Genomic DNA, 57,671 nt, shown 5'->3' with positions numbered 1-57,671 from the left:
CCGCATCGGGACCGAATCTGTGGATCGCGCGATCCATGGCCTGCTCCGCCTCGCGCCACCCGGTCTCCTTCTCGCCGAGACTGAGCTGCCGGGTGGCCTCGCCGGCCGGTCGGAGGTTCTCCATCCGGACCCCCACCAGGCGCAGCCGCACCCGCTGGAGCCCGGCCGCATCGAACAGCTCGCAGGCTGTGGCGTAAATCACCTGAGCCACGTCGGTCGGCTCACGCAGCGTGCGCGACCGGCTGATCGTGGTGAAATCGGCTCGGCGTAGCTTCACACTTACAGTTCTTCCCACGTGACCGGCCTTACGCATGCGAGCGGCGACCCGCTCCGACAGCCGCAGCAGCTCACGCTTGATCACGTCGGGATCGTCGACGTCGGCGGCGAACGTCTCCTCGTTGCCGATGCTCTTGTCGGGGACGTGGGCGGTCACAGGACGCTCGTCGCGCCCCCAGGCCAGCGCCGCCAGATGGCCGCCCACCGCCTGCCCCAGCTCGCGCTGGAGGGTCGTGGGCGGGACCCTCGCGAGGTCGCCGACCGTGCGGATGCCGAGGCGTACCAGGGACTGCTCGGTGCGCTCGCCGACGCCCCACAGGGCCGAGACGGGCAGCGGGTGGAGGAAGTCGACCACCTCGTCGGCGGGCACCACCAGCAGCCCGTCGGGCTTGCACTGCTTGGAGGCGAGTTTTGCGATGAATTTGCTGCTCGCCACGCCCACGGAGCACGTGATGCCGTAGCGCTCCGACACCTGCTCCCTGATCATGGCGGCCACCGTCGCGGGCGGGCCGAGCCGCCGCCTCGCACCCCCCACGTCGAGGAACGCCTCGTCGGACGCGATGGGCTCGACCAGCGGGGTGATGGCGTGGAAGATCTCCATGACGCCCTTGGAGACCTCGGAGTATTTGCCGTGACTCGGCGGGATGATCGTGGCCTGCGGGCAGAGCCGGCGCGCCCGGCTCATCGGCATCGCCGAGTGCACGCCGAACGCCCTGGCCTCGTAGGTGGCGCTGAGCACGACGCCGCGCCCGGCCGGTGAGCCCACGATCATCGGACGCCCCTTCAGCTCGGGCCGCTCGAGCAGCTCGACGCTGGCGTAGAAGGCGTCCATGTCGACGTGGAGGATCGGGCAGCCGCTGTCATCGACCCCGGTCCGCGGAGCGGGGCCGATGCCGGTGATCTGCTTGCGAGACACGCCGCCGATTCTATCCGAACAGGCGTTCTACACCGAGGGGAGCGGTCATCGATTCTTCCCTTCCGCGGGCTCAGGTCCGGTGGGCGAGCACGTGCAGCTGCGTCGCGACGTCGCGCAGCACGGGATGGGTGGCGGCGGCCTGCTCCAGCGCGACCAGCGCCTCGGCGGCGCCCGGCTCGCCGTCGAGCAGCCGGCTCGGCACCAGGTCGGCGAAGACGCGTACGCCGTGGATGGAGCCGATCGTGAACCCGGTGGCGCCCAGCAGCTCGGCCAGCGTCTCGGCGGAGAAGCGGCGCGGCGTCGGGTCGCGGTCGCCCCAGGTGCCGCCCGGGTCGCTCAGCACGGCCCTGGCCTCGTCGAACTGCCCGGCCAGCGCCCGGTGGATGGCGCTGGCGACCGGGTTGGCGGCCAGCACGCTGACCGTGCCGCCCCTGCGCAGCAGCCCGGCCACGGCGGTGAGCGCGCTGATCGGGTCTTCGACGTATTCGAGCACGCTGTGGCACAGGACCAGGTCGGCGGCGTCGCGGCTGAGCAGCTCGCCCAGGTCGGCGGCGTCGCCCTGAAGGCCGCGCACGCTCACGCCGCGCTCCTTGGCGCGGCGCTCCAGCGCGGCCAGCGAGTCGGGGCTCGGGTCGACGACGGTGACGGAGTGGCCGAGCTCGGCCAGCGGCACGGCGAACCCGCCGGTGCCGCCGCCGGCGTCGACGATGTCGAGCGACGTCCGCCCGGTGGCCGCCGTGCGCTCGGCCAGCATGGACCGCAACGCGTCCCAGACGACGGCGGTGCGCACCGCCGGGGTCCTCGTGGTGACGCCTTCTGCACGCAACCTCGGCTCGCCTCCCTCTCCGCCGCGACCGGCGCCCCACGGGCGGCGCCCGGGTCGACCGGGCTGGCCGCCGCGAGACGCGGCTCGCGCGTCTCGCGAAACGTGCACTTCGCGGACGGCATTCTCCATGGACGGGCCCCAGCCTACGCCGTACGCGGGAGCACCCGCTCCCCCGCTGAAGGACCCATTACGGAAAGCCGGCGCGTCACCGTCTGAGCGGCGCTCAGCCCTGCGGGCGGCGGCCGGGCCACCCGTGGGTCACGGTGAGCCGCGCCCGTGGCCGTCAGCCGGCTCTGGGGCGGCCGCCAGGCCCTTGGGAGCGCGCAGCCGCCACGCCTCCGCCAGCAGCTCGCCCAGCTCGCCGGGATCGACCGCCGCCAGCCGCACGAGCACGATCGCGTGCCCGTCGTAGTGAGGCGTGGTGGTGAACGTGGCGGGCTCAGCGGTCAGGAGCTCGTGCTTGTGCTCCTCGGACGGCACCGGGAGCACCAGCAGGTCGCCCTCCTCCCGCATCCGGGCGAACCACTTGCCGCGCACGTAGAAGGCGGGCGTGCCGTACATGGCGCGCTCCGCGGTCTCGGGCAGCGCGAGCGCCAGCCCGCGTACGTCGTCCTCTGTCACCATGCGGTCACCCTAGCCAGCGGCACCGACGAAAACCCGGTCGCTCACCTGCGAGAACGGGAAAAGGGCGCGTCGCGGCTGGTGACGCGCCCCTTATCCGTACGGACCGGCGTGGTTGGAAACGTACCCCGAACGTGGCCCTCCGGTCCCCCGAAACGGGGTACCTAATGGGTGTCTAAAGGGTGAGGCTTGGCTTGAGTTGCTTGAAGCGCGCCAGCAGCCCGTTGATGAACTGCGGCGACTCGTCGGTGGACAGCTCCCCCGCCAGGTGCACCCACTCGCTGATGACCACGCCCTCGGGCACGCCGGGCATCCACAACAGCTCGTACGTGCCGCCGCGCAGCAGATTACGGTCGACGGCCGGCATCCGGTCGAGTGTCCAGCCCTCGGCGTACGTCGTGATGAGTTCGTCGATGCGCGCGTGGTGCCTCGCGACCCCCTCGACGAGGGTCGAGGTGTATTCGTTGACCGGCGGCTCCTGCCGCTCCACGCGCTCGGCGAGGATCTTCAGCGGATCCTCGTCGCGCAGCTCGGCCTCGAAGAGGATGTCGAGCGCTCTCCTGCGTGCTTTGCCGCGTGCCGACACCTCAGGCCCGGCCGAGGTATTCGCCGCTGCGGGTGTCGACCTTGACCTTCTCGCCGGTGGTGATGAACAGCGGCACCTTGATCTCGGCGCCGGTCTCCAGCGTGGCCGGCTTGGTGCCGCCGGTGGAGCGGTCGCCCTGCAGGCCGGGCTCGGTGTTGGAGATGGTCAGCTCGACGGCGGCGGGCAGGTCGACGTAGAGCGCGGAGCCCTCGTTGAACGCGACCGTGGCCAGAGTGTTCTCCAGCATGTAGTTGGCCGCGGTGCCGACGGTGCCGGCCGGCACGTTGACCATGTCGTAGGTCTCGGTGTCCATGAACACGAAGTCGTCGCCGTCCTTGTACGAGTACTGCATCTCGCGCTTGTCGACGTTGGCCACCTCGACCTTCACCCCGGCGTTGAAGGTCTTGTCGACGACCTTGCCGGAGAGGACGTTCTTGAGCTTGGTGCGCACGAACGCGCCGCCCTTGCCCGGCTTGACGTGCTGGAACTCGACAACGCTCCAGAGCTCACCGCCCTCGAGCTTCAGCACCATGCCGTTCTTGAGGTCGTTGGTCGTCGCCACTCGTTCTTCTCCCGCGTGCGGCCGCTCTAAAGGACGAGCAGCTCCTTGGTCGTCTTGGTGAAGAGTTCCGGCCCGCCCTCACGTGTCACGAGCGTGTCCTCGATGCGAACCCCGCCCCGGTCCGGGAGGTAGACCCCCGGCTCGACGGTGATCGGAACTCGATCCTCTAGTCTACCGGTCCTCGACGGGCCGAGGAACGGCTCCTCATGGATCTCCAGGCCGACACCGTGGCCGAGACCGTGCCTGAAGTGCTCGCCGTGGCCCGCCAGCGCCACGACCGACCTGGCCGCGGAGTCGACCTCCCTGGCCCCGGCGCCCGGGGTCAGGGCATGCCGTCCGGCGCGCTGGGCCTCGGCGACGAGGTCGTACAGCTCGCGCTGCCAGGCGGCGGGCGGGCCCAGGCTGACGGTGCGGGTCATGTCGGCGTGGTAGCCCTGGTAGCGGGCGCCGAAGTCGATGGTGACCAGGTCTCCGGCGCGCAGCTCGCGGCCGGTGGGGCTGTGGTGCGGCACCGCGCCGTTCTCCCCCGCCGCCACGATCGTGTCGAACGCGGGCTTGTCGGCGCCCAGCTCGGCCATCCGCTGCTCCAGCAGGCGGGCCAGCTCGCGCTCGGTCATGCCGGGGGCGATGCGCGGCGCGACGTCCGCGAACGCCTGGTCGGTGAGCGCGCAGGCGGTGCGGATGAGGTCGAGCTCCTGCTCGTCCTTGACCGCGCGCAGCCGCTCCACGACCGGCCCGAGCGGCACGAGACCCTCGCCCAGCCGCAGGTACGTGGCCACGCTCATGCACCCCGCCTCGATGCCCACCCCTCTGGTGCCCTCCTGCGCGCCGGGGCTGGGTGTGAGCAGCCGCGCCGCGACGTCGGCCGCCTCCACCACGGGCAGGTCGAGCGCCCTGGCCGCGCCGATGTAACGGTTGTCGGTGGCCAGCACCGCGCCGCCGTCGGCGCCCACCAGGACGGCGGCGTTGGAGCTGGCCAGGCCGGTCAGATAGCGGACGTTGACCGGCGAGGTGACGAGCAGCGCGTGGACCTCGTGGCCGGCCAGCGACTCGGCCAGCCGCGCCCGCCGCGCCGCGTAGTCGAAGGTCATTCCGCCAATCTACGCCTCCGGGCGACAAGGACACCGTCCGCACGCGCTCACCCCGCCTGTCCCGGGCGGGCTCCCGGCGGGCTCCCAGGCGGGCTCCCAGGCTGGGTCAGTGGCCGGGCAGGCGCCAGTCGCGCATGAACTCGGCAGCCGGGCCGGAGGACCGCATGTCGCCCTTCTCCTGGGCCCGCAGCAGGTCGCGGTAGACGCCTGCCACGTGGTTGAGCGTCGAGTCCAGGTGGCCTTCGCCGAGCTTCCTCGCGGCCTTCCTGAGCTTCTCACGGGCCTTGCCGGAGACGCGGGGGTCGATGCCGCCCGTCGCCTCCTGCGCCATCAGGGCCTGGTCGAAGCGCTGGAGCCAGGTGCCGTACCCGCCGGCCGGCTCGGACCTGCCGCCGAGGGTGGCCTTGGGGGTCACGGCCTCGTTCAGCGAGGTGATGTCGTCCTCGCCGATCGTGGCCACGGTCTCCGGCGTGGGGTCGGGGCTGGGCGGCGGTGAGCTGGGCTCCACCTCCTGCAGCGTGTCGGTCGGGACGACGGTGGGGGTGGGCTCCGCGACCGGCTGCTCCTCGCGCTGTCCCGCGATCGAGACCATGACCACGGTCACGGCCGCGATGACGGCGACGGCGATGCCGATCTGCAGGATCAGCTTGCGGTTACGGGCTCCCGACGGCGGCTCGGGCTCCAGGTCGGCGGCCTGGAAGACGGCGGTGTCACCGGCCCGCGGCGGAACGGCGTAGACCTCGGTGGCGCCGGCCCCCTGCCCGAGCCCGGCCCCGCGCAGCGAGGCCCCGGTCTGCGGCATCCCCCCGGGCCCAGGACCGGGACCGGCCTGGGGCGGGACGCCGCCGTGCGGAAAGGCACCGGTCTGCGGCGGGACGCCGCCGTGCGGAAAGGCACCGGTCTGCGGCGGGACGCCGCCGTGCGGAAAGGCACCGGTCTGGGGCGGGACGCCGCCGTCGGGGAAGGCGCCGTCGGGGAAGGCACCGGTCTGGGGCGGCGCGGCGGGCTTGGGGCGGGCGATGGCGGCGAGCGTACGCCTGATGGACTCGCCGCTGCCCGGCCGCCTGGCGGGGTCGTCGGCGAGCATGGCGAGCACCAGCCGGTCCAGCTCGGCGGGCACTTCGGCCCTGATGCCGCCGGGCGGCGCCACCTGACCCCTGGGCGCGTTGTCGTCGAAGGGCGGGCGCCCGCACAGCAGCTCGTAGCAGACGCAGCCGAGCGCGTAGATGTCACCGGGCGCCTCGGCGGGCTCGCCGGGGACCCGCTCGGGGGCGGCGTAGCGGCCGCTGCCGCGTACGGGCTCGCGCCCGTCCATCCCGAACCCGACGACCTTGAGCACGCCGCTGGCGGCCATCCTGAAGGCGTCGGGATCGACCTGCCCGTGCACGACGCCGGCCCGGTGCGCGGCGTCGAGGCCGGCGGCGGCCTGCCCGATCAGGTCGCACACCTCGACGATGGTCAGGCTGCCGCGCGCGGCCAGCTCCTCGCCCAGGCTGAGCCCGGTCAGGTGCTCCATGACGAGGAACGGCGCCCCGTCGTGCTCTCCGACGTCCAGGACCATGGCGACGTTGGGGTGGATGACCTTGGCGACGGCCTGGGCGTGCTGCCTGAGCACCTCACGGGTGGCCGGGCCGGCCGCTCTGGCGCCGAGCACCTTGACGGCCACGACCCAGTCGGCCCGCGTGTCGTACCCTCGCCACACCTCGCCCATCGGGCCGCTGCCGATGCGCTCGTCGAGCCGGTACCGGCCGGCGATCAAGGAGGGCGCGCGCTCCGCGTCGGACATATCCCCGCCAAATACTTAGAAATCAGGATTATCAGGATTTCCGACTTACCATAGGCCCCCGCGGCCCCCGACGCCCCGCGTACACGCTGCCAGGCCGCGTACGGGCAGGAAAAAGGGGGGCGGTGCACCCGCCCCCCTTTTTCACGGACTCAGGCCGTCGCGGGCTCCGCCACGCGGGCCACGCGCGGCTGGTCGAGCGGCTGCGGCGGCGCGTTGAACACGGCCGTGTCGAGGCGGCCCTCCGAGCGCGCCACCAGCACCGGGACGACCATCTGCCCGGTCACGTTGGTCGCGGTGCGGATCATGTCCAGGATCGGGTCGATGGCCAGCAGCAGGCCGACGCCCTCGAGCGGCAGGCCCAGCGTGCTGAGCGTGAGCGTCAGCATGACGGTCGCGCCGGTCAGGCCCGCCGTGGCGGCCGAGCCGACCACCGAGACGAACGCGATGAGCAGGTAGTCGCCCACCCCGAGCTGGATGCCGAACACCTGGGCCACGAAGATCGCGGCGAGCGCCGGGTAGACCGAGGCGCAGCCGTCCATCTTGGTGGTCGCGCCGAACGGCACGGCGAACGAGGCGTAGTCGGCGTCCACGCCGTTGCGCTCGACCGAGACCCGCTGCGTCAGCGGCAGCGTGCCGACCGAGGAGCGGGAGACGAACGCCAGCTCGATCGCGGGCCAGGCGTTGCGGAAGAACCGGACGGGGCTCACCTTGCCCCAGAAGGCCAGCAGCGCCGGGTAGACGGCGAGCAGCACGATGAAGCAGCCGATGTAGACGCCGGCGCTGAACTTGGCGAGCGGCGCGAGCAGGTCCCACCCGTACGTGGAGACGGCCTTGCCGATCAGGCCGGCGGTGCCGATGGGGGCGAGCCTGATGACCCACCACAGCGCCTTCTGCACCAGCTCCAGGACGGAACGGGCGAGGTTCAGGAACGGCTCAGCCTTGTCGCCGGCGGCCAGGGCGGCCGCGCCGAGCACGACGCCGAGGAAGACGATCTGGAGGACCTCCACCTCGGTGAAGGCGGTGACGATGTTCGTGGGCAGGATGCCGGTGACGAAGTCGAGCCAGGTGCCGGCGTGCTCGGGCGCCTTGGCCGCGCCGGTGTCGAGGGTGACGCCCTGGCCGGGGTTGATGAGCAGGCCGAGCCCGATCGCCAGCGCCACCGAGACGGCCGCGGTGATGAGGAACCAGACCAGCGTCTTGGTGGCGAGCCTGGCGGCGCCGTTGACGTTGCGCAGGTTGGCCACGCTGACCAGGACCGCGGTGAAGACGAGTGGCGGTACGGCGAGCTTGAGCAGCTGGACGAAGATCGAGCCGACCTTGGTGAGTGTCTCGGTGAGCCAGGCGACGTCCCAGATCTTGGCGACGAAGCCGAGGGCGATGCCGACGGCGAGGCCCAGCAGCAACTGCAGGGAGAAGGTGAATCTCTTCACGGGGGGATGCCTTCGCATGCGGGCATGCCAGAGGCATGCCGGGGTGAGGGAGATGACGACAGGGACGAGAGTGGCGTCAGCTACAGAGCGATCCGTGCAGCCTGCACAGATCGATGTGCAGCCGCTCGATGAGCCACACGATCACCACGGAAAACCTCACAGCCCGGCATAACCATCAGGAAATGTGGCAAATTCCCTGATGAAGTGTGATCTACGACACAATGTCCTTGATCTGCTCGATGAGCCTGACCCGGTCCTCGTGCGTCTTGGCGATCGGCGCCACATTCAGGGTGGTCACCCCTGACTCCTTCAGCGCCCGCACCCGGTCGCGCACGAAGCCCTCGCTGCCGATGAGCGACGTCTTCTCCAGCAGCTCGGCCGGGACCAGCGCGGCGGCCTCGTCCTTCTTGCCCTCCAGGTAGAGGTCCTGGATCTGCTCGGCCTCCTTCTCGTAGCCGTAGCGCCTGGCCAGGTCGTTGTAGAAGTTGCGGCCCTTGGCGCCCATGCCGCCGATGTAGAGGGCGGCCATCGGCCGGCCGAACTCGCGCAGCCCCGCCACGTCGTCGCCGATCGCCAGCGTGGCGTGCGCGACCACGTCGAGCTCGCCCAGCTCGGGGTCGCGCTTCGCCTTCCCCGCGGCCAGCGAGGCGCCCCAGACGTCGGCGGCCTTCTCCGGCAGGTAGAAGATCGGCTCCCAGCCCTCGGCCAGCTCGGCGGTCAGCTCGACGTTCTTGGGGCCGATGGCGGCGATCATGATGGGGATGCGGGGGCGTACGGGGTGGTTGATCAGCTTCAGCGGCTTGCCCAGACCGGTGCCCTGGTCGGGCGGGAGCGGCACGGTGTAGTGGCGGCCGTCGTACTGGACGCGCTCGCGCCGCCAGACCTGGCGGCAGATCTCGATGACCTCCCGCGTACGCCCGAGCGGCGCGGTGTACGGCACCCCGTGGAAGCCCTCGATCACCTGCGGCCCCGACGCGCCGAGCCCCAGCGTGAACCGCCCGTCGGAGACGTAGTCGAGCCCGGCGGCCGTCATGGCGAGCAGCGTCGGCGTGCGCGAGTAGATCGGCAGGATGCCGGAGGCGATCTGCAGCCGTTCGGTCCTGGCCGCGATGTAGCCCATCTGGCTGACGGCGTCGAAGGAGTAGGCCTCGGCCACGAACACGATGTCCAGCCCGGCCTTCTCGTAGTCGGCCAGCTCGGCCACCGACTCCTTGAAGCCGCCCGCGTAGTTGAGTGCCATACCGATGCGCATTCAGGGCTCCCACTGACCGAATGATGTTCTGTTGAGACGGCACCATGCTATCGCGCCGGTGCGCCGGGCAGGAGCGGCTAGCCTGGATCAGGTGCTGAAGCGGGTCGTCATCGTCGTCTCCGTCGTGGTTTCCGCGGCCCTGGCGGGCCATCGGCTGATCCCGGCGCTGGGTGGGTTCACCCCCGTCCTGGAGAGCCTGCTGCCGTGGATGGGCCTCGCGGTGCCGCTGCTGCTGGCCTTCGCCGCCGTCGCCCGCTCGACCGGCGCGGTGGCCGCCGCGCTGCTGCCCGGCCTGATCTGGGCCGCCATGTTCGGCTCCACGCTGCTGCGCACCCCGCCTGGCGGTCCGAGCGACCTGGCCGTGGGCACCGTCAACGTGGGGGTGACCAACAACGCGTCGGGCGAGGCCGTACGCGCCATCGCCAAGGACCTCGACCTGCTGGCCGCACAGGAGCTGACCAGGGGCGGCCCGGCGGCCAAGCAGCTCAACAAGATGTTCAAACACCACTACGCGGTCAGCACGGTCGGGCTGTGGAGCCGCTACCCGCTCAGCGAGACCAAGCCGCTCGACGTCGGCATGGGCTGGCCGCGCGCCCTGCGGGCGGTCGTCACCACCCCCAAGGGCAAGGTCACCGTCTACGTCATGCACCTCGCCTCGGCCAGGCCGGGACACACCACCTCGCGCGACGTCTCGCTGGCCAGGGCGCGCGAGCTCGTCGACGCCGACCCGAGCAAGCGCATCCTGCTGCTCGGCGACCTCAACACCGCCACCACCGACCGCGGCATGAGCGGCCTGACGCCGCCGCTGACCGACGCGCAGAGCGAGGCGGGCGACGGGTTCGGGTTCACCTGGCCGGCCGAGTTCCCGATCACCAGGCCCGACCACATCCTCCACCGCGGCATGACGGCGACCGAGGCGGGCGTGGCGCCCGCCACGGGCAGCGACCACCGCGCCGCGATCGCCTCCCTGCGCTTCTAGGAGCGGGGCAGCAGCCGGTCGAGGTCGGCGGGCGTGTCGATGTCGGACGGGTCGCCGTGCCCGTCGCACGGCACCTCGGTGACCAGCTCGGGATGAGCCTTCAGGTACGCCCGCGCCCCCACGTCGCCCACGGCCAGCTCCGCCACCCCGGCGAAGTGCGTACGGGCGATCAGCACCGGGTTGCGGCGCCGCCCGCCGTACGTGGCGACCGCCAGCCCCGCCCCCGAGCCGATCAGCGCGCGCACCGCGCCGGGCCCGATCAGCGGCTGGTCCACCAGCGCCACCACCACCGCCTCCGCCTGCGCGGGCAGCGCGGCCAGCCCGGCGCGCAGCGAGGAGCCCATGCCGCTCGCCCAGTCGGGGTTGCGCACGGTCACCGCGCCCCGCACCTGCACCGTGGCCGCGCCCAGCACGACCACGACGGGATGGCAGCCGCCCTCGGCCAGCAGCCGCACGCCGCGATCGACGAGCCGCTCACCGGCGTACTCGACCAGCGCCTTCGGCCGCCCGAGCCGCGACCCCTCGCCCGCGGCCAGCAGCAGCCCGGCCACCCGCGCGTCCCTCACGGCGTCTCGTGGTGGATGCGGCCCTCCGTGGTGGTCAGCGGCCGGCCGGAGCCGCCCCAGCGCAGCTGGATCAGCTCGGCGGCGATCGACACCGCGGTCTCCTCGGGGGTGCGGGCGCCGAGGTCGAGCCCGATGGGCGAACGCAGCCTGGCCAGCTCGTCCTCGGTGAGCCCCGACTCGCGCAGCCGCGCCATGCGGTCGTCGTGGGTGCGGCGCGAGCCCATGGCGCCGATGTAGCCCGCGTTCGTGCGCAGCGCCACCTCCAGCAGCGGCACGTCGAACTTGGGGTCGTGGGTCAGCACGCAGATCACCGTACGCTCGTCCACCTGCACCGAGGCGAGGTAGTCGTGCGGCCACTTGACCACGACCTCGTCGGCGTCGGGGAAGCGCTTGGCGGTGGCGAAGACCGGCCGGGCGTCGCACACGGTGACGTGGTAGCCGAGGAACTTGCCCACCCTGGCGACGGCGGCGGCGAAGTCGATCGCCCCGAACACGAGCATCCGCGGCGGCGGCGCGAACGACTGCACGAACACCGCGAGGTCGTCCAGCCGCCGCTCCCCCTGACCGCCGTAGTGCCGCAGGCCGGTCAGGCCCTGGGCGAGCATGCCGCGGGCGTCGTCGTCCACGGCCGCGTCGAGGCGCTCCAGGCCGAGGCTGCCGGTGGCGTGGTCGGGCCAGATGATCCGGCGGGCGCCGACCTGGCCAGGCCCCGAGACGATGGTGGCCACGGCGACCGGGCGGTGCTCCTCCACCGCCGCCGCGATCTCGCCCAGCTCGGGGAAGGTCTCGATCGAGACCGGCTCGACGAGGATGTCGATGATGCCGCCGCAGGTGAGGCCGACGGCGAAGGCGTCGTCGTCGCTGACGCCGTACCGCTGCAGCAGGGGCGCGTCGGCCTCGGCTGCCAGCTCGAAGACCGCGCCCTCCACGCAGCCGCCCGAGACGCTGCCGACCACCTCGTCGCCGCGCACCGCCATGGCCGCGCCGGGCTGCCGTGGTGCGCTGCTCCAGGTGCCCACCACGGTGGCCAGTCCGAACTTGAGCCCCGACCGCCACCACTTCATGATCTCCGGCAGCACGTCACGCATGGGCGAGCCTTTCGCTGAGTCGCTCGTACGCGGCCAGGCTGTGCCCGGCCACCAGGTCGTCGAGGTGGGGCAGTGCGGCCCGCATGCCGCCCGTGAGCGGCTGGTAGTCGTCGTACCCCTTGTGCGGGTTGACCCAGATCACCCGGCGCGCCTGCCGGGCGAGCCGGCCCATCTGGGTGCCCAGCAACGCGGGGTCGCCACGCTCCCACCCGTCGGAGGCGATCACCGCGATCGCGCCCCTGGCGCTGTAACGGCCGAGGAACTCCTTCAGTTCCGCACCGAGCCGGGTGCCGCCGCTCCAGTCGGGGATCACCTTGGACACCTCGTTGAGCGCCGTCCCGGGGTCTCGGTGGCGCAGCTCGGCGGTGATCGGGGTGAGCCTGGTGCCGACCGAGAAGACCCTGGTGGCCCTCGGCTCGGTCCTGACCAGCGCGTGGGCGAAGCGCAGCAGCGTCTCGGCGTACGGGGCCATCGAGCCGCTGACGTCCACGAACAGCACGACCTGGCGCGGCCTGGTGCTGTGCCTGCGGCGGCGGAGCCTGGCCACGTCGCCCTTCCTGAGCGCGTCGCGGACGGTGCGGCGCTGGTCGAGGCTCCCCCTGCGGGCGGGCTCGAACCGGCGTGAGCGGCGCCTGGCCCGGCCGTGGCTCAGCAGGGCGAGCATGCGGTGCACCTCGGCCCGCTCTGCCTCGCTCAGCCGGGCCACGTCGCGGTGCCGCAGCACCTCGGCCCTGCTGGCGGCGGCGGGCGCGGTGGTGCCGTCGTCCTCGCCGTCCTCGCCGTCGCCGCCCTCGTCGCCATCGTGCTCGGCCAGGTGGCGGGTGACGGTCGCGGTCGCCGTACGGGTGAGCGCGGCCTTGTGGCCCCCGAAGTACGCGGCGAAGCAGCGGTCGTAGCGGGGCAGGTCGTCGGGCCCCGCGCACAACGTCAGCCGCCCGGCCCAGTAGACCTCGGCGGGGTCGGTCACGTCGAGGTGGCCGAGGGCTCCGAGCAGGTTCTGGGTGCGTTCGTGGTCGGCCGCGACGCCCGCGGCGCGCAGCGTCCTGGCGAACCCCGTCATGGTGGCGACCAGCTCACTCATGGCCCGGCCGCACCTTGTCCGGCCGCACCTTGTCCGGCAGTACCTTGTCCAGCAGCCCGTTGCCCAGCACCGCCGCGACGTCCTCCCGGTATTTCAGCGCCGCGCCCAGCGTGGCGGCGGCCCGTCCGGGGTCGAGCTCCTCGGCGCCGAGCGTCAGCAGCGCCTCGGTCCAGTCGAGCGTCTCGGCCACGCCCGGCGGTTTGACCAGGTCCGCCTGCCGCAGCCGGCCGGCCGCGCGGGCGACCTGGGCGGCCAGCGTCTCGGTGCAGGCGGGCAGGCGGCGCCGCAGGATCGCGACCTCGCGCTCGAAGCCGGGATGTTCGAGCCAGTGGTAGAGGCAGCGCCGCTTGAGCGCGTCGTGCACCTCGCGCGTCCTGTTGGAGGTCACCACGACCACCGGCGGGGTCGCGGCCTTCACCGTGCCCAGCTCGGGGATCGAGATCGTGAAGTCGGAGAGCACCTCGAGCAGGAACGCCTCGAACTCGTCGTCGGCCCGGTCGATCTCGTCCACCAGCAGCACGCTCGGCTGCGTCTCGATGGCCTTCAGCAGCGGCCTGGCGATGAGGAAGCGCCGGTCGTAGATCTCGCCCTCCAGCCGGCCCACGTCGGCGATGCCGGCGGCCTCGGCGGCCTTGAGGTGGAGGAGCTGGCGGGCGAAGTCCCAGTCGTACAGCGCCTGGGCGGCGTCCAGCCCCTCGTAGCACTGCAGCCTGATGAGCGGCGCGTCCAGCAGCGCGGCCAGCGTCTTGGCCAGCTCGGTCTTGCCGACCCCCGCCTCGCCTTCGAGGAACAGCGGCCGGCCCATGCGCAGGGCCAGGAAGGCGGCCGTGGCCAGCCCTTCGTCGGCCAGGTAGGAGTGCCGGTCGAGGAGCTCGATCAGCTCGTCGGGCGACTCGATGTCCGTTGCCCTGATTGTCCGCCGCAGCACGCCTTCAGGCTACGTCGCCACCGCGCTCCAGGCGATGGCCGGCGCGGATCATTGCGACTCGCGCGCCTCGCCACGCTCTTTGATCAGGGCCTCCAGCTCGGCGGTGGCCTGGCGGGCGCGCGCCTTCTCGGAGCCCTGGATGCCCATCGCCCCGATCGTGCGCCCGTCGGAGAAGTCGATGCGCGGCCAGGGGTCGCCCACCAGCAGCGTCACCTCCAGGACCTCGGGCCAGGTGTAGCGGTGGGTGCGGACGGCGTTGACGATCGTGACGCCCTCGTCGTCGGCCTCGACCCTGACCCGGCCGAGCAGGTGCAGCACGTACGCCACCGCGCACCCGAACGCCACGATCGCCACCCGGTCGGCGATCTGGAACGGCGGCGCGATGAGCACCGCCATCACCACCGCCCCCACCACGATCAGCGCGGCGAAGCCGTAGGCGACGACGCGGGCCCGGCGCGGACGCCAGGTGACGGGCAGGGGCGGAGGGGATACGGGCTCTGACACGAAGGGAAACCTATCGCAGCCCGGCCTCGGGGACGCGGAGCCGGCGCAGCAGCAGGGCGGTCTCGAGGGCGGCGACGGCCGACTCGTACCCCTTGTCCTCTTTGCTGCCGGGCAGGCCGGAGCGGTCGATCGCCTGCTCCATCGACTCGCAGGTGAGCACGCCGTTGCCGATCGGCGTCCCCTCATCCAGCGAGATCCGCGTCAGTCCGGACGTCACCGAGTCGCAGACGTAGTCGAAATGGGCGGTCTCCCCGCGGATGACCGCGCCCAGGGCCACCACCGCGTCGCACTGCCGTGCCAGCGCCTGGGCGACCACCGGGATCTCCAGCGACCCCGGCACCCGTACCACGGTCGCGCCGGCGCCGCTGTCGTCGCACGCCCGCAGCGCCCGCGCCACGAGCTGGTCGGTGATCGCGGCGTGCCAGCTCGCCGCCACCACGCCGACCGTCAGCCCCGCCGCGTCCGGCGCGCTCGCGACCGGCCGTCCTTCCCCGCTCATGACGCCTCCGAGATGTCGTGGCCGAGCCGTTCGCGCTTGGCCGTGAGATAACGCTCGTTGTACGGGTTCATCGCCACCGGCATCGGCTCCCTGCCGACGACCTTGATGCCGTAGCCGTCCATGCCCTTGAGCTTCGCCGGGTTGTTGGTGAGCAGCCGGACGGACTTGACCCCGAGGTCGGCCAGGATCTGGCCGGCGTTGGAGAACTCCCGCGCGTCGACCGGCAGCCCCAGCTCGACGTTGGCGTCGACGGTGTCGCTGCCGTTGTCCTGCAGGCTGTACGCCTTGAGCTTGGCCAGCAGCCCGATCCCCCTGCCTTCGTGCCCGCGCAGGTAGACGACCACACCGCGGCCCTCGCGGGCGATGGCCGCCATGGCGTTGTCGAGCTGCACGCCGCAGTCGCAGCGCAGCGAGCCGAACACGTCGCCCGTCAGGCACTCGGAGTGGGCCCTGACCAGGATGTTCTCGCCGCCGGTCAGGTCGCCGTAGACGAGCGCGACGTGCTCGCCGCCGTCGAGGGCGCTGGCGTAGCCGTAGGCCCGCCACATCCCGTACGCGTTGGGCAGCCGCGTCTCGGCGACCCTGGTGACCATGCTCTCGGCCCGCCGCCGATGATCGACGAGCTGCTCGATGGAGACCAGCGCGAGGTCGTGCTCGTCGGCGAAGCGGCGCAGCTCGGGCAGCCTGGCCATGGTGCCGTCGTCGTTGACCACCTCGGCCAGCGCCCCGGCCGGCGACAGCCCGGCCAGCCTGGCGAGGTCGACCGCCGCCTCGGTGTGGCCGCGCCTGGCCAGCACCCCGCCCTCGTGGTAGCGCAGCGGGAAGACGTGGCCGGGCCGCACGAGCTCGTCCGGCTCGGTGGCCGAGTCGGCGAGCGTGCGGATGGTCCTGGCCCGGTCGGCCGCCGAGATGCCGGTGGTGACGCCGTCGCGGGCGTCCACGGTGATCGTGTACGCCGTGCGCATGCGCTCCTTGTTGTGGAAGACCATGAGCGGCAGGCCCAGCCTGTCGAGCTCCTTGCCCTCCATGGCCACGCAGATCATGCCGCTGGTGTGCCTGATCGTGAACGTGCACAGCTCGGGCGTGGCCTTCGAGGCGGCGAAGATGAGGTCGCCCTCGTTCTCGCGGCTCTCGTCGTCCACGACGACCACCGGCTTGCCGTTGCGGATGTCGTCGATCGCGCGCTCGATCGGGTCGAGCTTGATGTCACTCATCGGGCCACTCCCTCGGGGGCCGCTCCCCCGGTCACCGGCACGCTCAGCGGCGCGGATCGAGACTCCCGCAGCCACTTGACGAACCCGACCACCACCAGAACGAAGAACACGCCGTAGACGGCGCCCGAGACCACCAGCCCCGAGCTGAACGCCAGCGGCACCCCGACCAGGTCGACCGCCAGCCACACGATCCAGAAGTCCACCAGTGCCCGGCCCTGCGCCCAGGTCGCGAGCGCGCTGCCGACGAAGATGTAGGCGTCGGCGGCCACCAGGACCGCGCCCTCCGGCAGCGGCACGTGCGCGCCCCACGACAGGCCCGTCACCCAGAACACCACCGCGACCGCGATGGTGCCCACCACCGCGATGACGACCAGCAGCAGCCGCTCCCACCATGCGCCCTGCCTGATCGCCAGCCGCCTGCCGTCCTGGGTGCCGCGCCGCCAGGCGTACCACCCGTAGATCGCCAGGCCGGCGAACAGCACCTGCTTCAGCGCGTTGCCGGTGACGTGGGCGCTGATCGAGGCGATCAGCAGCAGCACCGCCCCGGCGAACTGCACCGGCCACGTCCACATCGACTTGCGCATCGCCAGCACGACCGTGGCCAGGGCTGCGATGTTGCCCACCAGGTCGGTCCACAACACATGCGTGCCGAATATCTCGAATCCGGCCTCGGCCCAGCTCACTTGCCCACCAGCCTCTCCACATACTTCGCGATCACGTCGACCTCGATGTTCACCACGTCACCCACCTGGCGCTCGCCCATGGTCGTCAGCTTGAGCGTGGTCGGGATCAGGCTCACGCCGAAGCTTTCGTCGTCAACCGTGGTGACCGTCAGGCTGATTCCGTCGATCGCGATCGAGCCCTTCTCCGCGACGTACGGGCTGAGCGCGGGCGGCAGCGTGAAGCGCAGGTCGTCCCAGCTCTCGCCGGGCTCGCGGGACAGCAGCACGGCGGTGCCGTCCACGTGGCCCTGCACGATGTGGCCGCCGAGGCGCTGGTCGGCGCGTACGGCGCGTTCCAGGTTCACCGCCGAGCCCTCTTTCAGGCCGCCCAGGGAGCTGCGGTCGAGCGACTCCCTGATCACGTCCACGGTGAACACGTCGTCCTTGACCTCGACCACGGTCAGGCAGACGCCGTTGACCGCGATGGAGTCGCCGTGCCCCGCGTCGGAGGTGACCAGCGGGCCGCGCACCGACAGCAGCGCGCCGCCGCCCGCCTGGTCGATGGCCGTCACTTCGCCCTTTTCCTCGATGATTCCGGTGAACATCTAGCGCTCCTCGCCTGGTTGCCGGTGGGTGGGGACGGGCCTGGCGATCAGCCGCACGTCCGGCCCGATTACGGAAATTTCGTCAAATGTCAGGCGGTGGAGCTCGCCGATCGTGCCCACCCCCGCCGTGCCCAGCGCGGCCCTTCCCGAGCCGAGCAGCGCGGGCGCCACGTACGCCACCACGCGGTCCACCAGCCCCTCGCGGACGAACGACCCGGCCAGCGCGGGACCGCCCTCCAGGAACACGCTCACCACCTGCCGCGCGGCCAGCTCCTTGAGCAGGGCCCGCAGGTCGAGCCCCGCGTCGTGGCGGGGCAGGCGCAGCAGGTCGGCCTTGAGGCCGGTGTCCACGTCGTCGGCCACCGCGATCAGCGTGGGGGCCCGGTCGTCGAGGACCCGCGCCGACGCGGGCGTGCGCGCGTCCGGATCCACGACCACCCGGAGCGGCCCCTTCTGGACACCGCTCGGGCCGGCCGCACCGCCAGGACCTGCCGCACCCCTCGGACCTGCCGCGCCGCTCGAACCTGCCGCGCCGGCCGGGCGGGCCGTCAGCTGGGGGTCGTCGGCCAGCACCGTGCCGATGCCGGCCATGACCGCGTCGGAGGCGGCCCGCAGGCGGTGCACGTCGGCCCGCGCCTCGGGCGAGGTGATCCATTGGCTGGTGCCGTCCTCGGCGGCCGACCTGCCGTCCAGCGTGGCGGCGAACTTCCACGTGACGTGGGAGCGCCCGAGCCGGACGAAGGTCAGCCACTCCTCGTTGGCCCGCTCGGCGGCCTCGGCCAGCACCCCTGAGGTGACGGCCACGCCGTGGGCGCGCAGCCGCGCGGCGCCGCCCGCAGCCTTGGGGTTGGGGTCGGGGACCGCGATCACGACGCGGGCCACGCCCGCCTCCAGCAGCGCCAGGCTGCACGGCCCGGTGCGGCCGGTGTGGTCGCAGGGCTCCAGCGTCACGTACGCGGTGCCGCCCCGCGCTCGCTCTCCCGCCTGCGCCAGGGCGACGACCTCGGCGTGCGGGCCGCCCGCGTACGCATGGAAGCCCTCGCCGGCGACCTGCCCCGCGGCGTCGAGCACGACGCAGCCGACGACGGGGTTGGGGGTGGTGCTGCCGTGTCCACGACCGGCCAGTTCGACGGCGCGCGCCATGTGCGCGGCGTCTTGCTCGGGTATCTCCACCCGGGTCTCCTACTCGCCAGTAGCTCCAAGCCACGGCGGGCCCCGGGGGATCTTTCGCCGAGACGTATGCCATACGTCACGGCAGGCGCCCGGCTGGGACACCGGACACCTCGCGCGCTTCCTCCCATCCGGACTTTAACCGTCGGTCCCGGAATTTCACCGGGTCAACCGGCCGATGGCATCGGCCGGGTCGCGGACTGTCACCGCCGGTTCGGACTTTCACCGACCCCGGAGCACGCTAGCTCTCTTTCGCCACCAGTCTGCCACGTCCTTCGCAAAGCACGCGACCGCCCCTCATCTTTTGAGCAAGCGCTCGTTCAGGCGGCCATCATGCGGCGGGCCCTGCGCGCCGCCGGGCTGTGCAGGACGTGCCCCGGGACCAGGCCGATCCCGGTGTGCAGGGTACGCAGCGTCGCCGTCGCCCACAGGTCGCCGACCGGCGTGGCGGGCAGCCCGTACAGGCGCCTGGCCCAGCGCGGCAGGGTGGCGAACGACAGCAGGGTCAGCGCGGGCAGCGCCGGCTTGAGCGGCGTGAGCAGCAGCGGGAGCGGGGCGTTCAGCGACATGCGCAGCGGATGGGACGCCTCGGGCACGAACCGCAGCCGCGGGCGCTCGGCCTCGATGTAGTCGCGCAGCTCCGCCACCGACCCCGGCACCTCGTCCCCGGCCAGCCCCACCACCTCGGCGGCGCGCCGCCACTCCGCCACGAACGCGTCCGCGTCCTCGTCCGACAGCCGCACCCCCGCCCTGCGGGCCACCGACAGGTACGAGTCGACCTCGCCCACGTGCACCCAGCGCAGCGCGTCGGGCTCGTCGAGGCGGTAGGTCTCGCCGGTGTCCGGGTCGTGGGCGGTCAGGCTGGCGTGGATCTTCCGCACCCGGCGACCGGCCCGCTCGACCTCCGCGTGCGTCCCGTACGTACGCACGCGGACGAACTCGGTCGTCCTGACGAACCGGGACCAGGCCTCGTTCGGGTCCATGAGCGCGGAGTTCTGCAGCACCCCGCGCATCGCCCTGGGATGCAGCCCCTGCATGAGCAGCGCCCGGATCCCGCCCACGAGCAGGATCGGCTCCCCCATCACCCGCCACGTCACCGAGCGGGGCCCGAAGATCCCATAGTCGCTCATAAGTGAAGAATTACCCAGGTGACAGACATTTCATGTCACTTCACGATGAACGACCACAGGCCCGACCCCACCGCACCGCCGAGGCGGGGTCGCCGCGGATGGCGGCGGGAATCGCCCCCGCGGTCTCCGGGGCTGCGCCCCCCTCAGGAGCCCTTGCGGTCAGCGAGGTCGGCCGCGCTCCTCGAAGACCGCACGACCGGCGCAAGAAGAAGCGGGTTCAGGAGGTGGCGCGGTCGGCGGCGGCGCGGAGCTCGTCGATGGCGGCCACCGGGTCGGAGGCACCGTAGACGGCGCTGCCCGCCACGAACACGTCGGCGCCCGCCTCGGCGCACCGGCCGATGGTGTCGGCGTCGACACCGCCGTCGACCTGCAGCCAGACCCGGCCGCCGTACCGGGTGACCAGCTCACGGGCCCGCCGCACCTTCGGCAGCACCACGTCGAGGAACTTCTGCCCGCCGAACCCCGGCTCGACGGTCATCAGCAGCAGCATGTCGATCTCGGCGAGCAGATCTTCGTACGGCTCGACGGGCGTCGCCGGGTTGAGCGCCAGCCCCGCGCGGGCCCCCAGGGACCGGATCTCCCTGAAGGTCCGGATGGGCGCCTTGGCCGCCTCTGCGTGGATGGTCACGCTGCCCGCCCCCGCCTCGGCGTACTGCGGCGCCCAGCGGTCGGGATCGGCGATCATGAGGTGACAGTCGAGCGGTGTGTCGGTCGCCTTGCGCAGCGCCTCGACCACGGGCAGCCCAAGGGTCAGGTTGGGCACGAAGTGGTAGTCCATCACGTCGACGTGCAGCCAGTCGGCGTTGGGGACGGCGGCGGCCTCATCGGCGAGCCTGGCGAAGTCTGCGGCGAGGATGCTGGGCGAGATCTGTACGGCCATGATGCCCCAAGTCTAGTGACCGTTCGGAGGACCTCAGGGATTCTCTTGCCTGCTTCGCTGGCGTCTGCCTCATTGCTCGAGGTCTTACATCGCCTCCACGGGCGTTTAGCGTCTCCGGGGAACTGCCCGGCGACGTGGAGCTAGGCCGCGCTCTGCTCGAGCGTCATGGCCTGGAGCAGGTTGCGGGCGGCGTTGACGTCACGGTCGTGCTCGCGTCCGCATCCGCACGTCCACGCCCGATCGGCAAGGGTCAACTTCCGGTTGATGGCTTGGCAGCCGCCGCAGAGTCTCGAGGACGCAAACCAGCGGTCGGCCGCCCACACGCCCGAACCGTACCAGCGGGTCTTGTACTCGAGCTGCCGGAAGAACTCTCCGAACCCGAGATCGGAGATGGCACGGGAGAGTCGCCGGTTGGCGACCATGCCGGACACGTTCAGCGTTTCGACGGCGATGGCCCGCTTGGATCTCGCGAGTATCGTCGTCGTCTTGTGCAGGAAGTCCGCCCGCCGATGGGCCACCTCGAGATGGACGCGGGCCAGCCGCTTGACGGCCTTGGCCCGGTTACTCGAGCCGAGCCGTTTTCTCGAGACAGCCTTACCCGCCTTACGCACCTTGCGGAGCGCGGCCTTGAGCGGCTTCGGGGCCTGCACCTCGGTCACGGTGCCGTCGTCGTCCACGATGGTGGCGAACGTCTTGATCCCGACGTCGATCCCGCACGCCGGCGCCTCTGCCGAGACCGTACGGCGTTCGTTGATGTTGGTCCGGTCGATCTCGAGCTGGAACGACACCCACCAACGGCCCGCCTGCTCACGGATGGTGGCCCCGATGACTCGGGCACACCCGTCCGCGATGCGGCCCATCAGCCACGACATGTCCTCGCGCGTGCGTACCTTGCCCACGCCAGGCATGCGCACCCACCGGGCAGCCTCAGGCCTGGCGCGGTCGGCGTCGTAGCGGAACCTCGAGCCGTGCTTGCGCTTGCGCCAGCCCGGGAAGCCGACCTTCCGACCCTTTCGCCTGCCAGATCTGGAGTCGAAGAAGTTCCTGAACCCGGCCGCCCGGACCCGGCACGCCTCCTTCGGCACCCTGGAGGACAAGCCCTCCCCGCTGAACCACGGGAAGCGGTCGCGATGCTCCAGACGCCACAACCTCTCGAGCGCGGGAGCCGACCACGGGACGGGTGTCAGATCCGCGTCCGGGATGCCGTAGGTCTTCTCGGCTTCGCGCTGCTCAAGCGCGGCCTTCACCTTCTCGAGACAGAAATTCTCCACCACCCGCGACAGCCCCGCATGCCGGCCGAGCCGGGCTCGCTGCTCGAGCGTCGGAGCCAGCTCCACGCGGAATCCCTGTCGGTCGGTCATGCCGCCTCCCGCGCCGCGCGCAGAGCCGCCTTCGCGCGGCGCGATGCCGAACGCCGCCCGTACAGACGGGCGCAGAACGAGGTGAGGACCTCGGTCATATCCCGCACCAGATCGTCACAAACTTCAGCGTCATCGGCTTCAGCGTCGTCGATCACGACGATGCGCCGCCCGCTCGCCTCAAGCACGGCCGACAGATGCTCGAGACCGAACCCGGTAAGCCAGTCGCGGTGCTCGACCACGATCGTGGTGACCTGCGGGTCGCGCAGCAGACGGGCCGGCTCCGGCCGTCCGCCGTCCAGGCCGGAGTCGACTTCGCTTACCACGTCGGTGACGGACAATCCCATCCCGGTGGCTGTGACGACCCTCCCCGCTTGCCGCTCGAGGTCCGTCTTCTGGTCGGCGCTCGAGACCCGGCGGTACGCGACCGTCCGGCCGTCCCGTTCGGGCGCTTGCTCGAGCACCAGGTACCGGCCGGTCGCGGTCTTGGTGACCGGGACCGGCATCTTCCCGTCTCGTGCCCACTGCCAGGCGGTCTGGTAGTGCACGCCATTCCGCCGCGCCCACTCGGAAAGCTTCACAAACCAATGATCGCAAATGAACGCTCAAAATAACCGATGATTACGACGGCAGTTAACAACCCCGCCCGTGCCCACCGCCCTCGCCGCTCGGGGCCCCAGCGCTCACCGCTGGCTCACCGCGGGCTCACCGCGGACTCACCGCTGGCTCGGCGGTGGCCGCCGGCTCCATCAGCCCCAGCCGGATGAACAGCACCGGCGCCCCGAGCTGCACCCACAGCGCCAGCACCGCGAACGCCACGAAGGTGGAGGCCCCGCTCTCGGGCAGCACTTCGCGTTCGGCGTACCAGATGGCGACCGCCACCACCGTGCCCAGCACCCACCGTGCGGCCCGCAGTCCGAGCGGCCCGCCCGCATCGAACCACCCGATCCGGTACATCACCGACGTGCCCGCCAGCGTCCCCAGCAGCACCCCTGACATCACGACGACGGTGTCCAGGCTCTCGGGATCGACCATCCCGGCCGCGCTCCAGCCCGCGGGCACGGCCCAGTCCCCGTACGGCGCACTGGCCAGCGCCGCCACCCCCAGCAGCACCCCCGACGCCGCCACGGAGGCGCACAGCTGCACCCACAGTGCCTGCCGCCGCCACCAGAGCGTCGCCGGCCGCTCCACCCGCAGCACGACCACCAGCACCACGACCCCGAGCGCCACCCCCACCACGACGTCGGAGATGAAGTGGACCCCCAGATAGACCCGGCTCAAGCACACGAGCGCCATGGTCACCACCGCCACCCACCACGCCCACGGCCGCCCGACCGCCACCGCCAGCCGCCCCATCCCCGCGCTGCCGACCTGAGCATGCCCAGAAGGCAACCCGAAGCTCTCCTCAACGGAGAACGCCCGGATTCCGGGGTCGATCCAGTAAGGCCGCGGCTGATGCAACGCCAGCTTCCCGATGGCGTTGGTCCCCGCAGCCACCATCACCGTGAACCCGAGCCGCAACGCCAGCGCCGGATTGACACACCAGTACAGAACCGGCAGGACGAGCAGGAAGAACGTGTTGGTGCCGAACACCGACACCAGCTCCATCACCGGCCTGACGACATCCGGCCAGCCCTGAAGCCAGGCGATCGGCCCGAGCTCCGCCCTATGAAGATCGTCCAGAAAGTCCACGCCGCCGATCGGACCACACCTCCACCCCCCACCGCCACACAACTCCCCACACCCCCCGTATCCGCCCGCCCCACCCCCTGCCCCGCCCTCACCCAGCAACACGTGGCAGACGTTCAAACGCGGACGAACGCGCAGGTCCGAGCGACCGTCCAGGCCCAGCGGCCGCCCAGGGCCAGGCGAACCCACACACCCGAGCAGACATCCAAACCCGAGCGGGCGTTCAGTCCGAGCAGCCGCGCCGGCCCGGGCGGGCGTTCAGGACGGCCGGGGCTTTTTGCGCAATAGGGCCAGGAACATGGCGTCGGTGCCGTGTCTGTGGGGCCAGAACTGGGCGTGCGGGCCGTCGCCGAGGCCCTCGACCTCGGGCAGGTAGTCGCGGGCGTCGAGTTGCTCGACGTCGTCGCGGCGCGCCAGCAGGTCGCCGACCACGACGCGGGTCTCGGCGAGGTGCGGCGAGCACGTCACGTACGCCACCACACCACCGGGACGCACGGCGTCGAGCGCGGTGCCGAGCAGGCGCCGCTGGAGCTTGCCCAGCTCGGCGACGCCGGCGGCGTCGCGCCGCCACCGTGCCTCGGGACGCCGCCGCAACGCCCCGAGCCCCGTGCACGGCGCGTCGAGCATCACCCTGTCGAACACGCCGGGCCGCCACGCGGGTTCGGTGCCGTCGGCGGTGATCACCGAGGCGTCCTTGGTGGTCTCCCAGACCAGCCGCGCCCGGTGCTGCTGTACGTCGGCGGCCAGCACCCGAGCCCCACCGGGAAAGGCCGCCCCTCCCCGTGACGAGGTGAGCGGCTCTCCGGACGAGGACGCGCCCGGTGTGCGCGCTTCCTCGGCGAGGCCGGCCAGGTCGCCGTGGACGGCGATGGCGTCGAGCAGGCCCGCCTTGCCGCCCGGGCCGGCGCACATGTCGAGCCACAGCTCGTCCCCGTCGCCCTCGACGGGCACCCGGGTCAGGGCCAGGGCGACGAGCTGGCTGGCTTCGTCCTGGACGGCGGCGCGCGTCTCGGCGACCGCGTCGATGCCGCCGGGGTCGCCTTCGCGCAGGTAGGCCGCGTACGGCGAGTAGCGGCCCGGCAGGGCGCCCACGTCTTCGAGCTCCTCGGCCGACGAACGCCCCGGCCTGGCGACCAGGGTCACCAGCGGGCGAGCGTTGTCGGCGTCGAGCAGGTCGGGCATCTCGTCGGGCGCGCCGAGGGCGTCGCGGAAGGCGGAGACGATCCACCGGGGGTGGCCGTAGGCGATGGCGAGATGGCCCACCGGGTCGTCGGCCGGGTCGGGCGCGACGATGGGCAGCCATTCGTCGAGCGTCCTGGAGCCGATCTTGCGCAGCACCGCGTTGACGAACTTGGCCGCACCGGCGCCGATGCGCAGACGTACGAGGTCGACGGTGGTGCCGACGGCGGCGTGCGGCGGCACGCGCATGCGCAGGAGCTGGTGGGCGCCGATGCGCAGGGCGTCGCGTACGTCGGGATCGGGCGCCCGGTCGCTGCACATCTCGATGATCGCGTCGTAGGTGCCGAGCCCGCGCAGCGTGCCGTAGGCCAGCTCGGTGGCGAGTGCGGCGTCGCGCCCCTTGATGCCCCGGTCGCGCAGCAGGCGTGGCAGCAGCAGGTTGGCGTACGCGTCGCGCTCGTCCACCGCGCGTACGACGTCGTAGGCGGCGTTACGGGCGGGATCACGCGTCGGCCGGCGTGGCCCGCGCGCCCGGTTACCGCCGCCGGACCCCTGATGCCCCCTGGTCTTCATGCCCACGAACCCTCACTCACGCCCGGCACAGCACCCCGTAGAAACCCTGTCGACAACCCCGTCGGAAACAACGCGTCCGGCCACCGCCCGCACCCAAGCGACCGCCGCCCACCCGGACGGCCGAAGGGCCGCGAGACCCGCCGGCCCAGGCCGAAGGGCCGTGGGAAGCGCCGGTCCAGGCCGCTGTCACTGAAAGGTCTCCTTGCCCTCGAGGCGCGCCCCGCGGGCCCACTCCCCCGCCCCCATCAGCCGCTTGCCCTGCGGCTGCACCTCGCTCAGCTCGACCGCGCCGGTGGCGGTGCCGACGAGCACGCGCGCCTTGGTGGCGGCCAGCTCTCCGGGGGCGAGTTTCTCGCCGGGCGCGTGGCGCACGGGGCCGAGCTTGATCCGCTGGCCGCGGAACTCGGTCCACGCGCCCGGGTTGGGCGTGCAGGCGCGGATCAGCCGGTCGACGTGCATGGCGGGCTTGGCCCAGTCGACGCGGGCGTCGGTCACGGTGATCTTGGGGGCGACGGTCACGCCGTCGGCGGGCTGGGGGCGCGGCTCGAGCGTGCCGTCCTCGATGCCGTCGAGGGTGGCGGCGAGCAGCCCCGCCCCGGAGACCGACAGCCGCTCCAGCAGCGCGCCGCTGGTGTCGGTGGTGCGGATCTCCTCGGTGACGACGCCGTAGACGGGCCCGGCGTCGAGCTCCTTGACGATCTGGAACGTGCTGGCCCCGCCGATCTCGTCGCCGTGCAGGATCGCGTGCTGGACGGGCGCCGCGCCGCGCCAGGCGGGCAGGATCGAGAAGTGCAGGTTGACCCAGCCGTGCTTCGGCACGTCGAGGGCGCTCTGCGGCAGCAGCGCGCCGTAGGCGACGACGGGACAGCAGTCGGGCTCGTACGAGCGCAACTGGTCGAGGAAGGCGGGGTCGCCGGCCTTCTGCGGGCGCAGCACCTCGATGCCGGCCTCCTCCGCGAGCTCGGCGACCGGGGAGGGGTGGACCTTGCGCCCCCGGCCGGACTGCGCGTCGGGACGGGTGACGACCGCGACGACGTCGTGCCGTGGCGAGTCGATCAGGGTGCGCAGGGACGGCAGTGCCGTCTCGGGTGTGCCCGCGAAGACCAGACGCATGCTGTCAGAGTGCCTTTCCGCCGGTGGCGTGGGGCGAGAACCTGACCACCGGTGCGGCCAGCCCGCTCCACTCGGCCTCGCGCACGGCCTTCATCGCGAGCTTGCGCTGCTTGGGGTCCATGCGGTCGATGAACAGGATGCCGTCGAGATGGTCGGTCTCGTGCTGGAAGCAGCGCGCCATCATGTCGGTGCCCTCGAGCGTGACGGGCTCGCCGTGCATGTCGAAGCCCTTGGCCACGGCGCGCACCGCGCGCGGGGTGGGGAACGACAGGCCGGGGAAGGACAGGCAGCCCTCCTCGCCCTCCTCGTCGAGGTCGGACGACAGGTCGAGGTCGGGGTTGATGAGGTGGCCGAGCTGCTCGTCCACGTAGTAGGTGAACACCCGCAGGCCCACGCCGATCTGAGGGGCGGCGAGACCGGCGCCCGGGGCGTCCATCATCGTGTCGGTCAGGTCTTTGACCAGCTTGCGCAGCTCCTTGTCGAAGTCGACGACCGGGGCCGCCGGGGTGCGCAGCACCGGATCTCCGAACAGCCGGATGGGCTGGATCGCCAAGGGGGTCACTCCGTTCTCATGCGTGGATCAGCCCAGTTTAGTGCAGGTGCGGGCGTCACCGGGGGCCGTGCGTCCTGGCGTGCTCCAGCGTCCTGGCCTTCAGCGCGGCCTTGCGCGCCGCCTTGACCACGGCGGGGTCGTCGTGGGCGGCGGCGAGCATGTCGAGCACGGCGACGGTGTCGGGGTGGCCGACGGCGGGCATCTCGCCGATCAGCTTGAGGAGGTCTTCGCCGGGCTCCGGCGGGTCGAGGCGGCCGGCGGCGGGGCTGGACAGGTGCATGAGGGCCGCCAGGGAGTCGACGGCGATCCAGGTGTGGTCCTCAGAGCTGAGCGCGGGCGCGGGCAGGTCGCGGATGTGCAGCCAGGAGGCGGCGTAGCGGCGCGTGAGCGGGTGGTCGAGCGCCTGCCTGACGGGTGCCTCAGCCTCGGGCCCCAGCTCCTCCATGATGGCCCCGACGGCGCCGCGCTGCCCTGCGGTGCCGGACGCGGCGATCTCGATGAGGTCGCGGGCCGCGGACTCGGGCGAGCGGCGCTCCAGCCACCCGGCCACCGCGCTCTGGGTGGCGCTGCCCTTGACCAGCGCCTCGACGAGTTCGGCGGCCGACAGGTCGGCGAACACCTCGACCTCGGCGGTGGTCGGCGCGTCGTGGCCCTCGCGCAGCAGGTCACGGCGGATGGCCCACACCCCGAGCGGGGTCAGCGCGGTGCGCCCCGCGGGCGTCTGCTCGACCAGCCCGCAGTACGCCAGCAGCGAAAGCGCCTCCAGCAGCTCGGCCGGCAGCGCGGCGGCGATCTTGCGCATCTCGGCGGGGCCGGGCGCGCAGGCGACCTCGTGCGACTGCAGGATGCCGCGGGCCAGGTTGGCGGTGGCGACACCCGAGCGTACGGAGTAGATGGTGGCGAGCATCTCGGCCAGGTGGCCGTCGACCACGGCGGAACCGGTCAGGCCGTCGTCGGCGCGGTCGAGGACGTCCATGACCACGCCGTCCCAGAACTCCAGCGTGGCCTCGACCGTCAGCTGCATCGACAGCGGGCCGCGGGTGGCCTGGCCGCCGAGGATCTGCAGCAGGCCGGTGTTGACGGCGACGACCCAGATGAGGCGCAGGCGCGTGAGCGGGACGCCGAGGTGGGCGGCGGCCGCGGCGGCGTCGGCCGCGCTCAGGTGGCCGTCGGCGCCGACCTTGCGGGTGTCCGTCCAGGTGGTCAGCCGGATGGCGTCGGCCACCAGCGGCACCGTGGGCACCGCCGCGGCCAGCTCGGCGTCCGGCGCCGGCAGGACCGGCGGGAACGTCAGGGCCTCGCGCTCCTCCGGGGTCTCCTCAGGGGGCCGTGGAGGCACGGCGGCCTGCTCATCGATCAGCTTGCGCAGCTCGGCGAGGTCGAAGACGTTGTTTGCCACCCACGAAACTTACTGCACACCGGTCACATGAGCGTACTCAACGGATGGCTCGGGACCGGGCCTTGAACGCGGCCTTGCGCGCCGCCTTGGCGACCGTGCCGTCGGGGATGGAGCGTCCGAGCAGCTCCAGCACTTCGACCACGTCGGGGTGGTCGACCCGCCACATCTCCTCGATCAGATGGGCGGGCGGGCCCGAGGCGGCCATGTTCTCGGCGAAGATCTCCGGATCGGCCTCGGCGGCCGGCATGGCGAGGGCCAGCATGTCGACGCTGACCCACAGCAGCTCGTCCTGCGTGAGGGGCGGCGCGGAGAGCTTACGGGCCGCCAGCCAGTGGATGGCGTGCGGGCGCAGCTCCTGGTGCTCCAGGTAGCCGCGGACGGCGGGCTCGGCCTCGGGGCCGAGCCGGTCGACGATGGTGATGGCGATGCCGCGCGCCACGGCGGGCGCGCCCGACGCGGCGGCCAGCAGCTCGCCGGCGGCCTCGACCGGCACCCGCCCCGCCAGCCAGCGGTCGATGTCGGCCTCGGCCAGCTCGGTGGGCACGCCTTCGAGCAGCCCTTCGATGAGCCCGAGTGCGTCGGCCTCGGCCAGGTCGGGAGCCTCGGGCGCCTCGACGCCGACCGAAAGGTAGTGCTCGCGCAGCGCCCAGACAGCCACCGGGGTCAGCTCGGCGGTGTCGCCGGTGACGCGCAGCAGGCCCGTCCACTCCAGCCGGTCGAGCACGGCGGGCAGGTCGATCGCGCGGTCGCCGGCGATCTCGTCGAGGTAGTCGCCGATCACCGTGACGGGCACCCGGGTCTGCAGCCGGTAGAGCATGTCGAACAGGTCGTAGAGGCCCTCGTCGAGCTCGGGAGAGCCGGTGACGGCGCCGCCTGTGTCGTGGTCGAGCAGGTCGGCCACGCGCCGGGCCCACGCGGCCAGCGGGTCGCCGTCGCCGGTCAGCGGCTGCTCGGCCAGCATGGGGACGGCGGGCAGCGCGGCCCGCAGCTCCTCGGGCTCGGCGAGGCGGACGGCGGGCAGCGGCGTGCAGGCCGGGCAGTCGCAGGGCGCCTCGCCGAGGTCGGGCAGCTCGCCGGACGGGATGGCGATCGACTGTTCGAGCGACTCTGGGCCGATGGAGCTGAACAGGCTCTTGGCCATGCCGAAGTTCGCCGGATCGGCGAGCGCCTCCGGCATGCGGGGCTCGATGTCGTCGAGCCTGGAACGCATGGCCGCTGCCGTCTCGGCGCTCACCTGACCGGCCTCGCTGAGGTAGTCGACGAGCGTGCGGGCGGCGGCGACGGTCTCGGGCGCGCTCTCGGGCGGAGCGATGACCTTGCGGGGATAGATGGACAGCAGCAGCTCGTCGAAGGTCTCGGGAGTGAAGTCGCGAAGTTCGTTGACGTTGAGGTAGTCGCTGGCGTAGTCGCAGAGCAGGCGGACCTCGTCCGCGTCCACTTCGACGTCCCGCGTGCGCCCCCAAGCACGCAGGTCGTCGATGGCCTGGTTCACCCATTCGATCGACACATGGGCACGCTAACGGCTGGCCAACGGATGAGCGAATCGGGGAAACGGGCTAAATCAGGTCGAGGGGGTCGACACTCACCCTCACGACATCCGGCGTCTTGCGCGCCGCGCGTACGCCGCTGGCGCCCTTGAGCGCGGCCGACAGCGCCGCGCCGCCCGCCCTGGGCACCCTGATCATGGCGCGTTCCTGCCCGTCGTCATCGACCGGTACGGGGCCGAGCACCTGGGCGTCGGAGGGCAGGCGGGCCTCGTCGATCATCTGCCTGACCGCGCTGGCCGGGCCGGTGAGCGTGGCCATCCGTACCGCCGGCGGGAACCCCAGCTCGGCCCGGTCGGCCAGCTCGCGCTCGGCGTGGGTGACCGGGTCCCAGCGCAGCAGCGCCTGTACGGCCGGCAGCGCCGCGTCGCCCAGCACCACCAGCTCGGCCCCGGGACGCAGCAGCGCGGCGGCGTTCATCCAGCGGCGCACGGTCTCCTCCCCCGCCCGCAGGTCGGCCCGCCCGAGCAGGGCCCAGCCGTCCAGCAGCACCGCGGCCGTGTAGCCCCCCTCCGCCACCGGCTCCGCCCCGGGGGTGGCGACGACCAGGGCGCGGGCGGCGGGCACCGTGGCCAGCACCCCGTCCCTGCCCGACGTGCGCACCTGCACGGAGGGGAACGCCCTGCCCAGCTCCTCCGCGGTCCGCCTGGCGCCGGTGACCACCGCGCGCAGCCTGGGGCTGCCGCAGGACGGGCAGCGCCAGTCGGCGTCGACCCGGCCGCACCACCGGCAGTAGGGGGCCGCGTGCCCGCCGCGCAGCGCGAGCGGCCCGTGGCAGCGCGGCCCCCCGGCCGCCTCACCCGCCTGCCGAGCGGTCTCCTGCAAGGTGGTGCCGAGCTGCGGCGCGGCCTGCTGCGCCGGGAACGTGCCCTGCCCGTGCGGCGGGACGTCCTGGGTGCTCCTGGTAGGCGGCAGGACGCAGCGGGCCGGGGCACGGCAGTGGCGGCAGGCCAGCGCGGGCAGGTAGCCGCGCCTCGGCACCTGCACCAGCACGGGGCCGCCGTCCAGGCCGTGGCGCAGGGCCCGCCAGGCGATGCTGGGCAGCCGGGCCTGCCGGGCGGCCTGGTCCTTGGCCAGCTCGGCGTCCTCGCCCGCCGGGCGTACGCGCGGGGCGAGGCTCCTGATCGTCGTACGGGCCGCCACGATCGGCCTGGCCCAGCCCCTCGCGACGAGCTGGGTGGCCTCGGCGGTACGCGCGTAGCCGCCGATCAGCAGGCCCGCGTTCGCCCGGTGGGCGCGCAGCCCGAGCACCTCGCGGGCGTGCGGGTAGGGGGCGAGCCGCTCGGCGTGCAGGTCGTCGCCGTCGTCCCAGATCGCCACCAGGCCCAGCTCGGCGACCGGCGCGAACATGGCCGCCCTGGTGCCCACCACCGCGCGTACCTCGCCCCTGAGCAGCCGCAGCCACCTGCGGTAGCGCTCGGCGGGGCCGAGGTCCGCGGTGAGCGCCACGTGAGCGCTGGGGCCGAGCAGGCGCAGGAACGCGGCGTCGGCCAGCGCGACGTCCTTGCCGTCGGGGACCACGACGACCGCTCCCCTGCCGCCGTCGAGGGTGGCCCGCACGGCTTCGGCGATCGGCTCCGCCCAGCCGGTGGCGCCGGGCAGCGCCGACCACACGGCCCGCGGTGCGCGGCCGTCACGCAGGGCGGCGAGGAAGGAGGGGCCTGCCGGGTACGCGTCCCAGGCGCTCGGGGAGGGCGCCTGCGGGCGCTCCTGCGGCGGGACGGGCTTGGGCTCCTCGCCTTCGGCCCTGGCGTGCCGGGGCGGGACGGCCAGGCGCAGCACGTCGGTCAGGGTGCCCGCGTACCGGTCGGCCACGGCTCTGGCCAGGCCGGCGATCTCGGGGGTGAGGACGCGCTCGGGCGACACGACGCGTTCGAGGGGGGTGAGCCGGCCCTCGTGGTCGCTCTTGGGGACACGCTCAAGGAGGAAGCCGTCGATGAGCTTGCCCGCGAACCGCACCCGCACGCGCACGCCGGGCTCCGCGGTCTCGTGCAGCTTGGCCGGGACGAGGTAGTCGAAGGGCCGGTCGAGGTGCGGCAGCGGGCTGTCGACGACCACCCTGGCCACGGGATTCTCGGGGGCGGGGAGCACCGCTCCCCTGGTGTCCTTCTCGGACGCCGGGGGCCGCACGGCTTCGAGCGGCAGGAGGGCGTCGTCGGAGGAGTCGGTCACGAACAACGTCTACCAGACCCCCGGCCATGACCACCCCACCGGAACGCCGGCCCGTCGCGGCACACCGGAGACGCACGCGGGGGCTTCGCCACGACGACGTGTGCCCGGCCGTGCGCGGGCCGCCTCGCTGTTCGGCGGCACGGAAAACACCGAGCGGTGCCGCCCGACGTGAGAGAGGCGGGCGGCACCGATCGGCTCGCAGCGAACGGCCGGCGGCGTGGCGCCGGCCGGTGACGGGTCAGAGACCGGCGGCGGTCCTCAGGGCCTCGGCGCGGTCGGTGGACTCCCAGGAGAAGCCCTCGCGGCCGAAGTGCCCGTAGGCGGCGGTCTCGGAGTAGATCGGGCGCAGCAGGTCGAGGTCGCGAATGATCGCGGCAGGACGCAGGTCGAAGACCTGCAGCACGGCCTCCTGGATCTTCTCCACCGCCAGCTTCTCGGTGCCGAAGCACTCGACGAACAGGCCGACCGGCTGAGCCTTGCCGATCGCGTACGCCACCTGCACCTCGCACCGGTCGGCCAGCCCGGCGGCCACGACGTTCTTGGCCACCCACCGCATGGCGTAGGCGGCGGAACGGTCGACCTTGGACGGGTCCTTGCCGGAGAACGCACCGCCACCGTGGCGGGCCATGCCGCCGTAGGTGTCGATGATGATTTTCCGGCCGGTGAGCCCGGCGTCGCCCATCGGGCCGCCGATCTCGAAGCGGCCGGTCGGGTTGACCAGCAGGCGGTAGCCCTCGGTGTCGAGCTCGAGGTCGGCGAGCACGGGGTCGACCACGTGCTCCTTGATGTCGGGGGTCAGCATCTCCTTGAGGTCGATCTCCGCCGCGTGCTGCGTGGAGACGACCACGGTGTCGAGACGGACCGGCGTGTCGCCGTCGTACTCGATCGTGACCTGCGTCTTGCCGTCGGGGCGCAGGTAGGGCACCGTGCCCGACTTGCGCACCTCGGACAGGCGCTGGGCCAGCCGGTGGGCCAGCGTGATCGGCAGCGGCATCAGCTCGGGCGTCTCGCGGCAGGCGAAACCGAACATGAGGCCCTGGTCACCGGCGCCCTGGCGGTCGAGCTCGTCGCCGTCACCGACCACCCGGTGCTCGTAGGCGTCGTCGACGCCCTGGGCGATGTCGGGCGACTGCGCGCCGATGGACACCGACACGCCGCACGAGGCGCCGTCGAAGCCCTTGTGGGAGGCGTCGTAGCCGATCTCCAGGATCTTCTCCCGGATGACGCCGGGGATGTCGACGTAGGTCTCAGTCGTGACCTCGCCTGCGACGTGGACCTGGCCGGTAGTGATCATCGTCTCGACCGCGACCCGGCTCTTGGGGTCGTCTTTGAGCATGGCGTCGAGAATCGCGTCACTGATCTGGTCGGCGATCTTGTCCGGGTGGCCCTCGGTGACCGACTCGGAGGTGAACAGGCGACGTGACAACTCAGTGGCTCCTCATGCAGCGGCTGCTGACGGATTTGAGGCCCGGGACCAATGGGCATGGCCGGGCCTCGCCGAAGTCTAGCCCTACCTGGTGCCCTGCGGCGAAACCGTCCACGATCTGTCTCCCATCACAGTTCGGGTAAAGGGTCGGGCGGCAGCGTCTCCGGCGCGAAGATCTCCGCGTCCGCAGCCGCGATCACCGCCGCGTACTCCTCATCAAACTCGAACACCATCGAGCCGAGCTCGAGAGCGTTGCCCGGCAGGATGGGGCCGAGCCTCGTGTGCCGCGGAAACTCCGCGAACACCGACACGGGACGGTCGGTCCTCAGCGTCCTCGTCGCCAGCACGGAGATGGCCGCACGCGTGACCACGATCAGAAAGTTCCCCGTCCCCGCCGGCCCCGAGGAGAAGGCGGGGAAGAGGTAATGAATCTCCCCTTGGTCACCCAGCAGCGTCCTACAACGATCTCTAACAGCGGAACCCACCGGCATTCCATCCCCCTTTGCCCCAAGTATCCGCAGGCGTGCGGGGGTGTTGCAACAGGTGATCGAGTAGTGGGATCTGCACACTTTGTACGCCCTACAACCCTCGCATCCCATTACCCCCAGCGCTCTTCACCGCCCCTCGAGCCTCACCAGACCCAGGAGGCCGAGGGCGGGTGGCGGTCAGGTCAGGTCAGGTCAGGTCAGGTCAGGTCTGCGAGAGCGTGCCACGCCCACATCCAGCCCAGCGGCCGCAGGCGGTGCAGCAGAGGCAAGAGGGCGATCACCGGCCCCGGAAGGGCGAGGGCCGGTGGGTTCAGGAGGGGCCGGGTCGACCGCCGACCTGTAGGGCGGGAGAGGCCAGGGGCGACCGCCGGCCCGCACGGGTCAGGAGAGGCGGGTGGCGACCAGGTCCCAGACGGTGTCGGCGAGGTCTTCCTTGGGGCCGAACGGCACTTCGACCGGTTCTCCGCCGGCCACCAGCACCGTGGCCGCGTTGTCGGCCGTGCCGAAGGCCAGCCCCTCCCCGACCTGGTTGACGACCAGCAGATCGCAGCCCTTGCGGGCCAGTTTGGCCTGCCCGTTGGCGAGCACGTCGTGGGTCTCGGCGGCGAATCCGACGATCACCTGGGGCCCGGCACGGTGACCGGCCGCTTTTTCCTGCCCCGCGCCGATCCCGGGCGTGTCGCCCCTGACCAGCTCAGCCAGCTCGGAGGGCGCGCCATCCGAGGGCCGCACCGCTTCACGCACCGCACCCCCACCGGACGCCTCGGACGCGACAGACGAGCCGCCCTCGGCAGGCGTCCCGGACGCGGCAGACGAGCCACCCCCAGCGGGCGTCCCGGTCGCGGTGGGCGGGCCTGATCTGCTCTGGCGGCGGCGGTCGCCCAGCTCCGCAAGGATGTCGGGGTTCTTGACGAGGTGGATGGCCTCGGGTTCGCCGTCCGTCTTCTTGATCTTGGTGTCGTGGCGCGCGGCGGGCCGGAAGTCGGCGACCGCGGCGGCCATCACGACCACGTCGGCGTCGGCGGACGCGGAAAGCACCGCGTCGCGCAGCTCGGCCGCCGACTCCACGCGTACGACGGCGGCCCCTGCGGGGTCGGGCAGCGAGACGTTGGCCGCCACGAGCGTCACCTCGGCCCCCCGAGCGACGGCGGTGCGGGCCAGCGCGTAGCCCTGCAGCCCCGACGAGCGGTTGCCGATGTAGCGGACCGGGTCGATGGCCTCGCGGGTGCCGCCGGCGGAGACGACGACCTTGCGCCCTGCGAGGTCGCGCGGCCGCCCCCTGGCGACCCGCAGGCAGACCTGGAAGATCTCGTCGGGATCGGGCAGCCGTCCGGGACCGGTGTCGGCACCGGTGAGCCGCCCGGAGGCAGGGTCGATCACGACGGCGCCCCGTGAGCGCAACGTGGCGACGTTGGCGCGGGTGGCGGGGTGCTGCCACATCTCGGTGTGCATCGCGGGCGCGAACACGACCGGGCAGGTGGCCGTCAGCAGCGTGTTGGTGAGGAGGTCGCCGGCCAGCCCGTGGGCAGCCTTGGCGAGCACGTCGGCGGTGGCGGGCGCGACCACGACGAGGTCGGCGCCCTTGCCGATGCGTACGTGGGGCACCTCGTGGACGTCGTCCCACACCTCGGCCGAGACCGGGTTGCCCGACAGGGCGGCCCAGGTGGGCGCGCCCACGAACTTCAGGGCCTCGCGGGTCGGCACGACCCGCACCTCGTGCCCCGACTCGGTGAACAGGCGCAGCAGCTCACACGCCTTGTAAGCGGCGATGCCGCCGCTGACGCCCAGGACGACCTTCATCGAAGGGGTCAGACCGCGCCTTCGATGGGCTCGGCGTTGAGCAGGCCCTCGGAGACCTCACGCAGCGCGATGGACAGCGGCTTTTCCTGGGCGTGCGTCTCGACCAGGGGACCCACGTATTCCAGCAGGCCCTCGCCGAGCTGGGAGTAGTAGGCGTTGATCTGGCGAGCGCGCTTGGCGCCCATGATCACCAGGGAGTATTTGCTGTCGACGATGTCGAGCAGCGCGTCGATCGGCGGGTTGGTGATGCCCTCCGCGGCCGGGGTGGTGCCTGCCACGATTGTCAGACCTCTCGGTTGGTGGTTGTCGTGACCCCCTGAGGGTCAGTCATCAAGGCTATCAGCCGATGGCACACGTCTTGGACGTTCGTGTTGACGAGCGTGACGTCGAACTCGTCCTCGGCGGCCATCTCGATGCGCCCGGCCTCCAGCCGGCGGGCGATGACCTCTTCTGGTTCGGTGCCGCGCCCGCGCAGCCGCTTCTCCAGCTCCTCCCACGAGGGCGGGGCCAGGAAGATCAGCAGCGCCTCCGGCATGCTCCTGCGCACCTGCCTGGCACCTTCAAGGTCGATCTCGAGCAGGGTGGGCACGCCCTCGGCGAGCTTCTTCAGCACCGGCTCGCGCGGGGTGCCGTAGCTGTTGCCGGCGAACTCCGCCCACTCCAGCAGCTCGCCCGCCTCGACCAGCCGGTCGAACTCGGCGCCGTCGACGAAGAAGTAGTGGACCCCGTGCACCTCGCCGGGCCGGGGCCTCCTGGTGGTCACCGAGACCGACAGCCACACCTCGGGGTGTGCCCGCCGGAGCTCGGCGACTACCGTGGACTTGCCGACGCCCGACGGCCCTGAAAGGACCGTCAGCCGCCGCTCGCTCAAGGGCAGGAAACCGACCTCCGCTCCTGGCCCGACCGCCTCGTGGGCACTGACATCGCCGGACCAGGACCTCTCGGTCACTTCCTACCCCCCGTTGAACCCGCGTTTCCGTGTGGAACAGAGATTAGCTCTCGTTGCCACCGAACTCGCGCTCGAGGGAGGCCCTCTGGTTCGCGCCGAGGCCCCGCACGCGGCGGGACTCGGCGATGGCAAGCCGCTCCATGAGCTGCTTGGCGCGGACCTTGCCCACGCCGGGGAGCGATTCCAACAAAGCCGAGACCTTCATCTTGCCGATGACGTCGTCGGTCTGCCCATCCTTGAGCACCTCAGCCAGAGAAACCGCGCCATGCTTGAGCCGGTTCTTGACCTCGGCACGCTCTTTACGGGCCTTGGCAGCCTTCTCCAGGGCTGCGGCGCGCTGCTCAGGGGTCAGGGGAGGAAGAGCCACGCCGGGTCACCTCGAATTTCTGTCGATGTACTCGGACGGGATGGGAAACTAGCTGGTCATCGCCCCCTAAGCAACGTCAAGAGCGGTTTCTCTCGCGACAAAATCCACTTCATCACTCTCCGTGATTGTAAAATCACCTTGCGCTGATCAAATCGCCCTCACATCCGCCTACACGCGTCGGCCCGCGCCGGTGTCGCGAAACGCAACGGTGATCGATCCCGAGCCACCCTCCGATGTCCGAAACCCCTGCCACACCTGGGCCGAAACCATTCCGGCGATCTTGCACGCGGCTCGCAACGGATGCCTTATGATCTTGTGAGCGGGACACTCCCGCGCCCTCGGCGCACTGTGCTCACAGTCCGTCACCCTGCCCTGTGCGGCGACGCCGCGTCGTCGGAGCGTTGCCCGGCCTGACGACGCGCGTCAGGACGCGCGGCGCAGCGAGGCGGCGATCGCGGCGGCCGCCGCTCCCGGGTCGGGCGAGCCCGTGATGGGCCGGCCGATCACGAGCAGGTCCGCGCCGTCGGCGAGCGCCTGCTCCGGGGTGGCCACGCGCTTCTGGTCCTGGGTGTCGGCGCCCGTGGGCCGCACGCCGGGCGTGATGAGCGTGATGCCGTCGCCGACCTCGGCGCGTACGCTCGCGACCTCATGGGGCGAGCACACCAGTGCGGTGGCGCCCGCCTCGACCGACAGCGCTGCCAACCGGCGTACGGCGTCGTCGGCCGGACCGGCGATCCCGATGCGCTCGAGATCGGCCTCGGTCAGCGAGGTGAGCACGGTGACGGCGGCGATCTGGGTGTGCGGCGCGGACTCGACGGCCGCCCTGATCATCGCGGGCCCGCCGGCGGCGTGCACGGTGAGGATGGAGGGCCGCAGCCGCGCCACGGCCTTGGCGGCACCGGCGACGGTGTTGGGGATGTCGTGCAGCTTGAGGTCGAGGAAGACGCGTACGCCGCTGGCGCCGCGCACGGAGGCGATGACGTCGGGCCCGTAGCGCATGTAGAGCTCGAGGCCGACCTTGACGGTGCTGACGTGGGGGGTGACCAGGGCGGCCCACCGCGCGGCGGTCTCCAGGTCGGGTGCGTCGAGAGCGACGGCGATGGGTGCGGGGGTCAAGGGCGTCAAGACGTGCTCTCCAGGCGCTCGGGAGTCAAGGCGTGCTCTCCTCGGTGTCTACCAACAGGTGCCGGGGTGCGCTCCCCGGCGGGCGGTGGGCCAGGCCGACGGCGTCGGCCAGCCGCTGGAAGCCGCGAGCTCTCAGGAGGTCCTCAAGCTCGCGTTCGATGCGCAGGCAGGCGTAGGGGTCGTGGAAGAGCGCCGTGCCCACTCCGACGACGCAGGCGCCCGCCAGGACCAGCTGGAAGGCGTCCCTGCCGGTCATCACGCCGCCGATGCCGATCAGCGGCACGCCGGGCAGCGCCGCGTGGACCTGCCAGACGCACCGTACGGCCAGCGGCAGGATGGCCGGACCGGACAGCCCGCCGGTGACGGCGGCGAGCGAGGGACGCAGGGCCTCGGTGTCGATGGCCATGCCCAGCGGGTTGTTGATCATGGACAGCGCGTCGGCCCCTGCGTCCACGCAGGCGCGGGCGACGGAGACGATGTCGGCCACGTCGGGGGCGAGCTTGGCGACGACGGGCACGTCGTAGCGCATGATCGAGCGTACGGAGGCGATGACCTCGGCGGCGGCGCTGCCCTCGCGGGCGAAGACGCGCCCGCGGTCCTCCATGTTGGGGCAGGAGAGGTTGACCTCCAGCGCGGTCACCCCGGGCGCGTCGGCGAGCCTGCGGGCCAGCTCGGAGTATTCGGCGACGGTGCCGCCGCCGATGGAGACGATGGTCTTGATGCCGCGCTGGGCCAGCCAGGGCAGCTCGCGTTCGAGGAACGCGTCGATGCCGGGACCCTGCAGCCCGACGGCGTTGAGCATGCCGGAGGGTGTCTCGGCCATGCGCGGCGTGGGACGGCCCGCGCGGGGCGCCATGGTGATGGAGCGGGTGGTCAGGGCGCCGAGCCGGTGCAGGTCGAAGAACTGCGCCAGCTCGCGCCCGGAGGAGGCGCAGCCGGCGGCCGTGGTGATGGGGTTCGCCAGCTCCACGTGCGCCAGAAAAGTCCGCATATCAACTGACATGTCGTGCACCGCCCCCGGGGGCGCCCAGCGCGTCGAACGGGATCGTTCCCACGTCCTCGAAGCGCACCCGCTCCCCCCGGAACACCGGCCCCTCGGCGCACGCCCTGACCATCCTGGTCGAGCCGTCGTCGCCGATGACGGGCAGCACGCACGTCATGCACACCCCGATGCCGCAGGCCATCGCCTCCTCGACGGCCACCTGCACCGGGATGTCGAACTCCATCGCCACCGCCGTCACCGCCCGCAGCGTCTCCATGGGCGCGCAGGCGTAGACGACGTCGGCCCGTGTGTCGGCGATCACCGACGGCAGCGCGTCGGTGACCTTGCCGCGCAGCCCGAGCGAGCCGTCCTCGGTCGTCAGCGTGGTCGTCTCGGCCATCCTGCGGGCCCGCATCGCCCCGAACACCCGCTCGGCCCCCGCTCCCCCCAGCACGAAGTCGACCCGGCAGCCGCGCGCCAGCAGCGCGTCGGCCAGCGGGAACAGCACGGCCGAGCCGTATTCGGCGCCGACCAGCACGCAGTGGACCGGGTCGCGGGGCAGCGGGAACGGCCGCCCGAGCGGTCCGACCAGGTCGAGCGTGTCACGGGCGCGCCGCTCCGCGAGCCAGGCCGTGCCGGGACCGCGCGTGGTGAAGACCAGCTCGACCGTGCCGCCGTAGTCGGACTTCACGTCGTGGATGGACAGCGCGCGGCGCGTCACCATCGAGGTGTACGCCCCGCCGACCGCCACGGAGACGAAGTGGCCGGGGCGGTAACGCTCGGCGATGCCGGGCGCCACCACCGTCAGCGCATGGTAGGCGTCGACCCGGCGCGTCGTCAGCACCGTGCCCGTCACCTGCACCGGTGTACCGGCCAGTCGTCTTCACCTCCCGTGGCGGGGTCAGCCCCTGATTGCCTGCGCGTGCTCCTGCAGGGACCGTACGCCCACATCGCCGCGTACGATCGCCTGGATGCCCGCCGCCGCGGCGGCCAGCCCCGACACCGTGGTGATGCACGGGATGCCGCGCAGCACGGCGGCCGTGCGGATCTCATAGCCGTCGAGCCGCGGCCCCGACTGCCCCGGGCTGCCGAAGGGCGTGTTGACGATCAGATCGACCTCGCCGTCGAGAATGGCCTGCACACTCGTGGGCTCACCTCCGGGACCCGCTCCCTCGCTGTGCTTCCGCACGATCTTGGCATGGACGCCGTTGCGGCGCAGCACCTCGGCGGTCCCCTCGGTGGCGAGGATCTCGAATCCGAGATCCGCCAGCGCCTTCACAGGGAAGATCATCGCACGCTTGTCCCTGTTGGCCACGGATACGAACGCGCGTCCCTTGGTCGGAAGCTCACCGTAGGCCCCGGCCTGCGACTTGGCGAAGGCGATGCCGAAGAACTCGTCGATGCCCATGACCTCGCCGGTCGAGCGCATCTCGGGCCCGAGGACGATGTCCACGCCCCTGAACCGGTTGAACGGCAGCACCGCCTCCTTGACCGCGATCGAGGAGTCGAGCGGCAGCGTGCCGCCGTCGCCCGTGGCGGGCAGCATGCCCTCGGCGCGCAGCCCGGCGATCGACGCGCCGAGCATCACCCGGGCCGCCGCCTTGGCCAGCGGCGTGGCGGTGGCCTTGGACACGAACGGCACCGTACGGCTGGCGCGCGGGTTGGCCTCCAGGACGTACAGGACGCCGGCGGACATGGCGTACTGGACGTTGAGCAGCCCGCGCACGCCGACCCCCTGGGCGATGGCCCTGGTGGCCTCCCTGATGGCGGTGATGTCGGCGCTGCCCAGCGTGATGGGCGGCAGCGCGCACGCCGAGTCGCCGGAGTGGATGCCCGCCTCCTCGATGTGCTCCATGACGCCGCCGAGGAACAGCTCCTCGCCGTCGTAGAGCGCGTCCACGTCGATCTCGATGGCCTCGTCCAGGAACTTGTCGATGAGCACCGGGTGGCCGGCGCCCTCGGGCTGCTCCTGGGCCGCCATGTAGCCGGTGAGCGTCTCCTCGTCGTAGACGATGGCCATGCCGGCTCCGCCGAGCACGTAGGAGGGCCGCACGAGCACGGGGTAGCCGATCTCGCCGGCGATCTCGCGCGCCTCGGCGACGGTCAGCGCGGTGCCGTGCTTCGGCGCGGGCAGCCCGGCCTCGGCCAGCACCCGCCCGAACGCGCCGCGCTCCTCGGCGAGGTGGATCGACTCGGGCGAGGTGCCGACGACGGGCACGCCGGCGTCCTTGAGCGCCTGGGCCAGGCCGAGCGGCGTCTGCCCGCCGAGCTGCACGATGACGCCCGCGACCGGGCCGGTCTGCTGCTCGGCGTGGACGACCTCCAGGACGTCCTCCAGGGTGAGCGGCTCGAAGTAGAGCCGGTCGGAGGTGTCGTAGTCGGTCGAGACGGTCTCGGGGTTGCAGTTGACCATGACGGTCTCGAACCCGGCCTTGGACAGCTCGAAGGAGGCGTGCACGCACGCGTAGTCGAACTCGATGCCCTGGCCGATGCGGTTGGGCCCGGACCCGAGGATGATCACCTTGCGGCGCTCGCCGTAGGGGACCTCGCTCTCCTCGTCGTAGGTCGAGTAGAGGTAGGGCGTCTTGGCGGCGAACTCGGCGGCGCAGGTGTCGACGGTGTTGTAGACCGGCCGCAGCCCGAGCGCGTGGCGCAGGTCGCGGACCCGCGCCTCGTCGATGCCGCGGATCTCGCCGATCTGCACGTCGCTGAACCCGTGGCGCTTGGCCCGCTCGAGCACCTCGGCGGTCAGCTCGGGCGCCTGGGCGACGGCCTCTGACTCCTCGTGCAGCAGGAAGAGCTGGTCGATGAACCAGGGGTCGACGCTGGTGGCCTCGTACAGCTCATCGGGCGTGGCGCCGGCCCTGATGGCCTGCTGCATCGTGCGCAGGCGGCCGTCGTGGGGCGTGCGGCAGGCGGCCAGCAGCTCGTCCTTGGCCGCCACGTCGCCGGCCCAGGTGAAGGAGGAGTCCTTCTTCTCCAGCGAGCGCAGCGCCTTCTGCAGCGCCTCGGGGAAGGAGCGGCCGATGGCCATGGCCTCGCCGACCGACTTCATGTGCGTGGTGAGCGTCGGGTCGGCGCCGCGGAACTTCTCGAACGCGAAGCGCGGCACCTTCACCACGATGTAGTCGAGCGTCGGCTCGAAGGAGGCCGGGGTCTCCTTGGTGATGTCGTTGGGGATCTCGTCGAGCGTGTAGCCGATGGCCAGCTTCGCGGCGATCTTGGCGATCGGGAAGCCGGTGGCCTTGGAGGCCAGCGCCGACGAGCGCGACACCCGCGGGTTCATCTCGATGACGATCATGCGCCCGGTCCGCGGATCGACCGCGAACTGGATGTTGCAGCCGCCGGTGTCGACGCCGACCTCGCGGATAACCGCGATGGCGACGTCGCGCATGTTCTGGTATTCGCGGTCGGTCAGGGTCAGCGCGGGCGCGACGGTGACGCTGTCGCCGGTGTGGACGCCCATCGGGTCGATGTTCTCGATGGAGCAGACGATGACGACGTTGTCGGCCTTGTCGCGCATGACCTCCAGCTCGTACTCCTTCCAGCCGAGGATCGACTCCTCCAGGAGCACCTCGGTCGTCGGGGACGCGTCGAGCCCGGCGCCGGCGATGCGCCGCAGGCCGTCCGCGTCGTAGGCGAAGCCGGAGCCGGCGCCGCCCATCGTGAACGAGGGCCGCACGACGACCGGGTAGCCCAGCTCGCCGGCCGCGGCCAGGCACTCGTCCATGGTGTGGCAGATGGCCGACCTGGCCGACTCGGCGTTGAGGCCGTGCTCGCGGGCGACCTTGGCGACGATCTCCTTGAACCGCTCGCGGTTCTCGCCGGCCTGGATGGCGTCGAAGTCGGCGCCGATCAGCTCGACCTCGTACTTCTCCAGCACGCCCGACTCGTGCAGCGCGACGGCCGTGTTGAGCGCGGTCTGGCCGCCCAGCGTGGGCAGCAGCGCGTCGGGCCGCTCCTTGGCGATGATCTTCTCGACGAACTCGGGGGTGATCGGCTCGACGTACGTGGCGTCGGCGAACTCCGGGTCCGTCATGATCGTCGCGGGATTGCTGTTGACCAGGATGACGCGGAACCCCTCGGCCCGCAGCACCCGGCACGCCTGGGTGCCTGAGTAGTCGAACTCGCACGCCTGGCCGATCACGATCGGCCCAGAGCCGATCACCAGGACCGACCTGATGTCCTCACGCTTGGGCACGGCTCATGACCTCGCAGAATTCGTCGAAAAGATAGGCAGCGTCGTGCGGGCCCGCGGCGGCCTCTGGGTGGTATTGGACGCTGAAGGCGCGCCCGTCGATGAGGCGCAGCCCCTCCACGCAGCGGTCGTTGAGGTTGACGTGGGTCACCTCGGCCGGCCCGAACGGGGTCTCGAACGGCCCGTCGAGCGGCGCCTCGACCGCGAACCCGTGGTTGTGGGCGGAGATCTCCACCTTGCCGGTGCGCACGTCCTGGACCGGCTGGTTGACGCCGCGGTGGCCGTAACGCAGCTTGTACGTCGGCAGCCCCAGCGCCCGCCCGAACAGCTGGTTGCCGAAGCAGATGCCGAAGAACGGCACCCCCGCCTCCAGCACCTTGCGCAGCGCGCTGACGTCGGCCGTGGCGGGGTCGCCTGGGCCGTTGGAGAAGAACACGCCGTCGGGCTTCACCGCCATGATCTGCTCGAACGTGGCGTCGGCCGGCAGCACGTGCACCTCGCAGCCGCGCTCGGCCATGCGCTGCGGGGTCATGCCCTTGATGCCGAGGTCGACGGCCGCGACCGTGAAGCGCCTGGTCCCGAAGGCCGGCACGACGTAGGTCTCGCCGGTGGCGACCTCGCGCGCCAGGTCGGCGCCCTCCATGCCGGGCGACTGCCTGACCCGCTCGACCAGCTCCTCGACCGGCGCGTCGGGGGCGCTGAAGATGCCGGCCCGCATGGCGCCGCGCTCGCGCAGATGGCGGGTGAGCGCGCGGGTGCCGGAGATCGCGATCCCGACCACGCCCTGCTCCTTGAGGTAGTCGTCGAGCGAGCGGGTGGCCCGCCAGCTGGAGACGACCCTGGACGGCTCGCGCACGACGTAGCCGGCCACCCAGACGCGGCCCGACTCGGGGTCGTCGTCGTTGACGCCGGTGTTGCCGATGTGGGGCGCCGTCATGGCGACGATCTGCCGGTGGTAGGACGGGTCGGTCAGGGTCTCCTGGTAGCCGGTCATGCCGGTGTTGAAGACCATCTCACCGAACGTCTCGCCTTCGGCGCCGTACGGAGATCCGTGGAAGACGCGGCCGTCTTCCAGGATGAGCACCGCTGTGTTCAAACCAGCTTCCCTTCGAGTACGGTCGGCCTGCCGCGCAGGAACGTGGCCACTACCCGGCCGGGCAGCGTCATCCCCTCGTAGGGGGTGTTCCGGCTCTTGGACGCGAAGGCGGACGGGTCGACCTCGGTGCGTACGGACGGGTCGTACAGAGTGATGTTGGCCGGCTCGCCCACGGCGAGCGGCCTGCCCTGACCGGCGAGGCGGCCGATGCGGGCGGGCACGACGGACATGCGCTCGGCGACGGCCGCCCAGTCGAGCAGCCCCGTGTCGACCATGGCGGCCTGCACGACGCTGAGCGCGGTCTCCAGGCCGACCATGCCCATGGCCGCCGCGCTCCACTCGGTCTCCTTGTCCTCGACCGGGTGGGGCGCGTGGTCGGTGGCCACGATGTCGATCGTGCCGTCGGCCAGCGCGGCGCGCAGCGCCTCGACGTCGGCGCGGGTGCGCAGCGGCGGGTTGACCTTGTAGATGGGGTTGTAGGCGCCGACCGGCGACTCCTCCACGAGGTCGTCGGTCAGCAGCAGGTGGTGGGGGGTGACCTCGGCGGTGACGTTCCAGCCCTTGGACTTGGCCCAGCGCAGGATCTCGACGGAGCCGGCGGTGGAGACGTGGCAGACGTGCAGCCGGGAGCCGACGTGGGCGGCCAGCAGGCAGTCGCGGGCGATGATCGCCTCTTCCGCGACGGCGGGCCAGCCGGTCAGGCCGAGCCGGCCGGAGACGACGCCCTCGTTCATCTGGGCGCCGGCGGTCAGCCTGGGCTCTTGCGCGTGCTGGGCGACGACGCCGTCGAACGCCTTGACGTATTCGAGGGCGCGGCGCATGAGCACGGCGTCGTCCACGCAGCGGCCGTCGTCGGAGAAGACCCGCACGCGGGCGGCGGAGTCGGCCATCGCGCCCAGCTCGGCGAGCTGCCTGCCCTCCAGGCCGACGGTGACGGCGCCGACGGGGTGCACGTCGCAGTGGCCGAACTCGCGGCCGAGCCGCCACACCTGCTCGACCACGCCGGCGGTGTCGGCGACCGGCGAGGTGTTGGCCATGGCGTGCACGGCGGTGTAGCCGCCGCGGGCAGCCGACTGGGTGCCGGTCTGGACGGTCTCGGCGTCCTCGCGGCCCGGCTCGCGCAGGTGGGTGTGCAGGTCGACGAGGCCGGGCAGCACGACGGCGCCGGCGCCGTCGACGACCTCGTCCCCTTCGAGCCCGGTGCCGATCTCCGCGATCACGCCGTCGGCGATGCGGAGGTCCACGGGCTCGCCGCCCAGGATCCTGACGTTTCGAATGATCATGCGGTCTCTCCCCCGAGCAGCAGGTACAGGACGGCCATGCGGATGGTCACGCCGTTGGCGACCTGTTCGACGATCGTGGAGCGCGCCGAGTCGGCCACCTCGGCGGCTATCTCCATGCCCCGGTTCATCGGGCCGGGGTGCATGACGATGGCGTCGTCCGGCATCTTGGCGAAGCGGTCGCGGTCGAGGCCGTAGCGGCGGGAGTATTCGCGCTCGCTCGGGAAGTACGCGGCGTTCATCCGCTCCTTCTGCACCCGCAGCATCATCACCACGTCGGACTTGGGCAGCACCGCGTCGAGGTCGTAGGAGACCTCGCACGGCCAGCTGCCGACCGAGACGGGCAGCAGCGTGGGCGGAGCGACGAGGGTGACCTCGGCGCCGAGGGTGTCGAGCAGCAGCACGTTGGAGCGGGCGACCCGGCTGTGCAGCACGTCGCCGACGATGGTGACCTTGCGGCCCTCGAGATTGCCGAGGCGGCGGCGCATGGAGAAGGCGTCGAGCAGCGCCTGGGTGGGGTGCTCGTGGGTGCCGTCGCCGGCGTTGACGACGCTGCCGTGCACCCAGTTGGCCAGGCGGTGCGGCGCGCCGGACGCGCTGTGGCGGATGACGACCGCGTCGGCGCCCATGGCCTCGAGGGTGAGCGCGGTGTCCTTGAGCGACTCGCCCTTGGACACGCTGGAGCCCTTGGCCGAGAAGTTGATCACGTCGGCCGACAGCCGCTTGGCGGCCGCCTCGAAGGAGATCCTGGTGCGGGTGGAGTCCTCGAAGAACAGGTTGACGACCGTGCGCCCGCGCAGCGTGGGCAGCTTCTTGATGGAACGTTCCGAGACGCTCGCCAGCTCCTCGGCGGTGTCGAGGATGAGCAGCGCGTCGTCCTTGGCCAGGTCTCCGGCGGAGATGAGGTGCCGCTTCACCGGGCGCCCTCCTTCATGAGCAGGACGGCGTCGCGGCCGTCGGTCTCCTGCAGGTAGACCTTCACCTTCTCGCTCTTGGCGGTGGGCAGGTTCTTGCCGACGTAGTCGGCGCGGATGGGCAGCTCGCGGTGACCGCGGTCGACCAGCGTGGCGAGCTGCACGGCCGTGGGGCGGCCGATGTCGTTGAGCGCGTCGAGCGCGGCGCGCACGGTGCGGCCGGAGTAGAGGACGTCGTCCACGAGCACGACGACCTTGCCGTCGATGCCGCCGGAGGGGACCTCGGTGTGGCCGAGCGGGCGCACGGGGCCGCGGCGCAGGTCGTCGCGGTACATCGTGATGTCGATCGAGCCGACGGGGATCTTCAGCCCCTCGAACTGCTCGATGCGCTCGCCGAGCCGGCGCGCCAGCGTGGCGCCGCGGGTGGGGATGCCGAGCAGGACGACGTCGCCGCCGCCTTTGGTGCGTTCGAGGATCTCGTGCGCGATCCGGGTCAGCGCCCGGTGGATGTCGGGGGCTTCGAGAACCGCCCGGGAGTCCTTCTGGGCGGGCTCCCTGGTATCGGGTTCTGCGGACATGGCGAAGCTCACCACCTTTCCCGCCTCACGGGACGGGTCTTAAAAGGGTGTTGGTCGGGACACACAGTACCAGGGGCTACCAGCCACAACACGAGGCCCCTCCCGGCGGCGCGATCTCCCTGATCAGGTAATTTCCCGGCCCGCGCCCGTGTCGGAGCGGCCCGCGCGGGGCACGTGACCCGGGCGCGGCGGCGGGCCGGCGGGCGTGAGTACCGCCGCCGGGAGGGGGATAGAGCAGAGATGACCTTTCATGTGGACAGCGAGGTCGGCCGGCTGCGGCAGGTCCTGCTGCACAAGCCGGACCTGGCGCTGAAACGGCTGACCCCCACGAGCAAGGACGCCTTCCTCTTCGACGACGTGCTGTGGGTGCAGCGGGCGATCGAGGAGCACGAGGAGTTCCAGCAGGTGCTCACCAGCCGCGGCATCCGCGTCCACCTGCTTTCCGACCTGCTCCAGGAGACCGTCGAGATCCCCGAGGCGCGCAAGCACATCCTCGACGCCGTCGTGGACGAGCGCTGGCTCGGCCCGGTCGCGATCGACGACGTGCGCAACACCCTCGACGGCATGGACTCGGCGACCCTGCAGATGTATCTGACCGGCGGCATCACCAAGCGGGAGCTGGTCGCGCTGGGCTGCGACCCCAAGGCGCTGACCTTCCACACCACGGCCGACGACGGGTTCGTGCTGCCGCCGCTGCCCAACCATTTGTTCACCCGCGACACGTCCTGCTGGATCTACGACGGCGTGTCGATCAACGCGATGAAGAAGAAGGCCCGCATGCGGGAGACGGTCAACATGGAGGCCGTCTACATGTACCACCCCACGTTCGCGGACGGCTTCAACCGGCCGGGTCAGGGCGGCTACCACTGCTGGATGCCGGGCAGGGCCGCCGCGCCCGCCACCATCGAGGGCGGCGACGTGCTGGTCATCGGGCGGGAGGCGGTGCTGATCGGGATGAGCGAGCGCACCCAGCCGCAGGCGGTCGAGATGCTGGCGCAGCGGCTGTTCAGGGCCGGCTCGGCGAGCCGCATCGTGGCGCTCGACATGCCGAAGGCGCGCGCGTTCATGCATCTCGACACCGTGATGACGATGCTGGACGTGGGGGTGTTCACCAAGTACGCGGGCCTCGGCATGCTGCCGGCGTACACGATCGAGCCCGGGGAGACGTCCAAGGAGCTCAAGGTCACCGACCACCCCCCTGAGGACATGCACAAGGCGATCGCGCACGCGCTCGACCTGCCGGACATCACGGTCCTGACGGCCACCCAGGACGTCTACGCCGCCGAGCGGGAGCAGTGGGACGACGGCTGCAACGGGCTCGCGCTGGAGCCCGGCGTGGTCGTGGCCTACGAGCGCAACGCCACCACCAACAACTACCTGCGGGACAACGGCATCGAGGTGATCACGATCAGGGGCAGCGAGCTCGGCAGGGGGCGCGGGGGGCCGCGGTGCATGAGCTGCCCGCTCGAACGTGACGCCGTCTAGGGGGGAACACCGACCGATGGGCGACGATCTGCGCAACCGCAGCTTCCTCAAGGAGCTGGACTTCACGCCCGGCGAGTTCGGCCGGCTGGCGGAGCTGGCGGCCGGACTCAAGGCCGCCAGACGCGCCGGCGCCGAGCGGCCGCGGCTCACCGGCCGCGCCGTCGCGCTGGTCTTCGGCAAGACCTCGACGCGGACGCGCTGCGCGTTCGAGGTGGCGGCCCGCGAGCAGGGGGCGCACACGACGTACCTCGGTCCGGGGGACTCGCAGCTCGGGCACAAGGAGTCGATCGCCGACACCGCGCGGGTGCTGGGCCGCATGTACGACGGCATCCTCTACCGCGGCGGCGACCACACCGACGTCGAGGAGCTGGCGGCGCTGGCCGGGGTGCCGGTCTGGAACGGGCTGAGCGACTCCTGGCACCCGACGCAGACGCTGGCCGACGTGCTGACGATGAGCGAGCACGCCGGCCGGCCGCTGAACGAGGTGGCCCTCGCCTACCTGGGCGACGGGCGCAACAACATGAGCCACTCGCTGCTGGTGACGGGCGCGATGGCGGGCATGGACGTCCGCGTCGTCGCGCCCAAGGCGCTGTGGCCCGACGCCGGGCTCGCGGTGGGCCCCGCCGAGGAGATGGCCGCCGCGACCGGGGCCAGGATCACCGTCACCGACGACGTGAACGAGGGCGTCAGGGGCGCGGACTTCCTCTACACCGACGTGTGGGTGTCGCTGGGCGAGCCCGCCGAGGTGTGGGACGAGCGGATCAAGCTGCTGCTGCCGTACCAGGTGAACGACGCGGTGGTGCGGGCGACGGGCAACCCGGCGGTGCGGTTCATGCATTGCCTGCCGGCCTTCCACGACCGGCGGACGAAGGTCGGCGCCGAGATCTTCGACCGCACTGGGCTCGACGCGCTGGAGGTGACCGGCGCCGTCTTCGAATCGCCCCGCTCGATCGTCTTCGACCAGGCCGAGAACCGGCTGCACGCGGCCAAGGCCGTCATGGTCGCGACGCTGGGAGGCTGCTGAGGTGCGGGTCATCGTGGCGCTCGGCGGCAACGCGGTGCTGCGGCGCGGCGAGCGTCCCGACGCCGCCACGCAGGTGGCCAACGTGCGCGATGCGGTCAGGACGCTGGCGGGCCTGGCAGGACGGCACGAGCTGGTCATCACCCACGGCAACGGGCCCCAGGTCGGGATGCTGGCCATGCAGAGCGCCGCCGACCCGGGCCTGAGCGGCCCCTACCCGTTCGACGCGCTCGGCGCGCAGACTCAGGGCCTGCTCGGCTACTGGATGCAGCAGGCGCTGCAGAACGCGCTGCCCGGCCGCCAGGTGCTGGCCATGGTGACGCAGACGCTGGTCTCGGCCGTCGATCCGGCGTTCGGGGCGCCCGCCAAGTTCGTCGGGCAGGTCTACGACCGGGAGGAGGCCGAGAAGCTGGCCGCCGAGCACGGCTGGACCGTCAAGCAGGACGGCTCCCACTGGCGCCGCGTCGTGCCCTCCCCCGCCCCGCAGCGCGTCGTGGAGACCCGGCTGATCCGCCGGATGATGGGCGAGGGCGTGATCGTGGTGTGCGCGGGCGGCGGCGGCATCCCCGTCGTCCGCGACGAGCGCGGCCGGCTGACCGGCGTCGAGGCGGTCGTCGACAAGGACCTGACGACCGCGCTGCTGGCCGAGGCGCTCGACTGCGACGCCTTCCTCAGCCTGACCGACGTGCCGCACGTCATGCGCGGCTTCGGCACGCCGCAGGAGCGCGCGATCGGCCACACCACGCCGCACGAGCTGCGCGCGCTCGACTTCCCCGCCGGGTCGATGGGGCCGAAGGTGGAGGCGGTCTGCCGCTTCGTCGAGACGACCGGCGACATGGCCGCCATCGGCCGTCTTGACCAGGCCGAGAGCATACTCGGCGGCACGGCGGGAACGATCGTGACGCCCAACGGCAGGTGGCCGCTGACGAGCACGCTGTAGGGGGTGTCCGTGACACTGGCCCGACGGCTCTTGCGTACCAAGCCGACCGGCCGCATCGTGGCCGAGGGCGGGCACGGTGAGGGCGGCGAGCTGCGCCGCACGATGTCGCTGTGGCAGCTGACGCTGTTCAGCGTGGGCGCCACGCTGGGCACGGGGATCTTCGTGATCCTCGGGCAGGCGGTGCCCAAGGCGGGGCCCGCGGTCGTGCTGGCGTTCGTGCTGGCGGCGGTCACGGCGCTGTTCTCGGCGCTGTCGTACGCCGAGCTCGCCGGGACGATCCCGGTGTCCGGCTCGTCCTACTCCTACGCGTACGCGACGCTGGGCGAGCTGGTGGCCTGGATCTGCGGCTGGTGCCTGATGCTCGAGTACGCCGTCTCCGTGGCGGCCGTGGCGGTCGGCTGGGGCGAATACGTCAACGCGTTCCTGCGCTCGCTGTTCGGCTTCACGCTGCCCGACGCGATCACCCGCTCCCCCGGCCAGGACGGCGGCGTGGTCAACGTCACCGCCATCGTCATCGTGCTGCTGGCCACCTGGCTGCTGCTCTACGGCGCGTCCGAGAGCGCCACGGCCAACGCCGTCTTCGTGCTCGTCAAGGTCGCGGTGCTGGCCTTCTTCTGCGTGGTGGCGTTCACCGCCTTCGAATCCGGCAACCTCGCGCCGTTCGCGCCCATGGGGGTGGCCGGCATCACGGCGGCGGCCTCGCAGGTGTTCTTCTCCTACATCGGCTTCGACGCCGCCTCCACCGCCGGTGAGGAGGCCAGGAACCCCAAGCGCGACCTGCCGCTGGCGATCCTGCTGTCACTGCTCATCGTGACCGTCGTCTACGTCGCGGTGGCCCTGGCCGCGATCGGGGCCATGCCGTGGCAGGACTTCGACCCCGGCAGCACCGAGGCGAGCCTTTCGTACATCGCCGACCTGGCGATCGGCGCCACCTGGCCGGGGCTGATCGTCTCCTTCGGCGCGGTCATCGCGATCGCCAGCGTCGTGCTGACCGTCATCTACGGCCAGACCCGCATCCTGTTCGCGATGTCGCGCGACGGCCTCATCCCGCGTGTCTTCCAGCGGGTGAACCCCCGCCGCCAGGTGCCGGTGCTCAACACGCTGATCGTGGCCGCGTTCATCTCCGTGCTGGCCGGGCTGGTGCCGCTCGGGCAGCTCGCCGAGGCGACCAGCATCGGCACGCTGTTCGCGTTCGCCATCGTCAACGTCGGCGTGCTCGTGCTCCGCTACCGCAGCCCCGAGCTGCCGCGCAGCTTCCGCACGCCGCTTTTTCCCGCCACGCCGGTGCTCGGCGCGATCCTGTGCGTCGTGGTCATGGCCGGTCTCGCCGGGGTGACGTGGCTGGCCTTCGGGCTGTGGATGCTCGTCGGCCTGGTCTGCTACTTCCTGTACGGCTATGGCCATTCGCGGCTGAATGCCGAGGTGCGCTGATTGACATCCTCCCCACGGCTGAAGCCGGGGGGTTCCGACCCTCGCGGGCCGGGTTTCCTGCTTCACCGCCGGTCGCCCGCCGGGCCTGGGCCCTTGAGGTCTTACACCGGCTCCACAGGCGTTTCACCTCTCCGCCGGCCCGGCGGCGAGGACGTTGATCGCGGCGTCGACGTCCCGGTCATGGGTCGCGCCGCAGACGCGCTGGGCTCTGGCCAGCCCGCTGCGGTTCGATACAGCGCGGCACCGTGCCGCGTCTCCTTCCCAGGGCTCAAGCCCGGGACATCCACGCTCAAGGAGTTTCGATGAAGCTCGACGACGTGCTGGCCGGATACGTGCCGGGGCCGCGGGGACACGACGGGCTGACGCTGGCCGTCCTGCTCGCCTCCCAGGCGGGGGCCCGGCTGTCGGTCGCGTACGTGCGGCCACCCGCCGTCTCCACCCCGGGGCCCGCGCGGGCCGAGGAGAGCGCCTGGCGGGCGTACCTGCGCGAGCAGGCCGACACCGCGCTCGCCCAGGCCCGCGAGCTGGCCGGCGACGAGGCCGATTACGTCGTCACCGCCCATCGCGGCAGCGGGCGCGGCCTGGTGGAGCTCGCCCGCAAGCGGGGCGCCAACGTCGTGGTGATCGGCCCCGCGCCGGGCGGCGGCAGGGGCCGCATCGCCTTGGGCAGCACCGCCGACCAGCTGCTGCACTCCTCCTCCGTTCCCGTCCTGCTCGCGCCGCGCGGCTTCGGCGAGGCGCCGCCCGCCGCCTTCGACCGCATCACGCTCGCCTACCGGCGCGGCCCCGGCTGCGACCAGGCCGTCAAGGTCGCCGCCGCGACGGCGGCCACGCTGGGCGTGCCCCTGCGCCTGGTCACGCTGGTGCTCAGCAGCGGCAGGCGGGCGCGGATCGAGGAGGAGATGCTCGTACGCCTGCGCGACCAGGCCGCGGCGGACCTGCGCACGGCGGCACGCGGGCACCGGCGCTCGCAGGCACCCGTGGAGGTCGAGGTGCTGGAGGGCCGCAACGTGGCGCAGGCGCTCGGGGCGACCTCGTGGCTGCCCGGCGAGATGATCATATGCGCTTCCAGCGACACCGGGCCGCTCAGGAGGGTCTTCCTCGGGGACACCTCCATCAAGATCATCAAGGCCGCGACCTGCCCCGTCATGATCCTGACCAGGCAGCCCTGAACAGGTGACGATTCCTCGTCAAACTCTGACGAAGTAGTGTTGCCAGCGCGACAAGAGGGGCGAATGTGGCGATCCCTACCGGACCGGATTCGGCATCTTTTTTCCAATCAGCTTGACCTCAGGCGTCCACCCCTTTACCGTCACTGTGCGTAACCACACCGCGCGGCGTTCTGGGGTAAACCCAGGGCCATGGCTACCGATGGTGCCGAGCCTGGCACCAGACCCCCCGGTGGCCCGGGCATACGCCGCAAGGGAGCACAATCTACTGAGAGCGATACATACGAGAGCCGGGGGGCCACACCATGCCGTCTGAGTACGCAAAGTCGCTGGGTGCACGACTCCGCGCCATCCGCACCCAGCAGGGCCTGTCCCTGCATGGAGTCGAAGAGAAGTCGCGTGGCCGGTGGAAAGCCGTCGTCGTGGGGTCGTACGAGCGTGGCGACCGCGCCGTGACTGTGCAGAAGCTTGCCGAGCTTGCCGACTTCTACGGGGTGCCCGTCTCCGAGCTGCTGCCGGGCGGAGCCGCCCCCAGCCCGCTCGGGCCGACGCCCAAGCTTGTGATCGACCTGGAGCGCCTCGCCACGCTGCCGAAGGAGAAGGCCGGCGCACTCGCCCGGTACGCCGCCACCATCCAGAGCCAGCGCGGTGACTACAACGGCAAGGTGCTGTCGATCCGCCAGGAGGACCTGCGCTCCCTGGCGGTCATCTACGACAAGTCGCCCAGCGAGCTGACCGAGGAGCTGATCAGCTGGGGCGTCCTCGACGCCGAGGCCCGCCGGGCCGTGGAGTCGTTCTAACCACCCGTCGTTCCTGGCCGACGCCGGATCAGGCCCTCTCCCACCCTGCGCGATAGGAGACGGCCGCCCCGGCCCCCACCGGCCCGGAACCACGGTGGCACATTTGCGAGGTCACCCGCTCACCTGAAGGCTCGCCGAACGTTCTTCGGCGAGCCTTCACCACATCTACCTGCCTCCCTCTTGACCCAGACCCCCACTCAAACGCCCCCAGAACGGTCATGAAAGCCACGCAGAGCCCAGAGTGACCGGTCACCCAGCCCCCACGCCCCAACCCCCGCAGAACGCAACGGAGCACCGTCCAGGCCCACATCTGGCGCGCCGGCAAGAGGACCGCCGAACGGGCAACTCTCCGGGAGCAAGCGGGCCGCAGGGGCAAGCGGGGCGCAGGGCCCCCGGGGTTACGTCCCGGTGACATGGAAGGGAAGCACCCCGCACAGAGGCCCACCGAACTTCGGCCGACCAGACAGAGCCGCGTCCGAGGAGGGCCCGCGCGCCGTGGTGGGGGACAGTCGGCTTGCCATGGCGCGGCGGCTCGCCGGCCGGCAGAAGGGACGTGGCCGCTGCGGGGAGAGGGCGTCAGGTTGCCGTGGCGGGTTTGCCTGCCGTTGCGGGTGAGGGCAGCGGGAGCGGGACAGAGCGCGTTTGCCGCAACCGTTCGCCCGCGATCGTGGCGTCGGTCCTTGCGGCGGGGAAGCGGAACCTCGTGTCAATACCGCGGTGAGGGGTGCGGGGGCGGGGGCGGGTGAGGACGCGTTTCGGCCGTGACCGTGGTGTCAGTCCCTGCGGTGGGCAGGCGGGGTGTCGCGTCGGTTGCCAGGGGGCTGGGGGTGGCTGGGGGTCAGCCTGCCAGTGGGACGTCCACTGGCAGTTGTGGCTGGCCCGGGACGCCGAGGAGGTCTTCGATGGTGGAGACGAAGGTCTCGGCCTCGGCGAGGATCTCGTCGGCGTCGGCCTGGCTGACCCGCCGCACCATGCCCGCCTCGGCGGCGGCCCGCTTGGCGGCGGTCATCGAGAAGTAGGCGGCCCACTCGGCCAGCGCGGGCTCGGCCTCGGGCAGTTGCTCCCACGCGCTGCGCAGGCGTCGCCTGCGGCCCTCCGTGGGCCTGGGGCGGGCGGCCAGCAGGGCCGCGGCCGCGCGCAGGGCCGCCAGGTGGGCGGCGACGTAGCGGGATGCGGGGGTGCGAGCGCCGCTCGCCTCCGCCAGGCAGGAACGAGAATCGGTCAGGTGTGCCCGAACCGCAGGCGACAGCCGGGGCCCGGGCGTTTCTCTAGGCCGTGGTGCCATCTTGCGCGCCTCCTTTGGAGTCGTGGGCGGCGCCGGCGTCTCCGCCGGTGGTGACAACAATCGCAGACGCCACCGACATTTCCGCCGGGCCGGCCGGACGAGGAGCTTCCCCTCTCCCCGTCCGGCCAGGACACGCCCACTCGTCTCCGCCGACGACGAGGACGTGCCCTTCGCCCGAGGAGCCTGGCCGCGGGGCTCGCTTGGGGAAGCGATGGCCCGCGACCAGGTCCTGGTGACGTTGAGCCGCGAGCCTCACCGTCACTAGATCGAACATAATTTCGATCACGCCCAGTTGTCAACCGGTTCGCGAACAAAGGTTCGATGACCTTGAAGCGAAGGTGTAGCCCTTGGCGGAAGGCGCAGGAAGGCACAGGAAGGCGCAGGAAGCAGGGTGTGCGGCACAGCGAACCGCCGCCGCGACTCAGGTCGCGGCGGCGGCGGCATAACGGTGTGACGGGCCGCCGTGGACGGCCCTCATGACGGGATCGGACTGTCCGGAGGCAACTCTCAGGACGGGGCAGGCCAGCCCTGGAAACGCCCCGGTACGGGGCCGGACGGCCCTGAGGTCGCCTGGAGACCGTCCCAGGGTGGTGTCAGCCGGCCCGGAGAGCGGTCCTCACTCGACTGAGATCGCCCCCGACGGGCAGAGGGTCACAGCGCGGCGCACGGCGTCCTCCAGCTCCTGGGGCGGCACGTCCTGCAACAGCACCACCGTGCCTTCGTCCTCGCTCTGGTCGAAGATCTTGGGCACCGTCAGCGCGCACATGCCCGCCCCGATGCACACCGATTCGTCTGCCTTGATTTTCATGGTGACCTACCAAGTGACAGGGAGGCGGTGCACCCCGTAGATCGACATTTTCGAGCGCATCGGCACCTCCTCGGGTGTTACCGCCAAGCGTAGGCCAGGCAGGCGCTCCAGCAGTGCCGGGTACGCGATGCGCATCTCGGCGCGGGCGAGCTGCTGGCCGAGGCACTGGTGGATGCCGTGGCCGAAGGTGAGGTGCCCGCCGGCGGGACGGGTGATGTCGAGGTGGTCGCCGCCGGGGAAGCGCTCGGGGTCGCGGTTGGCGGCGGGCAGGTGGAGGGTGACGGTCTCACCCGCCTTGATCGTGACGCCGTCGATCTCGACGTCCTGCCTGGCCACCCGGGTGGGCCCGAGGTGGATGATCGTGAGGTGCCGCAGCAGCTCCTCGACGGCGTTGTCCACCAGGGAGGGGTCGTCGCGCAGCGCGGCGAGCTGGTCGGGGCTGGTCAGCAGCGCGTACGTGCCGAGCCCCAGCATGTTGGCGGTCGTCTCGTGCCCGGCGATCAGCAGCAGCACCCCGACCCCGGTGAGCTCGTCGTCGTTCAGCTCACCGCCCTCCAGGAGCCCGCTGAGCAGGTCGTCGGCCGGCCGCTCGCGCTTCTGCTGGATGAGCCCGTGCAGGTACGCCCAGACCCGTCCCAGTGCGGCCATCGCGTCGTCCGCCGACGCCTCGATGTCGAAGAGCTTCTTCGACTCCGTCTGGAACATCTCCCTGTCGTCGTACGGCACCCCGAGCAGCTCGCAGATGACCAGCGAGGGGATCGGCAGCGCGAACTCCTCCACCAGGTCCACCGGCCCGCCCTTGGCCTCCATGGCGTCGATGCAGTCGCGGGTGATCTCGGCGATGCGCGGTTCGAGGGTCTTCATCCGCCGCACGGTGAACTGCCCGGTCAGCAGCTTGCGATAGCGGGTGTGCTCGGGGGCGTCCATGCGCAGGAAGAACCCGGGCGGCAGCTTGAAGCCGCGTTCGGCGAGCTCGGCCCGGGTGGAGGCGATGGGCGGGTGGTGCCCTTCGGGGTTGTTGCTGAGGTGGGGGTGGGCGAGCACCGCGCGAGCGGCGGCGTACCCGGTGACGAGCCACCCTAGATGCCCGTCGGCGTATCTCATGCGGTGGATCGCCCCGTCCCGTCGCAGGCCGGTGACCTCGTCCGGCGGGTCGAGCGGGCGCTGGCGAGCGGTGACCAGGGTGACTTCGGACATGTTCGGCTCCTAATGAGTGCTGGGAGTAAGCCATCCGGCAGACTCCGTAGTGGATAGTGGCCGCTGGCAGGTGAGCACTTTCGGCTCCTGGACATTGAGT

At 71.8% G+C, this 57,671-nt stretch carries 54 protein-coding genes and 1 riboswitch (1 of these 55 running past the window's edge); of the genes, 7 read left to right on the top strand and 47 right to left on the bottom strand.

The window, feature by feature from the left end:
* From dinB to AB0K28_RS06695, 9 genes are all read right to left on the bottom strand, one after another.
* Positions 1–1,192 carry the 5' portion of a DNA polymerase IV gene (gene dinB, locus AB0K28_RS06735; RefSeq protein ID WP_364366011.1) on the bottom strand. The gene continues 50 nt to the left of window position 1, outside the view, so the window shows 1,192 of its 1,242 coding nt (coding positions 1–1,192); its start codon is at positions 1,190–1,192; its stop codon lies off the left edge, out of view.
* Positions 1,193–1,262: 70 nt separating this feature from the next.
* Positions 1,263–2,018 carry a methyltransferase domain-containing protein gene (locus AB0K28_RS06730; protein WP_364366009.1) on the bottom strand — a complete coding sequence of 252 codons (756 nt, stop codon included), beginning with the start codon at positions 2,016–2,018 and terminating at the stop codon, positions 1,263–1,265.
* Between the two features lie 258 nt (positions 2,019–2,276).
* Positions 2,277–2,642 carry an MmcQ/YjbR family DNA-binding protein gene (locus AB0K28_RS06725; RefSeq protein ID WP_364366006.1) on the bottom strand — a complete coding sequence of 122 codons (366 nt, stop codon included), beginning with the start codon at positions 2,640–2,642 and terminating at the stop codon, positions 2,277–2,279.
* A 172-nt stretch (positions 2,643–2,814) separates the two neighbouring features.
* Positions 2,815–3,225: a transcription antitermination factor NusB gene (gene nusB / locus AB0K28_RS06720; protein WP_345401290.1), complete on the bottom strand. Its 411-nt coding sequence runs from the start codon at positions 3,223–3,225 to the stop codon at positions 2,815–2,817.
* Position 3,226: 1 nt separating this feature from the next.
* Entirely contained in the window at positions 3,227–3,787 is a 561-nt protein-coding gene (gene efp, locus AB0K28_RS06715) for an elongation factor P (protein WP_345401287.1), read from the bottom strand.
* 26 nt (positions 3,788–3,813) lie between these two features.
* Positions 3,814–4,878 carry a Xaa-Pro peptidase family protein gene (locus AB0K28_RS06710; protein WP_364366002.1) on the bottom strand — a complete coding sequence of 355 codons (1,065 nt, stop codon included), beginning with the start codon at positions 4,876–4,878 and terminating at the stop codon, positions 3,814–3,816.
* A gap of 106 nt (positions 4,879–4,984) precedes the next feature.
* Complete coding sequence (locus tag AB0K28_RS06705) at positions 4,985–6,664, bottom strand: serine/threonine-protein kinase (protein WP_364366000.1); 1,680 nt, start codon at positions 6,662–6,664, stop codon at positions 4,985–4,987.
* Positions 6,665–6,813: 149 nt separating this feature from the next.
* Complete coding sequence (locus AB0K28_RS06700; protein ID WP_364365997.1) at positions 6,814–8,094, bottom strand: dicarboxylate/amino acid:cation symporter; 1,281 nt, start codon at positions 8,092–8,094, stop codon at positions 6,814–6,816.
* 211 nt (positions 8,095–8,305) lie between these two features.
* Positions 8,306–9,346, bottom strand: coding sequence for an LLM class F420-dependent oxidoreductase (locus tag AB0K28_RS06695; RefSeq protein ID WP_364365994.1), 1,041 nt, complete (start codon positions 9,344–9,346; stop codon positions 8,306–8,308).
* 91 nt (positions 9,347–9,437) lie between these two features.
* Between AB0K28_RS06695 and AB0K28_RS06690 the strand changes: the two genes are divergently transcribed.
* A complete protein-coding gene (locus AB0K28_RS06690; protein WP_364365991.1) occupies positions 9,438–10,325 on the top strand; it encodes an endonuclease/exonuclease/phosphatase family protein in 888 nt (295 codons plus the stop codon).
* On the opposite strand, the gene AB0K28_RS06685 is transcribed toward AB0K28_RS06690, so the two are convergent.
* From AB0K28_RS06685 to pyrR, 35 genes are all read right to left on the bottom strand, one after another.
* Positions 10,322–10,891: a nucleotidyltransferase family protein gene (locus AB0K28_RS06685; protein WP_364365988.1), complete on the bottom strand. Its 570-nt coding sequence runs from the start codon at positions 10,889–10,891 to the stop codon at positions 10,322–10,324. The two genes, AB0K28_RS06690 and AB0K28_RS06685, sit on opposite strands and share 4 nt — an antisense overlap.
* A complete protein-coding gene (locus AB0K28_RS06680) occupies positions 10,888–11,979 on the bottom strand; it encodes an XdhC/CoxI family protein (protein ID WP_364365985.1) in 1,092 nt (363 codons plus the stop codon). Before AB0K28_RS06680 ends, AB0K28_RS06685 begins: the two co-directional genes overlap by 4 nt.
* Entirely contained in the window at positions 11,972–13,060 is a 1,089-nt protein-coding gene (locus AB0K28_RS06675) for a VWA domain-containing protein (RefSeq protein WP_364365982.1), read from the bottom strand. The genes AB0K28_RS06680 and AB0K28_RS06675 overlap by 8 nt, the downstream gene beginning before the upstream one ends.
* Complete coding sequence (locus AB0K28_RS06670) at positions 13,053–13,988, bottom strand: MoxR family ATPase (RefSeq protein WP_364365979.1); 936 nt, start codon at positions 13,986–13,988, stop codon at positions 13,053–13,055. Before AB0K28_RS06670 ends, AB0K28_RS06675 begins: the two co-directional genes overlap by 8 nt.
* Before the next feature lie 48 nt (positions 13,989–14,036).
* Positions 14,037–14,492 (bottom strand): PH domain-containing protein, encoded by a 456-nt coding sequence (locus AB0K28_RS06665; protein WP_364365976.1) that lies wholly within the window; start codon positions 14,490–14,492, stop codon positions 14,037–14,039.
* 10 nt (positions 14,493–14,502) lie between these two features.
* Entirely contained in the window at positions 14,503–14,991 is a 489-nt protein-coding gene (gene ribH, locus AB0K28_RS06660) for a 6,7-dimethyl-8-ribityllumazine synthase (RefSeq protein ID WP_364365973.1), read from the bottom strand.
* Positions 14,988–16,205, bottom strand: a complete 1,218-nt coding sequence (locus tag AB0K28_RS06655) for a bifunctional 3,4-dihydroxy-2-butanone-4-phosphate synthase/GTP cyclohydrolase II (protein WP_364365970.1) — start codon at positions 16,203–16,205, stop codon at positions 14,988–14,990. The genes ribH and AB0K28_RS06655 overlap by 4 nt, the downstream gene beginning before the upstream one ends.
* Complete coding sequence (locus AB0K28_RS06650) at positions 16,202–16,888, bottom strand: nicotinamide mononucleotide transporter family protein (RefSeq protein WP_364365967.1); 687 nt, start codon at positions 16,886–16,888, stop codon at positions 16,202–16,204. The genes AB0K28_RS06655 and AB0K28_RS06650 overlap by 4 nt, the downstream gene beginning before the upstream one ends.
* Positions 16,885–17,472 carry a riboflavin synthase gene (locus AB0K28_RS06645; protein WP_345401258.1) on the bottom strand — a complete coding sequence of 196 codons (588 nt, stop codon included), beginning with the start codon at positions 17,470–17,472 and terminating at the stop codon, positions 16,885–16,887. The genes AB0K28_RS06650 and AB0K28_RS06645 overlap by 4 nt, the downstream gene beginning before the upstream one ends.
* Positions 17,473–18,645, bottom strand: a complete 1,173-nt coding sequence (gene ribD, locus AB0K28_RS06640; protein ID WP_364365963.1) for a bifunctional diaminohydroxyphosphoribosylaminopyrimidine deaminase/5-amino-6-(5-phosphoribosylamino)uracil reductase RibD — start codon at positions 18,643–18,645, stop codon at positions 17,473–17,475.
* A gap of 110 nt (positions 18,646–18,755) precedes the next feature.
* Positions 18,756–18,886: riboswitch (FMN riboswitch) on the bottom strand.
* 76 nt (positions 18,887–18,962) lie between these two features.
* Entirely contained in the window at positions 18,963–19,772 is an 810-nt protein-coding gene (locus AB0K28_RS06635) for an oxygenase MpaB family protein (protein ID WP_345401255.1), read from the bottom strand.
* Positions 19,773–19,989: 217 nt separating this feature from the next.
* A complete protein-coding gene (rpe, locus tag AB0K28_RS06630) occupies positions 19,990–20,652 on the bottom strand; it encodes a ribulose-phosphate 3-epimerase (protein WP_364365959.1) in 663 nt (220 codons plus the stop codon).
* Positions 20,653–20,792: 140 nt separating this feature from the next.
* On the bottom strand, positions 20,793–22,013 hold the full coding sequence (locus AB0K28_RS06625; protein ID WP_364365957.1) for an RNA-guided endonuclease TnpB family protein: 1,221 nt from the start codon (positions 22,011–22,013) through the stop codon (positions 20,793–20,795).
* Positions 22,010–22,591: an IS607 family transposase gene (locus tag AB0K28_RS06620; RefSeq protein WP_364365954.1), complete on the bottom strand. Its 582-nt coding sequence runs from the start codon at positions 22,589–22,591 to the stop codon at positions 22,010–22,012. The genes AB0K28_RS06625 and AB0K28_RS06620 overlap by 4 nt, the downstream gene beginning before the upstream one ends.
* Before the next feature lie 124 nt (positions 22,592–22,715).
* Complete coding sequence (locus AB0K28_RS06615) at positions 22,716–23,702, bottom strand: phosphatase PAP2 family protein (protein ID WP_364365951.1); 987 nt, start codon at positions 23,700–23,702, stop codon at positions 22,716–22,718.
* Positions 23,703–23,957: 255 nt separating this feature from the next.
* On the bottom strand, positions 23,958–25,451 hold the full coding sequence (locus AB0K28_RS06610; protein ID WP_364365948.1) for a transcription antitermination factor NusB: 1,494 nt from the start codon (positions 25,449–25,451) through the stop codon (positions 23,958–23,960).
* A gap of 186 nt (positions 25,452–25,637) precedes the next feature.
* Positions 25,638–26,564 carry a methionyl-tRNA formyltransferase gene (gene fmt, locus AB0K28_RS06605; RefSeq protein WP_364365945.1) on the bottom strand — a complete coding sequence of 309 codons (927 nt, stop codon included), beginning with the start codon at positions 26,562–26,564 and terminating at the stop codon, positions 25,638–25,640.
* 4 nt (positions 26,565–26,568) lie between these two features.
* The gene (def, locus tag AB0K28_RS06600) at positions 26,569–27,117 is read right to left on the bottom strand and encodes a peptide deformylase (protein WP_345401243.1); all 549 of its coding nucleotides are present in this window, start codon (positions 27,115–27,117) and stop codon (positions 26,569–26,571) included.
* Positions 27,118–27,172: 55 nt separating this feature from the next.
* On the bottom strand, positions 27,173–28,516 hold the full coding sequence (locus AB0K28_RS06595) for a hypothetical protein (protein WP_364365941.1): 1,344 nt from the start codon (positions 28,514–28,516) through the stop codon (positions 27,173–27,175).
* A gap of 37 nt (positions 28,517–28,553) precedes the next feature.
* Entirely contained in the window at positions 28,554–30,023 is a 1,470-nt protein-coding gene (locus tag AB0K28_RS06590; RefSeq protein ID WP_364365938.1) for a hypothetical protein, read from the bottom strand.
* A 49-nt stretch (positions 30,024–30,072) separates the two neighbouring features.
* The gene (locus AB0K28_RS06585) at positions 30,073–32,232 is read right to left on the bottom strand and encodes a primosomal protein N' (protein ID WP_364365935.1); all 2,160 of its coding nucleotides are present in this window, start codon (positions 32,230–32,232) and stop codon (positions 30,073–30,075) included.
* A 238-nt stretch (positions 32,233–32,470) separates the two neighbouring features.
* On the bottom strand, positions 32,471–33,658 hold the full coding sequence (gene metK, locus AB0K28_RS06580) for a methionine adenosyltransferase (RefSeq protein ID WP_345401234.1): 1,188 nt from the start codon (positions 33,656–33,658) through the stop codon (positions 32,471–32,473).
* A gap of 128 nt (positions 33,659–33,786) precedes the next feature.
* Positions 33,787–34,149 (bottom strand): hypothetical protein, encoded by a 363-nt coding sequence (locus AB0K28_RS06575; RefSeq protein ID WP_364365931.1) that lies wholly within the window; start codon positions 34,147–34,149, stop codon positions 33,787–33,789.
* 378 nt (positions 34,150–34,527) lie between these two features.
* Positions 34,528–35,946: a bifunctional phosphopantothenoylcysteine decarboxylase/phosphopantothenate--cysteine ligase CoaBC gene (gene coaBC / locus AB0K28_RS06570; RefSeq protein ID WP_364365928.1), complete on the bottom strand. Its 1,419-nt coding sequence runs from the start codon at positions 35,944–35,946 to the stop codon at positions 34,528–34,530.
* 8 nt (positions 35,947–35,954) lie between these two features.
* The gene (rpoZ, locus tag AB0K28_RS06565) at positions 35,955–36,224 is read right to left on the bottom strand and encodes a DNA-directed RNA polymerase subunit omega (protein WP_043638590.1); all 270 of its coding nucleotides are present in this window, start codon (positions 36,222–36,224) and stop codon (positions 35,955–35,957) included.
* 5 nt (positions 36,225–36,229) lie between these two features.
* Positions 36,230–36,823 carry a guanylate kinase gene (gene gmk / locus AB0K28_RS06560; protein WP_364366960.1) on the bottom strand — a complete coding sequence of 198 codons (594 nt, stop codon included), beginning with the start codon at positions 36,821–36,823 and terminating at the stop codon, positions 36,230–36,232.
* A 115-nt stretch (positions 36,824–36,938) separates the two neighbouring features.
* Positions 36,939–37,262 carry an integration host factor, actinobacterial type gene (mihF, locus tag AB0K28_RS06555; RefSeq protein ID WP_020541698.1) on the bottom strand — a complete coding sequence of 108 codons (324 nt, stop codon included), beginning with the start codon at positions 37,260–37,262 and terminating at the stop codon, positions 36,939–36,941.
* A gap of 423 nt (positions 37,263–37,685) precedes the next feature.
* On the bottom strand, positions 37,686–38,378 hold the full coding sequence (gene pyrF, locus AB0K28_RS06550; RefSeq protein WP_364366957.1) for an orotidine-5'-phosphate decarboxylase: 693 nt from the start codon (positions 38,376–38,378) through the stop codon (positions 37,686–37,688).
* A gap of 34 nt (positions 38,379–38,412) precedes the next feature.
* Positions 38,413–39,390 (bottom strand): dihydroorotate dehydrogenase, encoded by a 978-nt coding sequence (locus AB0K28_RS06545; protein WP_355420560.1) that lies wholly within the window; start codon positions 39,388–39,390, stop codon positions 38,413–38,415.
* Positions 39,380–40,231: a dihydroorotate dehydrogenase electron transfer subunit gene (locus AB0K28_RS06540; protein ID WP_364365924.1), complete on the bottom strand. Its 852-nt coding sequence runs from the start codon at positions 40,229–40,231 to the stop codon at positions 39,380–39,382. Before AB0K28_RS06540 ends, AB0K28_RS06545 begins: the two co-directional genes overlap by 11 nt.
* A 39-nt stretch (positions 40,232–40,270) precedes the next feature.
* Entirely contained in the window at positions 40,271–43,570 is a 3,300-nt protein-coding gene (gene carB / locus AB0K28_RS06535) for a carbamoyl-phosphate synthase large subunit (protein ID WP_364365921.1), read from the bottom strand.
* Positions 43,557–44,663, bottom strand: a complete 1,107-nt coding sequence (gene carA / locus AB0K28_RS06530; RefSeq protein WP_364365918.1) for a glutamine-hydrolyzing carbamoyl-phosphate synthase small subunit — start codon at positions 44,661–44,663, stop codon at positions 43,557–43,559. The genes carB and carA overlap by 14 nt, the downstream gene beginning before the upstream one ends.
* On the bottom strand, positions 44,660–45,946 hold the full coding sequence (locus AB0K28_RS06525; protein ID WP_345409683.1) for a dihydroorotase: 1,287 nt from the start codon (positions 45,944–45,946) through the stop codon (positions 44,660–44,662). Before AB0K28_RS06525 ends, carA begins: the two co-directional genes overlap by 4 nt.
* Entirely contained in the window at positions 45,943–46,860 is a 918-nt protein-coding gene (locus AB0K28_RS06520) for an aspartate carbamoyltransferase catalytic subunit (protein ID WP_364365914.1), read from the bottom strand. Before AB0K28_RS06520 ends, AB0K28_RS06525 begins: the two co-directional genes overlap by 4 nt.
* Positions 46,857–47,435 (bottom strand): bifunctional pyr operon transcriptional regulator/uracil phosphoribosyltransferase PyrR, encoded by a 579-nt coding sequence (pyrR, locus tag AB0K28_RS06515; RefSeq protein ID WP_364365911.1) that lies wholly within the window; start codon positions 47,433–47,435, stop codon positions 46,857–46,859. Before pyrR ends, AB0K28_RS06520 begins: the two co-directional genes overlap by 4 nt.
* Before the next feature lie 240 nt (positions 47,436–47,675).
* On the opposite strand from pyrR, the gene AB0K28_RS06510 reads away from it, so the two are divergent.
* The 6 genes from AB0K28_RS06510 to AB0K28_RS06485 all read left to right on the top strand — a co-directional run bounded on the left by AB0K28_RS06510 (position 47,676) and on the right by AB0K28_RS06485 (position 54,281).
* Complete coding sequence (locus AB0K28_RS06510) at positions 47,676–48,920, top strand: arginine deiminase (protein ID WP_364365908.1); 1,245 nt, start codon at positions 47,676–47,678, stop codon at positions 48,918–48,920.
* A 16-nt stretch (positions 48,921–48,936) separates the two neighbouring features.
* On the top strand, positions 48,937–49,944 hold the full coding sequence (gene argF, locus AB0K28_RS06505; protein WP_364365905.1) for an ornithine carbamoyltransferase: 1,008 nt from the start codon (positions 48,937–48,939) through the stop codon (positions 49,942–49,944).
* A gap of 1 nt (position 49,945) precedes the next feature.
* Entirely contained in the window at positions 49,946–50,881 is a 936-nt protein-coding gene (gene arcC / locus AB0K28_RS06500; protein ID WP_345401216.1) for a carbamate kinase, read from the top strand.
* Between the two features lie 9 nt (positions 50,882–50,890).
* A complete protein-coding gene (locus tag AB0K28_RS06495) occupies positions 50,891–52,312 on the top strand; it encodes an amino acid permease (protein WP_364366954.1) in 1,422 nt (473 codons plus the stop codon).
* 302 nt (positions 52,313–52,614) lie between these two features.
* Positions 52,615–53,484, top strand: a complete 870-nt coding sequence (locus tag AB0K28_RS06490) for a universal stress protein (protein WP_364365902.1) — start codon at positions 52,615–52,617, stop codon at positions 53,482–53,484.
* 302 nt (positions 53,485–53,786) lie between these two features.
* Complete coding sequence (locus tag AB0K28_RS06485; RefSeq protein ID WP_026214021.1) at positions 53,787–54,281, top strand: transcriptional regulator; 495 nt, start codon at positions 53,787–53,789, stop codon at positions 54,279–54,281.
* A gap of 838 nt (positions 54,282–55,119) precedes the next feature.
* Here the strand turns inward: AB0K28_RS06485 and AB0K28_RS06480 are convergent.
* From AB0K28_RS06480 to AB0K28_RS06470, 3 genes are all read right to left on the bottom strand, one after another.
* Positions 55,120–55,566: an SAV_6107 family HEPN domain-containing protein gene (locus AB0K28_RS06480; RefSeq protein WP_364365899.1), complete on the bottom strand. Its 447-nt coding sequence runs from the start codon at positions 55,564–55,566 to the stop codon at positions 55,120–55,122.
* 616 nt (positions 55,567–56,182) lie between these two features.
* A complete protein-coding gene (locus AB0K28_RS06475; RefSeq protein WP_355429495.1) occupies positions 56,183–56,374 on the bottom strand; it encodes a ferredoxin in 192 nt (63 codons plus the stop codon).
* Positions 56,375–56,380: 6 nt separating this feature from the next.
* Positions 56,381–57,571: a cytochrome P450 gene (locus AB0K28_RS06470; protein ID WP_364365896.1), complete on the bottom strand. Its 1,191-nt coding sequence runs from the start codon at positions 57,569–57,571 to the stop codon at positions 56,381–56,383.
* Positions 57,572–57,671: the final 100 nt, after the last annotated feature.

This window comes from Nonomuraea sp. NPDC049504, from assembly GCF_040676845.1.
Taxonomy (GTDB): domain Bacteria; phylum Actinomycetota; class Actinomycetes; order Streptosporangiales; family Streptosporangiaceae; genus Nonomuraea; species Nonomuraea salmonea.
The sequence above is the reverse complement of the archived record's forward strand: the minus strand, read 5'-3'. Positions and strand labels throughout refer to the sequence as shown.

What these genes read in the sequence shown, in the direction of transcription:
- AB0K28_RS06725 (WP_364366006.1), bottom strand. Translation starts at nt 2,642, where the DNA reads ATGGTGACAGAGGACGACGTACGCGGGCTGGCGCTCGCGCTGCCCGAG.
- AB0K28_RS06710 (WP_364366002.1), bottom strand. Translation starts at nt 4,878, where the DNA reads ATGACCTTCGACTACGCGGCGCGGCGGGCGCGGCTGGCCGAGTCGCTG.
- AB0K28_RS06705 (WP_364366000.1), bottom strand. Translation starts at nt 6,664, where the DNA reads ATGTCCGACGCGGAGCGCGCGCCCTCCTTGATCGCCGGCCGGTACCGG.
- AB0K28_RS06695 (WP_364365994.1), bottom strand. Translation starts at nt 9,346, where the DNA reads ATGCGCATCGGTATGGCACTCAACTACGCGGGCGGCTTCAAGGAGTCG.
- AB0K28_RS06680 (WP_364365985.1), bottom strand. Translation starts at nt 11,979, where the DNA reads ATGCGTGACGTGCTGCCGGAGATCATGAAGTGGTGGCGGTCGGGGCTC.
- AB0K28_RS06675 (WP_364365982.1), bottom strand. Translation starts at nt 13,060, where the DNA reads ATGAGTGAGCTGGTCGCCACCATGACGGGGTTCGCCAGGACGCTGCGC.
- ribH (WP_364365973.1), bottom strand. Translation starts at nt 14,991, where the DNA reads ATGAGCGGGGAAGGACGGCCGGTCGCGAGCGCGCCGGACGCGGCGGGG.
- AB0K28_RS06655 (WP_364365970.1), bottom strand. Translation starts at nt 16,205, where the DNA reads ATGAGTGACATCAAGCTCGACCCGATCGAGCGCGCGATCGACGACATC.
- AB0K28_RS06645 (WP_345401258.1), bottom strand. Translation starts at nt 17,472, where the DNA reads ATGTTCACCGGAATCATCGAGGAAAAGGGCGAAGTGACGGCCATCGAC.
- AB0K28_RS06635 (WP_345401255.1), bottom strand. Translation starts at nt 19,772, where the DNA reads ATGAGCGACTATGGGATCTTCGGGCCCCGCTCGGTGACGTGGCGGGTG.
- rpe (WP_364365959.1), bottom strand. Translation starts at nt 20,652, where the DNA reads ATGGCCGTACAGATCTCGCCCAGCATCCTCGCCGCAGACTTCGCCAGG.
- AB0K28_RS06625 (WP_364365957.1), bottom strand. Translation starts at nt 22,013, where the DNA reads ATGACCGACCGACAGGGATTCCGCGTGGAGCTGGCTCCGACGCTCGAG.
- AB0K28_RS06610 (WP_364365948.1), bottom strand. Translation starts at nt 25,451, where the DNA reads ATGAAGACCAGGGGGCATCAGGGGTCCGGCGGCGGTAACCGGGCGCGC.
- fmt (WP_364365945.1), bottom strand. Translation starts at nt 26,564, where the DNA reads ATGCGTCTGGTCTTCGCGGGCACACCCGAGACGGCACTGCCGTCCCTG.
- AB0K28_RS06575 (WP_364365931.1), bottom strand. Translation starts at nt 34,149, where the DNA reads ATGCCGGTGGGTTCCGCTGTTAGAGATCGTTGTAGGACGCTGCTGGGT.
- coaBC (WP_364365928.1), bottom strand. Translation starts at nt 35,946, where the DNA reads ATGAAGGTCGTCCTGGGCGTCAGCGGCGGCATCGCCGCTTACAAGGCG.
- AB0K28_RS06545 (WP_355420560.1), bottom strand. Translation starts at nt 39,390, where the DNA reads ATGTCAGTTGATATGCGGACTTTTCTGGCGCACGTGGAGCTGGCGAAC.
- AB0K28_RS06525 (WP_345409683.1), bottom strand. Translation starts at nt 45,946, where the DNA reads ATGATCATTCGAAACGTCAGGATCCTGGGCGGCGAGCCCGTGGACCTC.
- pyrR (WP_364365911.1), bottom strand. Translation starts at nt 47,435, where the DNA reads ATGTCCGCAGAACCCGATACCAGGGAGCCCGCCCAGAAGGACTCCCGG.
- AB0K28_RS06510 (WP_364365908.1), top strand. Translation starts at nt 47,676, where the DNA reads ATGACCTTTCATGTGGACAGCGAGGTCGGCCGGCTGCGGCAGGTCCTG.
- argF (WP_364365905.1), top strand. Translation starts at nt 48,937, where the DNA reads ATGGGCGACGATCTGCGCAACCGCAGCTTCCTCAAGGAGCTGGACTTC.
- AB0K28_RS06490 (WP_364365902.1), top strand. Translation starts at nt 52,615, where the DNA reads ATGAAGCTCGACGACGTGCTGGCCGGATACGTGCCGGGGCCGCGGGGA.
- AB0K28_RS06485 (WP_026214021.1), top strand. Translation starts at nt 53,787, where the DNA reads ATGCCGTCTGAGTACGCAAAGTCGCTGGGTGCACGACTCCGCGCCATC.
- AB0K28_RS06480 (WP_364365899.1), bottom strand. Translation starts at nt 55,566, where the DNA reads ATGGCACCACGGCCTAGAGAAACGCCCGGGCCCCGGCTGTCGCCTGCG.
- AB0K28_RS06475 (WP_355429495.1), bottom strand. Translation starts at nt 56,374, where the DNA reads ATGAAAATCAAGGCAGACGAATCGGTGTGCATCGGGGCGGGCATGTGC.
- AB0K28_RS06470 (WP_364365896.1), bottom strand. Translation starts at nt 57,571, where the DNA reads ATGTCCGAAGTCACCCTGGTCACCGCTCGCCAGCGCCCGCTCGACCCG.